Raw genomic sequence first — 56,112 nt, 5'->3', positions numbered from 1 at the left:
CTGTACTCACGCCGCCGCTTCGGAGGCCTTGCGCGGGGCTGGCGCTGGGTGCAGCCAGTTCGCCAGCAGGTGGGTCGACAGCGGAATGAACCAGTACACCATCAAGGGCGTGAGTGCCATTGTGCTGACCAGCACCCGTGGCCCCAGCTCGAGTTCACTGAGCAGCGGCCCCAGGACGAAGTTGAACAGCAGCGACACCGGGAAAAACGCCAGCCAGATCGCCACCGCCTGCTTCCAGCGTGGCGGACGGGCACCCGCTGCGCCAAACCAGCCATCGATGCCCCGTACACGGTGCTCGGACGGGTCGGCGAACAAATCGCTGCCACGGCTCAACCACGCACTGCGTGAGGCGGAAAACTCCCAGGCGTGCAGGGTCTTCTCATCGGCGAAGCGGAAAATGATCTGGAATTCATCGTCATTGGGCGGTGGGGCCAGCACGCCGGAGCCCAGGTAACCGGGGAAGTCGGTGGCCAATTGCTCGCCTTCGCGCAGCCAGGCCATCAGTTCTTCATAGCGCCCTTTGGCCACGCGGCGCGCAACCATCAAGGTGACGGGAGAGGTAGACATTGTGTATCTCCAAATGTACGGGTGCACTGGACCGTGTAGGTGGCGCACAGACGAAGCTGCGGGGTGTTGCAGCGACGTGTAAAAAGCAGGCAAGGATTATTCCTGTTTTACCCGAATACACCAGCGACATTGGTCCGAAAAGCGGGAAACTTGAAAAAGACAGGTGTAAAGGCGTTAAATGAGCGCCCAGTTAACGTTGCTTTTTTGGTCAAAAATGCCCGTGATTACTGCTCCGCTTGAAAGTGTTTCGCATCTGGATTCCACTGATTCCGATGAGCTGTTTCCGATCCGTGAAGTCTCGAGATTGACAGGCGTCAACCCGGTCACCCTGCGTGCCTGGGAGCGCCGTTATGGGCTGATACAGCCCACGCGCACCGAAAGTGGGCATCGCCTCTATTCCAAGGCCGATATACAGACAGTCCATCGTATTCTCGATTGGATCGAGCGCGGCGTGGCCGTGAGCAAAGTGGGCAAGATCCTTGCTCGCGACGATCAGCAGGCCGAAGCCGTTCGTGCGCAGCGCGATACCGTCGAGCAAAGCGAATGGCCGCAGTGGCAGGCGCGGTTGATGCAGGCCGTCAGCGACTTCGATGACCGTCAACTGGAGCGTGTGTATGGGCAGGTCCTGGCGACCTACCCACTCGACGTGGTGTTCCAGGACATTCTGATGCCCCTGTGGAATGAGCTGTTGCGTCATCAGGGGCGTTTCGGCCAGGCCAGCGAGTGGCTGTTCTTCGACAACTTCCTGCGAGTGCGTGCCCTGGAGCGCCTGCAACTGGCGTGTGCTTCAACCGTGCCGCGGGTATTGCTGGCGGCCATGGCGGGTGAGTGCCGCAAGTTGGAGTTGCTGGTGGCGGCGCTCTTGATGAGCCGGGATGACCTGGCCGTGAAAGTGCTGGGCATGGGACAGCCGTTTGACGAGTTGACGCTGGTCTGCGAGAAGACTCACCCACAGGCGCTGATCCTCTTCTCCAATTACTCGCATAACCATGATCTTGCCGGGCGCTTGAACCGCTTGGCGTTGACCCTGGATTGCCCGCTGCTGCTTGCAGGTGCGGCGTCGGATCTTGCCGAGGACGGCCTGGCCGGCACGTCCATCGGTTGCCTGGGCAATGAAGGTCGCTTGATGCGGCGGCGCTTGCAACAGTTTCTCAGCGGCGCGCTGGATACCTGATTTCAGGCATGCATGTGCGGGTGGACCAGGCGGTGCTGGTGCAGGATGAACTGACGCAGGCGCTCGGTTTCATCCACGTCGCTTTGGCTCAAGCGGTAGGCAAACAAACCTCGCGCCGTTTCCCGCTCGAACGAGCCGCGCAGCGCGATGCGTTCGTAGCCCGACGGGCTGAACCACAGGGAAAAGGTTTTTGGCGGCTTGATCCGGCTGCGAATCTCCACCAGCACACCCTTGAATGACACTTCATGCACCCGCAGGGCGCCAGCAGCACCGCGGATGTTCTCCAGCGCCACCGGCGTTTCAAGCGCCAGGCGCCACGGGCGTATCATCGGCCCGTCTTCGAAAATACTCGGCACCCCCAAACGCAGATGCACCGCATTGAACTCATCCTCTACCAGATGCAGGGGGAAGGTCAGTTGCTGGTTGTCGAACTGCGCCTGGATGGTGAGGTGGTCATGGGCGGCCAGGCGGGTGAGCAAGTCGCGAATCTGTGCACCGCCGTTGACGGTCAGGCTCGACGAAGCATCCCGCAGGTTGAGTTGCGGGTTGTGCTGCATGCTCTGAATGAAATCCAGCTCATCCTGGGTCAGAAGCGCATTGCGTTGCATCGTGCTTGCTCAATGGAGAGGTATTAAAGTGCCATTATCCGCTGTTATGGCCGCAGTTTCTAAATTTTGTTTAATCCGCTTGTCGCTTTGAGCGCTGCCAGCTCGGCCTTGACCTGGGCCAGTTCACTTTCCAGCTGCGCGACACGCTGCTGGGCCTTGACCTGGAGCGTGACGTCCTTTTGTACACCGACGAAATACGTCTGCTTGTCCGCGGCGTTGTAAACCGTTGAAAGGGACAGTTCGTTCCAGAAATGGCTGCCGTCCTTGCGGTAATTGCGCAGGGTTTCCCGGCAGGCACCGCCGTTCTCCAGCGCTTCACGGATGGCCATCAGGGCCGGCTGGTCACGGTCGCCGGATTGCAGGAAGCGGCAATCCTGATAGAGGATTTCGTCGAGGGTGTAGCCGGTCAGCCGTTCGAATGCAGGGTTCACGTAGATCAGCGGCTTGTCCTTGCCTTCTCTTTCAGCGACGACGATGCCGTCGTTGGAAGCGTTGATCACCATTTGCATCAGCTTGGCGTTAATCATTGAGCGGTCCATGGCTTGTGGTTGGAGTGGGCAGTTTAAGACATGCCTTGAATCTTGCACGGCGGGCGCCGAAATATTTGCGCCAGCTGCTAATATCCCAGGCTTTCGCTCAACTACAGGATCAGATTGATGAAAGTCGCCATCCTTTCCGGCTCGGTGTACGGCACGGCTGAAGAAGTCGCGCGCCACGCCGCCGACCTCCTCAACAAGGCCGGCTTTGAGGCCTGGCACAATCCCCGTGCGACCTTGGCGGATGTACTAGCCTTCAGTCCGCAAGCCTTTCTGGCGGTGACCTCCACCACCGGCATGGGGGAATTGCCCGACAACCTGCAACCCCTGTATTCAACCATTCGCGACCAACTGCCCGCCGCTTGGCGCGGCCTGCCCGGCGCAGTGATCGGCCTGGGCGATGCCAGCTACGGCGATACCTTCTGTGGCGGTGGCGAGCAAATGCGCGAGCTGTTCGGCGAGTTGGGTGTGCGTGAAGTGCTGCCGATGCTGCGCCTGGACGCCAGCGAAAGCGTCACCCCGGAAGCCGACGCCGAGCCATGGCTGGCCGAGCTGGTCACTGCACTGCGCGCTTGACCGGAAACTCGCGTAACAACGCCAGCCAGGCCTGGGCGGCTCTCGACAGGTAGGCGCCCTCACGCCAGATAAAGGCAATGTCCCAGCGCAGGTAGTCGGGCGCCTTCAACGTCAGGCGCACCACCCCAGGTCGCACCAGCCCACGGGCGACCACGCTGGGCAGCAGCACCACGCCTTGGCCGGCGGCCACCAAGGCTGCGAGGAAATCCGCCTGGCCGCTGCGGCCGATTTCCTTCGGGGTAAAACCCAACTGCTGACACGCCTGCATCAGGCGGTCGTTAAGCACAAAGCTGCGCTGGTACATCAGGAACGGTGTGTCCGCCAATTCCTCGAGGCGCACCTGGGCGTTGTCCGCCAGGGGATGGTCAATCGGCAGCAGTGCGTCCAGGGGTTCATCGCAAAAGGCTTGCCAGGCAAACGCCGGGTCATTGGGTTTCAAGCTGCCGCCCACTTCCAGCTCACCGCTCAGGATGGCCTGTTCGATATTGCGGCTGCCGCCCTCCAGCAACTGGATGATGACGTTCGGGTAGCGCCGGCGGTACTCGGCAAACAACCCGGCGAACAGCGTGTCACCCGCCAGCAGCGGCAGGCCCAGGCGCAACTCGCCGCGGGTGAGCTGCTGCATATCGTCCAGCTCGCTCAGCAGTTCGGTTTGCAGGCGCAACATGGCTTCGGCGCGTTGCAGTACGACCTGGCCGGCGGCGGTCAGGCGGGTCTGCGAGCCGATGCGGTCGAGCAGCGGTGTGCCAAGGCTTTGCTCCAGTTGCGCCACCTGTTTGCTGACGGCGGACTGGCTGATATGCAGGGTTTTCCCCGCCTGGGTAAAGCCCCCTCGGTGGATCACTTCGACAAAGCTGCGCAGCTGTTTGAATTCCATCGGCCTGATTCCAGTTTGGAATGGTTGGCAGTCTAACAATTCGCTGTGGGGATGGAAGGCCGCACTCTAAAATGGGGGCCTGCGAGGACCCAAAGCCCATGAAACGTTTTCCCTTCAAACACCTTGGCCGTTTGCTGACTGAACTGGTCGTACTGCTCGCGATTTATCTGCTGGGCACCCAGTTGGCGAGCTGGCTAGCTTGGCCCATTCCCGGTGGCGTGGTGGGCCTGGGCCTGTTGCTGGCAACGTTCGCCAGCGGCCTGGTCAAACCGGCGGCACTGCAATTGGGCGCCGGGGTGTTGATGGCCGAGATGCTGCTGTTCTTCATCCCGGCCCTGATGAGCCTGCTCGATTACGGTGGCCTGCTGCGCAACGATGGCTGGCGCATCCTGTTGGTGATCGGCTTCAGCACGCTGGCGGTGATGCTGGTCACGGCGTTTACGGTAGAAGCGGTGTGCCGCTGGAGGTTGCGCCATGAAGCTTGAGCTGATGCCGGTGTTCTGGCTCGCCTTGACCCTGGGCGCCTACGTGTTCAGCCGCTGGCTCTACCGGCGTACCGGGCGCTACCTGCTGTCGCCGCTGATCCTGGTGCCGGCACTGTTGCTGGCGGTGGCCTTGCCGATGCACACCGCCTATGCCGAATACGCCACCGACACCCACTGGCTGATGCTGGTACTGGGCCCGGTGACTGTGGCGTTTGCTGTGCCGATCTGGCAGCAACGCCGATTGCTGGCGCGGCACTGGCCGGCGTTGCTGCTGGGCATGATGGCGGGCAGCGTGGCGTCGATCGCGACTTCGTTCGGCCTGGCGAAGGCGCTGGCGTTGGACAGCGCGGTGACGATGTCGCTGGTGCCGCGCTCGATCACCACACCGTTCGCCATGCCGGTGTCTTCCGACCTGGGTGGCGTGCCGGAGCTGACGGCGGTGTTTGTGATGTTCACCGGTGTGTTCGGCGCCATGCTAGGTGGTGTATTGCTCAAATGGCTGCCGCTGCGGACACCCCTGGCACGTGGCGCGTTGTTTGGCGTGGGCGCCCACGGTGCGGGTGTCAGCCGCGCCCATGAAGTGGGGGGCGAAGAGGGCTCGGTCGCCGGTCTGGTGATGGTGTTGACGGGTTTGCTCAACCTGTTTGCCGTGCCTTTTCTGGCGGCGCTTCTATGACGCGCTTTAAACAAACTTCAACTATTCTCTGAACTGACCCGCTCGGTCATCAAGCTGGCTGCCAAGGCAACTCCGGCGGCCATGAGGTCTGACTAGACTGGCCCATCACACAAAAAAACAACAATAAGACAGTGCGCCAAGGAGGTCATCGCCGTGAGCCTAGCCCCCGTTCTATCGCCGCAGAATGTCAAAGACCAGGTCAGCGCTGCCGAATGGCAGACCCGCGTCGACCTGGCGGCCTGTTATCGCCTGGTGGCGCTGCATGGCTGGGATGACCTGATCTTCACCCATATCTCGGCCAAGGTGCCGGACACCGATGACTTCCTGATCAACCCCTACGGGCTGATGTTCCACGAGATCACCGCGTCGAGCCTGGTCAAGGTCGACCTGGCCGGCAACAAACTGATGGACAGCCCCTACGACATCAATCCGGCGGGCTACACCATCCACAGTGCCATCCATGAAGTTCGCCATGATGTGACGTGCGTGCTGCACACCCACACGGCTGCGGGTGTGGCCGTCGCTGCGCAGAAGCAGGGCGTGTTGCCCATCAGCCAGCAATCGCTTTTCGTGCTGTCGAGCCTGGCCTACCACGCCTACGAAGGCGTGGCCTTGAACCACGAAGAAAAAGCCCGCCTGCAGGCCGACCTCGGGGATAGCAATTTCCTGATGCTGCACAACCATGGCCTGCTGACCTGCGGCAGTACCATTGCCGACACCTTTCTGATGATGTTCACCTTCCAGCGTGCCTGCGATATTCAGGTGCTGGCGCAGAGCGGCGGCGCCGAATTGATCGCCATCGGGCCGCAGATTCTTGCCGGTGCCAAGGCGATGGTGGCGGCTGTTACAAAGAGCGCCCAAGGCATGGGCGGCGCGCTGGCCTGGCCGGCCTTGCTGCGCAAATTGGACCTGCAAGACCCAGGGTATAACCGCTGATGCCACTCGCCGAAATCCCGCTCAGAGTCTGGCGCAAGCGTGGCCAGGATTTCGTCTTTCGCGGCCGTACCCTTCGCTATTGGGTGGCCGGGCAGGGCGAACCGCTGCTGCTGATCCATGGCTTCCCCACGGCCAGTTGGGACTGGCATTACCTCTGGCAACCCCTGGCCCAGCGGCACCTGGTGATCGCCTGCGACATGCTCGGCTTCGGTGACTCGGCCAAGCCGCTGGACCACGATTATTGCCTGCTGGAGCAGGCGGACTTGCAACAGGCCCTGCTCGAACACCTGCGGGTGGAACAGCCGGTGCATGTGTTGGCCCATGACTATGGTGACAGCGTCGCCCAGGAACTCCTGGCCCGGCACTACGAAGGCCGGTTTGAGATGGCCAGCTGTGTGTTCCTCAATGGCGGGTTGTTCCCCGAAACCCATCGCCTGGCGCTGGTGCAAAAACTCTTGCTCAGCCCCTTGGGCTGGATGATCGGCCGCGCCTTTGGGCGCAGTGCCTTGTCTGATAGTTTCGGCCAGATATTCGGCCCCGACACCCGCCCCAGTGAAAGTGCCCTGGATGATTTCTGGAGCCTGATCAATGCCAACGGCGGCACGCGCATCCTGCACAAACTGATCGCCTACGTCCCCCAGCGCCGTCGCCTGCGTGATCGCTGGGTCGGCGCGATGCAGCGCGGCGAAGTGCCGTTGCGGGTGATCGACGGCGAAGTGGACCCGATCTCCGGCGCGCATATGGTCGAGCGTTACCAGCAACTGGTGCCCGACGCCGACACGGTGTTGCTGGCCAATATCGGCCACTACCCGCAGATCGAGGCGCCGGTGCAGGTGCTCAGGCACTACCAGGCCTTTCGTGATCGGCTCGGGCAGCCGGCCTCGCAAGTGGCCTATTCCTGATCCCGAATCCTTTTCTGTAGGAGCGAGCTTGCTCGCGAAAATCGTCAACGATAACGTGGGAATCCTGACACCACGCGGCGCTCTGGGATTTTTCGCGAGCAAGCTCGCTCCTACAGAGAGACGAGTCATCATCCCCCAGCCTTATCGAGCACCATTCAGCCTCCGCCGTATTTATTGTGACCGCAGGCGCGTTGCCGGACACTCGAACCATTCCCATTGTCGCCAGCGGAGTTTGGTATGAGTGAGTCAGTGCAGTTCCAGGATAAGGTCGTGATCGTCACCGGTGCCGGCGGCGGATTGGGCCGGGCCCATGCGCTGCTGTTCGCCAGGCACGGGGCCAAGGTCCTGGTCAACGACCTCGGCGGTTCTACCCAGGGCGAGGGCGCCAATGCCTCCGCCGCCGACCGGGTGGTCGCCGAGATTCGTGCTGCGGGTGGTGTCGCCGAGGCCAACCATGACTCTGTCACCGACGGTGACAAGATCGTCCAGAACGCCCTCGACGTTTTCGGCCGCATCGACGTAGTGGTCAACAACGCCGGCATCCTGCGTGACAAAACCTTCCACAAAATGGACGACGCCGACTGGGACCTGGTTTACCGCGTGCATGTCGAAGGTGCCTACAAAGTCACCCGCGCCGCCTGGCCTCACCTGCGTGAGCAAGGTTATGGCCGGGTGATCTTCACCGCGTCCACCTCGGGCATCTACGGCAATTTCGGCCAGTCCAATTACGGTATGGCCAAGCTCGGGCTGTACGGCCTGACCCGCACCCTGGCCCTGGAAGGGCGCAAGAACAACATCCTGGTCAATGCGATTGCCCCCACCGGCGGTACGCGCATGACCGAAGGCCTGATCCCGCCGCAAGTGTTCGAGCGCCTCAAGCCGGAACTGGTCAGCCCGCTGGTGGTGTACCTGGGCAGCGAAGCGTGCCAGGAAACGTCCGGGCTGTTCGAGGTGGGTGGTGGCTGGATCGGCAAGACCCGCTGGGAACGCAGCCTGGGCGTGGGCTTCGACCCTGAAGCCGGGTTCTCCCCCGATGACGTGGCGGCGCATTGGGCGCAGATCTGCGACTTTGAAGGCGCAGCCCACCCCAACGACAACATCGAAGCGCTGAAGGAGATGATGGCGAACTTGCAGAAGTACAGCCTGTGATCGTTGCTTGAAAAAGCTTGAATCCCACGGGGCGCTGATGGCGCCCCGTTTTATTTCAGGCAAAAAAAAGCCGCTGCAAACGCAGCGGCTGAAGTCAGACGTTGGATCAAGGAGCGACAAATCAACGTCAGTGAACACGGGTAACAGATTGAAAACAGGCATCAATCCATTCAAGTCTGGCTGTTCTTCCCGAGGGGAAGCGGGCTGTCTGCCCTGAAAGCCAGGCAAGAATAGTCGGTTGTTACAAAATGAGTAATCCCGATTCATGACAAGGACTGTTACTGAAAGCGCAACAGTTTCAGGGCAAGCCATCCATTCCCCTGATAACCCGCCATCCACCCAATCCATGGGCCCGCCCGCACCCCGGCCAGAGCGGCTTGTCATCCTTTCGAGCGATAGAGCGAATCCCTCCTTGGTGCGCTTATCGCTCCTGATGCGCGGCAGTAGGGTGAGGCCTTCTGTCACTCACCGGGGAAGACGCATGACAAAAACAACAATGCGCGCCATCTTCACGCCACAGGCGCTGGCCGCTGCGGTTGCGTTGGGTTGCTGTGCCCAGGCACAGGCTGTTTCCTTCAACATTGGCGAGATCGAAGGGCAATTCGACTCCTCGCTGTCGGTCGGCTCGAGCTGGGGCATGCGCGATGCCGATAAAAAACTCGTGGGCACCGTCAATGGCGGCACGGGGCAGGCTTCCACGGGGGATGACGGGCGTCTCAACTTCAAGAAGGGCGAGACCTTCTCCAAGATCTTCAAAGGCCTGCATGACCTGGAGCTGAAGTACGGCGACACCGGTGTGTTCGTGCGCGGCAAGTACTGGTACGACTTCGAACTCAAGGACGAAGACCGCGAGTTCAAGCAGATCAGTGACCACAACCGCAAGGAAGGCGCCAAGTCCAGCGGCGCGCAGATCCTCGATGCGTTCGTCTACCACAACTACTCCCTGGGCGACCTGCCGGGCACCGTGCGCGCAGGCAAGCAGGTGGTCAGTTGGGGCGAAAGTACCTTCATCGGCAACTCCATCAACAGCATCAACCCGATTGACGTGTCGGCGTTCCGTCGGCCCGGTGCCGAGATCAAGGAAGGGCTGATCCCGGTCAACATGCTGTTCGCGTCCCAGAGCCTGACCAACCAACTGACCGTGGAAGGCTTCTACCAGCTGGAGTGGGATCAGACGGTGCTGGATAACTGCGGCACCTTCTTTGGCAATGACGTGGCGGCGGATGGCTGCACCGGCAACTACACGGTGGGTAGTCCGGCGATTGCACCGCTCCAACCGATCGCAGCGGCTCGCGGCCAAGGCTTTGTGGTGACCCGCGAAGGTGTGGTGGTGCAGCGTGCCGGTGATCGCGATGCACGGGACTCCGGCCAATTCGGCGCAGCCTTGCGCTGGCTGGGCGATGACACGGAGTACGGCCTGTACTTCATGAACTACCACAGCCGCACCCCGACTGTGGGCACGATTACCGCCAACACCAATCTGGCGACCATCGGTGGTATCGCGGCGGCCGCTCCGGCGGGCTTCGGTTCGGCCCTGGCCCAGAGCACCATGCTCGGCCGTGGCCAGTACTACCTCGACTATCCGGAAGACATCCGCCTGTTCGGCGCCAGTTTCTCCACCACCTTGCCCACCGGCACGGCGTGGACCGGCGAGATCAGCTACCGCCCGAATGCACCGGTGCAGCTCAACACCACTGACTTGACCCTGGCCCTGATCAACCCGATTGCCGGCAATGCGGCATCGCCGATCCGTTCCTCCTTCGGCGCCGACAACAAGGGCTACCGCCGCAAGGAAATCACCCAGATCCAAAGCACCATGACTCAGTTCTTCGACCAGGTGCTGGGCGCTGAACGCTTGACCCTGGTGGGCGAAGCGGCCGTGGTGCATGTGGCCGGCCTGGAGGATAAATCCAAGCTGCGTTACGGCCGCGACTCGGTGTACGGCGCCTATGGTTTCCAGGGTGACACCGACGGTTTCGTCACCTCCACCTCCTGGGGCTACCGCGCGCGGGCGATCCTCGACTACAACAATGCGATTGCCGGGGTGAACCTCAAGCCCAACCTGTCCTGGTCCCATGACGTGGCCGGCTACGGGCCCAACGGGATCTTCAATAAAGGCGCCAAGGCCATCAGCGTCGGCGTGGATGCGGACTATCGCAGCACCTACACCGCCAGCCTCAGTTACACCGACTTCTTTGGCGGCGACTACAACACCTTGACCGACCGCGACTTCCTCGCCCTCAGCTTCGGCGTGAACTTCTGATTTGGCTTAAAAAAGAAGGACAAGAATCCATGCGTAAGACAATTGCAGTATTGGCCCTCAGCCTGTTGGCTTCCCACGTGATGGCGGCGGTGTCGCCGGAAGAGGCGGCCAAGCTGGGCACCACCCTGACACCGGTCGGCGCCGAAAAAGCCGGCAACGCCGATGGCTCGATCCCGGCGTGGACCGGCGGTATCCCGAAAAACGCTGGCGCGATAGACAGCAAAGGCTTCCTCGCCGACCCGTTCGCCAATGAAAAACCGCTGTTCGTGATCACCGCCGCCACGGTGGACAAGTACAAGGACAAACTCTCCGACGGCCAGGTGGCGATGTTCAAGCGCTACCCCGAGACCTACAAGATCCCGGTGTACCCGAGCCACCGTACGGTCAACCTGCCACCGGATATCTACGAGTCGATCAAGCGCAGCGCGCTGAACGTCAAGACGATCAACGACGGCAACGGCCTGGAAAACTTCACCGGCAACCGTTACTACGCGTTCCCGATTCCCAAGAATGGCGTGGAAGTGCTGTGGAACCACATCACCCGTTACCACGGCGGCAACCTGCGCCGCATCATCACCCAGGCCACCCCGCAGACCAATGGCAGCTACACGCCGATCCGCTTCGAGGAGGAAGTGGCGGTGCCCCAGGCGATTCCCGATATCGACCAGGCCAAGGCGGCCAACGTGCTGAGCTATTTCAAGCAATCGGTGACCGCCCCGGCACGCCTGGCGGGCAACGTACTGCTGGTGCACGAGACCCTCGACCAGGTGAAGGAGCCACGCCTGGCCTGGATCTACAACGCCGGCCAGCGCCGCGTGCGCCGCGCGCCGCAAGTGTCCTATGACGGCCCGGGCACCGCGTCCGACGGCCTGCGCACCACCGACAACTTCGACATGTTCTCCGGCGCCCCCGACCGCTATGACTGGAAGCTGGTGGGCAAGAAAGAGATGTACATCCCCTACAACAGCTACAAGCTCGATTCGCCGTCGCTCAAGTACGACGACATCATCAAGGCCGGTCATATCAACCAGGACCTGACCCGTTACGAACTGCACCGCGTGTGGGAAGTGGTCGGCACGGTCAAGCCGAGCGAGCGGCACATCTACGCCAAGCGCCACATGTACATCGACGAAGACAGCTGGCAAGTCGCGCTGGTGGATCACTACGACGGTCGTGGCCAACTGTGGCGCGTCGCCGAAGGCCATGCGCAGTTCTACTACGACCACCAGGTGCCGGCCTACACCGTCGAGACCCTGTACGACATCATTGCCGGGCGCTACATCGCACTGGGCATGAAGAACGAGGAGAAGAGCAGCTTCGTGTTCGGCTTTGCGGCCAAGGCAGCGGACTACACCCCGGCGGCGTTGAGGGCTGAAGGCGTGCGCTGATCCCAATATGAAATGCAATCAAATGTGGGAGGGGGCTTGCCCCCGATGGCGGTGTATCAGTCAACCAATCCAGTGACTGACAGTCCCTCATCGGGGGCAAGCCCCCTCCCACAGTGGGTTTTGTACACATGGGGTTCTGTGCATGGCCTTCAATCATTGTGCTGAATACTTCTTCAACAACCACCCGCCACAGGACTAGGGTAAGCACCAGGTTGCATAACAATAAAAAAGCAGGATGCAGCAATGACTGCCATGACACGCTGCCTGGACCGTCCTGGATTCATGCCCCGGCTGTCCGCTCACCATCTGCTGCGCCCACGCCTGGCCGAGCCGTTGCTGACGGACCAGGCCAGGGTCAAATTACTCTGCGCCCCCGGCGGCAGTGGCAAGAGCGCACTGCTCGCCGAATGTGCGTTGCAGGCGCCAGCGGGTTGCCAGGTGTACTGGTTGCCCCTCAATGGCGCGGTGCTCAGCCCCCTCGATCTGTGCCTGCGGCTGGCGCAAAACCTGGGCCTGACGTTTACCGATGAAACCACCTTGCTGCTCGACCTTAGCCGCTGGCAGGCCTCGGCGTGGCTGTTCCTCGATGATTTTTGCCGCTTGCCCACGCCCGACACCGACGCCTTGCTCGACCGCCTGCTCACCGCCAGCAGCCCGGCCCTGACCTGGTGGCTGGGCGCACGGCGGCGACCGGCGTGCAACTGGCCGCGCCTGCTGCTCGACGATGAGTTGCTCGAATGTGGCGCCGAACTGGCCTTCAGCCCTGGGGAAATCCAGCAACTGCTCAGCCATGCCCCCGGGCATTCGGTCGACAGCGTGCAGCAGTTCAGCGCCGGTTGGTGCGCGGGCGTGCGCATCGCCCTGCTGGGGGATGGGCACCCCGACAAGACCTTGCTCGACTACCTGCAACACGAACTGTTCAGCACATTGCCGCCGGAGCTGGCGGAGGCCTGGCGCGTGCTGGCCCATCTGCCGCGCTTCAACGCCGGCCTGTGCGAGCACTTGTTCGGCGCGGGTGACGGTGACCAGTACCTGAGGGATCTGCAGGTGCTCGGCGCCTTTATCCAGCCGTGGGAAGACACCGACTGGCTGCAGGTTTTTCCGCCCCTGGCGCAGTTGATGCAAAACGAGCCCTGGCCGGCCAAACGCTCCTGGCATCGCCGCGCCTGCCAATGGTTCTGCGCCGAACAGGACTGGCAGGCCGCCTTCGAACAGGCGCTGCTGGCCGAAGAATATGAAATGGCAGTGAGCCTGTTGCAGCATTTCAGTTTCGAGGACCTGTTCCGCCAGCAGAACGCCGTCTTGCTGTTGCACCTGCATGAGCAGCATGGCGATGAGTTGATGCTCGGCTCGGCACAACTGGTGGGGCTGGTGACGGCGGCGTTGCTGTTTGCCGGGCGCTTCGAGCAGGCAGCGGTGTGCATCGATCAACTGGCCCGGTTTGCCCCGCAACCGACGGCGGCGCAGCAGCGGTATTTATTGGCGCGCTGGCAGGCGCAATGGGGCTGGCTGCTGCACCTGGGCGGCGATGCCGAGGGCTCGCGCCTGCATTTTCTGGAGGCGCTGCAGGCCTTGCCCGACAGCGCGTGGACCTCGCGGCTGATGTGCCTGTCGGGCCTGACCCAGCAAGCCTTGTTGCGCGGCGAATTGGACGTGGCCCAAAGCCTGAACCGCGAAGCGCTGTGCCTGGCGCGCGCCCAGGGTTCGTTGTTGCTGGAGGCGCTGCTTGAGCTGGATCACGCTCAACTGCTGGAACAGCGCGGTGCCCCGTACCGGGCCCAGAGCCTGCTGGAAAATGTACAGGCCATGTTACTTGAGCAGCGGCTCAAGGCCGGCCCCTTGGTGGGGCGTATCGCCTTGCGGCGCGGGCACCTGGCCTTGCGCCAGGGCCAGGACAGCCTGGCCGCCGAGTGTTTCGACACGGGCTTGAAGATGTGCCTGCACAGCCAGGACAAGCGCGTGCTCTACGGCTTTCTCGGCCTGGCACTGTTGGCTGCCAACCGTGGCGATTACGCCCAGGCCTTTGTCCAGTTGCGTGAGGCCGAGCGGCTGATGCAGCAACGCCAGGTGCCGGACACGGTGTACCGCGCGGTGCTGCTGTTGGTCAGCGGGCATTTCTGGTTGCAGCAGGGGCGCGCCGAATTGACCGTGGAAGCGGTGCGCCGCGTGCTGCGTCACTTCCGTGGGCCCCAGGCCAAACAAGCACCGCCGGCGACCCTGGAACTGATCCCGCGTCTTGAATACCTGTTGGTGCTGGCGGAGGTGAAGCTGGGCTGCGCCGAGCAACCGCTGGAACGGCTCCACGCCTTGCTGCAAGCCACCCATCAGCGCGGCATGCTGTGCCTGGAAATCGAACTGCACCTGGTGCTGGGCGAAGTCGCCTGGCAGTTGGGTGATCCGGCCTTGGCGCGCCGCTCGCTGCAAGCCGGCCTGGAGCTGGCGGCGCGTTGCCAGGTGCAGCAAGCGATTCGCGAATTGCGTCTACGCGCGCCGGGACTGCTGAGTGAGCTGGGCCTGGAACCTCAGGCATCAACCCCGGGCACGGTGGAAAACCCCTTGAGCCAGCGCGAACTGGAAGTGCTGCAACTGATCGCCCTCGGCAGTTCCAACCTGGAGATTGCCGACCGCCTGTTTATCTCCCTGCACACCGTCAAGACCCATGCGCGGCGCATTCACAGCAAGCTCGGCGTAGAGCGGCGTACCCAGGCGGTGGCCAAGGCCAAGACCTTGGGCCTGATGGTTTAGATGAACGCCTGACGGTAGTCGCCGGGCGTGGCGCCCATGGCCTGGCGGAAGCGATGGGTAAAGTGGCTGGCGCTGGAAAAACCGCACAGCAGGGCAATCTCGCCCAACGGCAGGGCGCCGCCACGCAGCAGGCTCTGCGCGCGGGTCAGCCGGCGCGCCAGCAGGTACTGATGGGGCGGCAGGCCGAAACTTTGGCGAAACATCCGGGCGAAATGGTACTCCGACAACGCGCACAACCCAGCCAGTTGCCCAAGGCTGATGGGGTCTTCCAGGTGCTGGTCGATGTAGTCCACCAGCAACCGTCGTTGGTAGGCGGCCAGCCCGCCTTTCAACCGCAGGCCTTCGCGGGCGCCCACCTGGCTGAGCAGGGTGTGGCTGAGCATTTCATGGGCGAGGCTGCTGGTGAGCAGGCGTTCGGCGGGTTCATCCCAGTTGAGGGCGATCAACTGGTGGAAGCGTCGGGCCAGGCGCTGGTCTTCCAGGAAGGTACTTTCCCGCAGCTCCAGCGTGCGCGGTTCGCGGTCAAGCAGGGTAACGCAGCCCAGGGCAAATTGTTCCGGGCTGAAATACACGTGGGCCAGGCGGATTTCACCGTTGATCACCCAGGCCGATTGGTGCTCGGCAGGCAGGATGCACAGCTTGTCGGGGCCGCCCTTGGTGCCCGGACGGTCGCGCCGAAACGTGCCGGTGCCGCCACCGACATAGCAGGACAAGGTGTGATGGCTGGGCGCCTGGTAGTCCTGGGAATCGTGATGGTTGCTCCACAAGGCTGCGGACAAGCCGTCACCGAGCTCGGCGCAGGCTTCCAGGCGTGCGTTGGGCGAGCGGTTAAGGGCTTGGAAGACTTGCAGGGATTCCAGGTCTGGCATGGTGTGTGTTCTCCGACGCCTTGCATCCTACTCCGCGAGGCTGGCGCTGTGATCCCATCGCCCGACAAAAGCGCAAGATTGTGCAAGAGCCTTGCCCGGGTTGAAGGCGACACTGTGGCTCAATCGATGGAGCCCGCTATGAACCTTTCCCTGTATTTACTCACCGTGCTGATCTGGGGCACCACCTGGATCGCCCTCAAATGGCAATTGGGCGTGGTGGCGATTCCCGTGTCCATCGTCTACCGCTTCGGCCTGGCGGCCCTGGTGTTGTTTGCGTTGTTGCTGGTCAGTCGCAAGTTGCAGGTGATGAACCGGCGCGGGCACCTCATCTGCCTGGCCCAGGGGCTGTGCCTTTTCTGTGTCAACTTCATGTGCTTTCTCACGGCCAGCCAATGGATCCCCAGCGGCCTGGTGGCGGTGGTGTTTTCCACGGCCACGCTGTGGAATGCGCTGAACGCCCGGGTGTTTTTCGGCCAGCGGGTGGCACGCAATGTGTTGATGGGCGGTGGCCTGGGCTTGGCCGGCTTGGGCCTGCTGTTCTGGCCGGAGCTGGTGGGGCATGCCGCCAGTCCGCAGACCTTGCTGGGGTTGGGGTTGGCGTTGCTGGGGACGATGTGTTTCTCGGCGGGCAATATGCTCTCGAGCCTGCAGCAGAAGGCCGGTTTGAGGCCGTTGACCACGAATGCCTGGGGCATGTTGTATGGTTCGTTGATGCTGGCGACCTACTGCGTGGTGCGCGGCATTCCGTTTGAGATGGACTGGAGCGCACGTTACATCGGTGCGTTGTGGTACCTGGTGATTCCGGGTTCGGTGATCGGTTTTACCGCGTACCTGACCTTGGTCGGGCGCATGGGACCGGAGCGTGCGGCGTATTGCACGGTGCTGTTCCCGGTGGTGGCGCTGAATGTGTCGGCGTTTGCCGAAGGCTACCAGTGGACCGCGCCGGCGTTGGCGGGGTTGGTACTGGTGATGCTGGGGAATGTGTTGGTGTTTCGTAAGCCTAAGGTGGCTCAGCCGGTGAATCCGATCCTTCAGGCAAAGCAGGTCTAGTGTGGGAGGGGGCAAGCTCCCTCCCACATTTCCTGCATTTCTCACATTTGACCGAGTTGTCTGGTTTATTTGAGCCCTAAACGCTTGGCCATCCGGCCGAGGTTGGCGCGGTCCAGGCCCAGTTCGCGGGCGGCGCCGGCCCAGTTGTGCTGGTGGCGTTCCAGGCAGGCGTTGATCACTTGGCGCTGGTAGTCCTCGGTGGCCTGGCGCAGGTCACCGGTGACGGCCAGGGCGGTTTCTGCCGCTGCTTCGATCACCGGCGTGCTGACGTCGGGCAAGTCCAGGTCTTGGGCACTCAGGCTCAGAATCTTCGGGCGTTCGCGACAGTTGCCCAGGGCTTTCAGCGCGCTGCGGCCGATCAAATGTTCCAGCTCCCGCACATTGCCCGGCCAGTTATAGGCCAGCAGCGCCGCCTGGGCATCGCTGGTCAGGCGCAGGCTGCCCAGGCCCATGCGTGAGCGGTTCTGCTCGAGGAAGAAGCCGGCCAGCAGCAACACATCACGCCCGCGCTCGCGCAGGGCCGGCACTTGCAACGGGTACACGCTCAGGCGGTGGTAGAAGTCGGCGCGGTAGCGGCCGTTGCGCACTTCGTCGGCGAGATCGCGGTTGGTGGCGGCGATCAGGCGCACATCCACCTGGTGTTCCTTGTCCGAGCCCAGGCGCTGCAACTGGCCGCTTTGCAGCACCCGCAGCAGCTTGGCCTGCACGCTCAGGGACAGTTCGCCCACTTCGTCCAGAAACAGCGTGCCGCCATTGGCCAGCTCGAACTTGCCGCGCCGTTCATTCAGCGCGCCGGTGAAGGCGCCACGCACATGGCCGAACAACTCGCTTTCCACCAGGGTTTCCGGCAGGGCCGCGCAGTTGAGGCTGATCAGTGGTTTGTCCGCACGGGACGACGCCGCGTGAATGGCCTGGGCCACCAGTTCCTTGCCCACCCCGGTTTCGCCGGTGATCAGCACCGTGAGGTCGCTGCCACCCACCAGCTTGATTTCCTCCACCAGGCGCTTGTGGGTTTTGCTCTGGCCGATCATTTCCTTGTGCTGCTGGCCGCTGGCCTGGCGGTAGATCTCGGCGCGCTGGTGTTCGTCTTCGGCGCGCAACGCCAGGCGTTCGATACGTTCGGCCACGTTGACCGTGGCGGCGGCGAGGCTGGCGAAGGCTTGCAGGGCGTCCAGTTCCACGCGTTCGAAGCGTTCGGTGTCCAGTGCGTCCAGGGTCAACAGGCCCCAGGGCAGGTCGTCGACGAACAGCGGGCAGCCCATGCAGTCGTGGACTTCCAGGTGGCCGTGCACGCCATCGACCAGGCCGTCGTAGGGATCGGGCAATTCGCTGTCACTGTCAAAGCGTGTGGGCCCAGGGCTGCTGAGTAACACGGCGAAGCGCGGATGTTCGCTGACCTTGAAGCGGCGGCCCAGGGTGTCTGCGCTCAAGCCATCCACCGCCAGCGGCACCAGCGACTCCCCGTCCAGGCGCAGCAGGGCGGCCGCATCACACGGCAACAGGGCGCGCATGGCTTGCAGCAGGCGTCGATAGCGTTCGCCTTCGGGCAGTTCCCGCGACAGGTCGGCGACCAGCGGCAGCAGGGTGGTGAGCAGCGAGTGTGCAGTCATAATGACTCCTTGTAGTCCATATGACTATAAGGTGTAGGAGGTCATACTGACTATATAATGTTCAACCTATTGAAATTAAAGGATTTATAAGTTGGCATGAATACTGAGTAGCTAAGGGCAATCAGTAAAGAAGCCCAGGAGGCTCCCATGCTTAGTGCCCAAGACCGTGCCATCGTCAAATCCACCGTGCCCCTGCTGGAAAGCGGCGGCGAAGCGCTGATCACCCATTTCTACCGCATGATGCTCTCCGAGTACCCTGAGGTTCGCCCGCTGTTCAACCAGGCTCACCAGGCCAGCGGTGACCAGCCCCGGGCCCTGGCCAATGGCGTATTGATGTACGCGCGGCATATCGACCAGCTCGACCAACTGGGCGACCTGGTGGCGAAGATCATCAACAAGCACGTCGCCTTGCAGATCCTGCCGGAGCATTACCCGATAGTGGGCGCTTGCCTGCTGCGGGCGATTTCCGAGGTGCTGGGCAGTGAGATCGCCACCCCTGAGGTGATGAATGCCTGGGGCGCCGCGTACGGCCAACTGGCGGACATCCTGATCGGTGCCGAAGCCGCTATTTACGCAGAGAAAGCCCGGGCCCCCGGCGGCTGGCGCGGTGCGCGGGCGTTCACTGTGGTCAAGCGTGTGGAGGAGAGCGCCGAGATCACTTCCTTCTATTTCGCGCCGGCGGACAACGGGGCGATCCTCGCGGCCGCGCCGGGCCAATACATCGGCATGAGGCTGGTGCTCGACGGTGAGGAAGTGCGCCGCAACTATTCACTGTCGGCCCTGAGTGATGCGGGTGAATACCGCATCAGCGTCAAGCGCGAGGCCGGCGGGCGGGTTTCCAACTACCTGCATGACCAGTTGCAGGTCGGTGCGACGATTGACCTGTTTCCGCCGTCGGGCGAGTTCACCCTGGCGGCCAGCGATAAGCCGCTGGTGCTGATCAGCGGCGGGGTAGGGATCACCCCAACCTTGCCGATGCTGGAGGCTGCGCTGGCCACCCAGCGCCCGGTGCACTTTATCCACTGCGCGCGCAATGGCGGGGTGCATGCGTTCCGCGATTGGGTGGATGCACTGGCGGCCAAGCACCCGCAGCTCAAGCGCTTTTATTGCTATGCCGAGGACGACGGCGTGAGCCCGGCGGCGGATAAAGTCGGTCTGTTGAGCCAGGAGCAACTGGCGGCGTGGTTGCCGGAGCAGCGTGACGTGGATGCGTACTTCCTGGGACCTAAAGGCTTCATGGCGGCGATCAAGCGCCACCTCAAGGCTCTGGGCGTACCCGAAAAGCAAAGTCGCTACGAATTCTTCGGCCCGGCGGCTGCCTTGGAATAAGACCTGAAGGTTCACACTGTTCAAAATAATGTGGGAGGGGGCTTGCCTCTCCCACATTTGGATCTCTGTTCCTCTCGATTAATCCCCTGTTAACCCCTCTCTGTTTAAACCACTCTCTGTGTGTAAACTTGCGGCCATTGGCACAACCAAACAAAGGGATACGGGGATGAGTGACGAATTGCGTTTAGGCAGGGAGCGGCGCTTTCTGGTGTTGTTGGGCATCATCTGCCTGGCGCTGATCGGTGGGGCGTTGTACATGCAGGTGGTGTTGGGCGAGGCGCCGTGCCCGTTGTGCATCCTGCAACGCTATGCCTTGCTGTTGATTGCGATCTTCGCGTTCATCGGTGCCGCCATGCGCACCAAGGGCGCCCTCACGCTGTTCGAAGGCCTGGTGGTACTCAGCGCTCTCGGTGGGGTGGCCGCGGCCGGTCACCATGTGTACACCCAGTTCTTTCCGCAGGTGAGCTGCGGCGTCGATGTGCTGCAACCTATCGTCGACGACCTGCCCCTGGCCAAGGTCTTCCCGCTGGGCTTCCAGGTCGATGGCTTCTGCAGCACCCCGTACCCGCCGGTGCTGGGCCTGTCTTTGGCGCAATGGGCGCTGGTGGCGTTCGTGCTGACGGTCATCCTGGTGCCCCTGGGCATCTATCGTAATCGCCGCCACAAAGGCTGAACCCATCAGTGAAACGCCCCGGTCTTTCCTCAAGGTAGGCCGGGGCGTTTTTGCATGTAGGCTTTTGTGAACAGAGCGTGACGCCGGACAATTTTGGCTGCGCGCAGTGTGCGACATGTTGTCACACGGAAGCCGCCGCAGGACGTTTCTGACCCGCCAAACCAACGCTTAAATTTGCAAAAAGCCTCCAGGATGTGCTGTCAGTTCGTGGTTTGGACGACGCCACGTACCTCACGTCGTACAAGGCTTTGAGTGATGTCCGAATGCCTTGTTTTATGGGGGGTTGCATAGGTTTCGTAGGCCCTTACGGGGGGTAAGGGCTGTGACCGTTTGCCCTATAACACGGCAATTTTTGTGGTTTTTGTTGAGAATTGAACGCGATAAGATCGCGAACCATTGCAATATTGGTGAAGGATTATTGCTGTAATCGATAAAAATTATTTCTTTATAAGACATGGTTTATACATCGCTAGCTAACTACAATCGCCCGCACTGAATGTCCGGTGCTGCTCAATATTTGAGCACTGGAGCGGTCGAGGGGCAGATGGACGGCTCTGTGCGACCCCAAGGTTCCGGCAGCCTTTCAACTATCCGCACCAAATGGAATTGGTCTGTAACAAGGCCTTTAACCACGAAATCGAATAAGAACTCACCGCAGGTCCGTGAAACGCTCCGTTATATGGCGTGCCGGGCAGGCTCTTATTCAATCGAAGAGAAATGCCAACCCTTGGCAGGGTGAAGTGTTGGCGATCAAAACCCAACTGCATTGCGCAAGCTGCTTTAGAGGTCGTGAGATGAGTAAAAACAGGTACCCCCGATTACTAGGCTTTTTGCCGCTGCTTGGCATGATGTTAATGCTGGGAGGCTGCAAGTGGACCTTGATGGACCCAAAAGGACAGATCGGTCTGGATCAACGAAACCTGATCATCACTGCCACCCTGCTGATGTTGTTGGTCGTGGTGCCTGTGATCATCATGACCTTTGCCTTCGCCTGGAAATACCGCGCGTCGAACACCAGCGCGACCTACGCGCCGAAGTGGTCGCACTCCACCAAGATCGAAATCGCGGTGTGGCTGGTCCCGATCCTCATCATCATCGCCCTGGGTTACATCACCTATAAGTCGACCCACGAGCTGGACCCGTACCGTCCGCTGGAGTCCGACGTCAAGCCGATCAACATCGAAGTGGTCGCGCTGGACTGGAAGTGGCTGTTCATCTACCCGGACCTGGGTATCGCCACGGTTAACCAGATTCGCTTCCCTGAGAACACCCCGCTTAACTTCCGGATCACCTCCGACGCCGTGATGAACTCGTTCTTCATCCCTGCCCTGGGCGGTCAGATTTACGCGATGGCAGGCATGCAGACCCGACTGCACCTGATCGCCAACGAAAAAGCTGAAATGGAAGGCATCTCCGCGAACTACAGCGGCGCTGGCTTCACCGGCATGAAATTCAAAGCGATCTCGACGAGCCAGGAAGATTTCAACGCCTGGGTAGCCGAAGTCAAGGCCGCACCTAAACAGCTTGATCAAGCTGAATACGACGCCCTGACCAAACCAAGCCAGAACAACCCTGTCGCCCTGTACTCCGCGTATGAGCCGAACCTGTTTCAGAAAATCGTCGACAAGTACGAAGGTATGAAGCCAGGCAAGCCGGTCAAGCACGAGAAGAAAGAAGTGGCCGCGGTTGAAGGTTCTGACACGGGCTCGCATTCAACTGCTGGGGCAGAGGAGTAAACGATGTTTGGTAAATTAAGTTGGGATGCGGTCCCGTTCCACGAGCCGATTGTGATGATTACCATCGCCATGATCGCGCTGGGTGGTCTGGCACTGTTTGCAGCAATCACTTATTTCAAGAAGTGGACCTACCTGTGGACCGAGTGGTTGACGTCGGTCGACCACAAGAAAATCGGCGTGATGTACATCATCGTTGCCATGGTCATGCTGCTGCGTGGTTTTGCCGACGCCATCATGATGCGTACCCAGTTGGCCATGGCCACCGAAGGTTCGCCTGGCTACCTGCCGCCTGAACACTATGACCAGATCTTCACCGCCCACGGTGTGATCATGATCATCTTCATGGCGATGCCTTTCTTCACCGGCCTGATGAACCTTGCAGTGCCGCTGCAGATCGGTGCGCGTGACGTTGCCTACCCGTTCCTGAACTCCCTGAGCTTCTGGCTGCTGGTTTCCGGCGTGGTGCTGATCAACGTTTCCCTGGGTGTCGGCGAATTCGCCAAGACCGGTTGGGTTGCGTATCCGCCATTGTCGGGCATCCAGTACAGCCCTGGCGTGGGTGTGGACTACTACATCTGGGCGCTACAGTTATCAGGACTCGGGACGACGTTGACAGGGGTCAACTTCCTGGCCACCGTCCTGAAAATGCGCGCCCCTGGCATGAAACTGATGGACATGCCGATCTTCACCTGGACCTGCACCTGGGCCAACGTCCTGATCGTGGCGTCGTTCCCGATCCTGGCCGCTACCATGGCGCTGCTGTCGCTTGACCGTTACCTGGATTTCCACATTTTCACCAATGAACTTGGTGGCAATCCAATGATGTACGTGAACCTGTTCTGGGCATGGGGTCACCCTGAGGTGTACATCCTGATCCTGCCAGCGTTCGGTATCTTCTCCGAAGTGATCTCGACCTTTACCGGCAAGCGCCTGTTCGGTCACCACTCGATGGTCTACGCATCGGGCGCAATCTCCGTACTGGGCTTCATGGTGTGGCTGCACCACTTCTTCACCATGGGTTCGGGGGCCAGCGTCAACGCCTTCTTCGGCCTTGCGACGATGCTGATTTCCATCCCGACGGGGGTGAAGCTATTCAACTGGCTGTTCACCATCTACCACGGCCGTCTGCGCATCACCAGCCAGGTCCTGTGGACCCTGGGCTTCATGGTGACCTTCGCCATCGGCGGCATGACCGGCGTACTGCTGGCCATTCCGGGTGCTGACTTCGTCCTGCACAACAGCCTGTTCGTGATCGCTCACTTCCACAACGTGATCATCGGTGGTGCGGTATTCGGCTACATCGCTGGTTTCAGCTTCTACTTCCCGAAAGCGTTCGGCTTCAAGCTGCACGAAGGCTGGGGCAAGGCTGCGTTCTGGTTCTGGATCTCGGGCTTCTTCGTTGCGTTCATGCCGCTCTATGCACTGGGCTTCATGGGCATGACCCGTCGTCTGAACGCCACTACCAACCCTGAGTGGGTGCCGTACCTGTACGTCGCCATGTTTGGTGCACTCATGATCGCTGTGGGTATCGCCTGCCAGTTGATCCAACTGTACGTGAGCATCCGTGACCGTAAGCAGAACGCTTGCGAATCCGGCGACCCATGGAATGGCCACACCCTGGAATGGTCGACCTCGTCGCCACCTCCGTTCTACAACTTCGCCGTGATCCCGACTGCGAACACCATCGATGCGTTCACCGAAGCCAAGGAAGACGGTACTGCGTACCAGCAACCTAAGCACTACGAACCGATCCACATGCCAAGCAACACCGCTACTGGCGTGGTGATGGGTGCGCTGTTGACCGTGTTCGGTTTCGCGATGATCTGGCACATCTGGTGGCTGGCAATCGTGAGCCTGGTGGGCACCATCGGCTACTTCATTGTCCACGCAGCACGTGATGATCAAGGCTACATGGTGCCGGTCGAAACGATCGAGCGCATCGAAGCCGAGCAGCACGCTCGCCTGGTCGCCGAGAAGAAAATCCCGGCCAACCGTGTAGAAACCTCGTTGGAACAGGCTTAAACCATGTCGAACTTAGTGACCAATGCTGGACACGCCCATGTCGATGACCATGGGCACGATGACCATCACCACGACTCGGGGCCGATGACCGTTTTCGGTTTCTGGCTCTACCTGATGACCGACTGCATCTTGTTTGCGTCGATCTTCGCGGTGTACGCGGTACTGGTAAACAACGTTGCGGGTGGCCCGTCGGGCCACGACATCTTCGAACTGCCTTACGTGCTCGGCGAAACCGCCTTGCTGTTGTTCAGTTCGATCACCTACGGCTTCGCCATGTTGGCCTTCTACAAGGGCAACAAGAAAGGCGTCCTGAGCTGGTTGGCACTGACCTTCCTGTTCGGCCTGGGCTTCATCGGCATGGAGATCAACGAGTTCCACCTGCTGATCTCCGAAGGCTACGGCCCGCACCGTTCCGGCTTCCTGTCGGCGTTCTTCACGCTGGTTGGTACCCACGGTCTGCACGTGACGGCCGGCCTGCTGTGGATGGCGGTGATGATGTATCAGGTCAATAAACACGGCCTGACCAACACCAACAAGACTCGCCTGAGCTGCCTGAGCCTGTTCTGGCACTTCCTGGACGTGGTCTGGATCTGCGTCTTCACCGTTGTTTACCTGATGGGGACTCTGTAATGGCTAATGCACACTCCCATGACCATGACAGCCATGATGCGAGCCACGGCAGCGTTAAGTCGTACGCCATCGGCTTCATCCTGTCGGTAATCCTGACGCTCATCCCGTTCGGTCTGGTGATGTACCCGACCCTGCCGAAGTCGATCACTTTGATGATCGTACTGGCGTTCGCGGTGATTCAGGTTCTGGTTCACCTGGTGTACTTCCTGCACCTGGATCGCTCTAAAGAGCAGCGCGATAACGTGATTGCGTTCGTGTTCGCAGGCTTAGTAATCCTGCTGCTGGTTGGCCTGTCGATATGGATCATGTTCAGCATCCATACGTTCATGATGGCGAAGTGAGGTAAGACCCGATGTCGCTTAAGCACTTTATCCAAATCACCAAACCGGGGATCATTTTCGGTAACGTGCTTTCTGTGGCGGGCGGTTTCTTCCTGGCCTCCAAGGGACATGTCGATCTGGCCATCTTCCTGGCTGCGATGATCGGTACGTCCCTGGTGGTAGCTTCCGGTTGTGTGTTCAACAACTGCATCGACCGTGACATCGACATCAAGATGGAGCGCACCAAGAATCGCGTGCTGGTCCAGGGCCTGATCTCCCTGAAGCTGGCACTGATCTTCGCGACCGTCCTGGGTGTTGCCGGTGTGGCCCTGTTGTACCAGGTGGCCAACCCGCTGGCGGCGTTGTTTGCCGTGATCGGTTTTGTCATCTACGTCGGTCTCTACAGCCTGTACCTCAAGCGCAAGTCGGTGCACGGCACGCTGGTGGGCAGTCTGTCGGGGGCGATGCCGCCGGTGATTGGTTATGTGGCTGTGACCAATAGCTTCGACATGGCTGCGCTGGTGCTGCTGGTGATGTTCAGCCTGTGGCAGATGCCGCATTCCTACGCCATCGCGATCTTCCGCTTTAACGACTACCTGGCTGCTTCGATTCCGGTCCTGCCGGTCAAGCGTGGCATCCAGGTCGCCAAGAAACACATCCTGCTCTACATCCTGGCCTTCCTCGTGGCGACCTTGATGTTGACCTTCAGTGGCTACGCCGGCATGAGCTACCTTGCCGTCGCTGCGGCCATGGGCATGTACTGGTTGTACATGGCCTGGACCGGCTACAAGGCGGTGGACGACACCGTCTGGGCGCGCAAGCTGTTCGTGTTCTCGATCTTCACCATCACCGCGCTCAGCGTGATGATGTCCCTGGATTTCCAAGTGCCGAAAGAGCTGTTGCTGACCTACGCCCACTGAGTGTCTGAGTAATAAAAAGGCCCCGCCTTCGAAAGAAGCGCGGGGTTTTTTATTGAGTGACCTTTAAACTACGACCAAACCCTACCCCTGCAGGAAGCAAAGTGATGAGTAAAAAAGCCGTTATGGTGTTCAGTGGCGGTCAGGATTCGACGACCTGCCTGATCCAGGCGCTGCCGCTGTATGACGAAGTGCACTGCATCACCTTCGATTACGGTCAGCGCCATGTCGCGGAAATCGAAGTCGCCCGGCAGTTGGCCAAGCAACTGGGGGCCACCGTTCACAAAGTGATGGACGTGTCGCTGCTCAACGAACTGGCGATCAGCAGCCTGACCCGCGACAACATCCCGGTGCCTACCGTGAACAGCTCCGGAGAAAGCCTGCCGAGCACCTTTGTGCCGGGCCGCAATATTCTGTTTTTAACCCTGGCGGCTATCTACGCGTATCAGGTCAAGGCCGAGACGGTGATCACCGGCGTGTGTGAAACCGACTTCTCCGGCTACCCCGATTGCCGCGATGAGTTCGTCAAAGCCTTGAACCAGGCGCTCAAGCTGGGCATGGAGTACGACGTACGCCTGGAAACCCCGTTGATGTGGCTGAACAAGGCCGAGACCTGGGCATTGGCGGATTACCACCAGCAACTGGACCTGGTCCGCGAGCAGACCCTGACCTGCTACAACGGCATTATCGGTACCGGCTGCGGCGAGTGCGATGCGTGCAACCTGCGTGCACGTGGCTTGAATGACTACCTGCAGAACAAGGCAGCGGTCATGCAGAGCCTGAAGCAGAAATTGCAGCTGAACTGACTCCCAACACGCAGCTGTCGAGCCTCGACAAGGCTCGACAGCTGCTACGCATCAGGCAGTGGCGTTGGTCAGGTAGCGCTTGAACAACGAGCGCGCACCGTAGGCCGGCAGGATATTGAAGAACGCAAAACCGACTTTGATCGCGATCTGTACATAGATCATGCTCAGGATGTCGCTGGTCTGCATGGCGCCGTAGAACGCGATGAAGCAGAACAGGAAGCTGTCGATAATCACCGCAAAGAACGTACTGAGGAAAATGCGCAGGTACAGGTATTTGGAATTGGTCAGCTCTTTGATCTTGCACAGTAAATACGAGTTGATATTTTCCGACACCAGGAACGACACCGAAGAGGCGATCAATACCGACGATACCTGGACGATCACGTCGTTGTAAGGACCGTCGAGCTTCCAACCTGGCAGGCCGGGCAGGAAGGTCGAGCCGTAGAGCAGGATGATGATCATCGCGTTGCTGGCAAAGGCAAACAGAATGGCCTTTCTGGCGAGTCTCAGGCCGAAGTTTTCGTTGAGCAGGTCCACGATCAAAAAGGTCAACGGATACAGGAAAGTGCCGGGCGTGACGATGATGTCGAGTGACTCGATGTAGATCGGTTTGGTCGCGGCGATGCTGGTGAAAATATAAAAAGTGAAGAGCAGCAGGTTCAGGATGATGTAGATCATCCATGAGTTTTCATTACGGTCATTGAGGTCGTACGCGGTCACCGAGCCGCCTTGGGAATAGAACTTCTTGTACAGGTTTTTAACTTCCATTTTATTTAAGTTGTCCATGATTTCGCTGTTGATGACTTCGCTCAACTTGACCCGGATGATCTTGCCCGTGGCGATGATCATGATCACGGCCAGGCTCTTGTCATTTTCGAAGCCAAGCAGTTTGTACTTGCTGTTTTCTATCTCGCTTTCATGCGTGGTCATTGAAGCGCTCCTCAATGATATCGCCCAGTACACACAGGCGTTCTGAGTTGGCGCAGGCCTCACGGCTGATCAACAGCGCCTGAGTGACCTTGTCGAACACCAGCTTTTCCTTGGTATCGCTCGATGAACCCTTCTGGATGATCAGCAGATCACCTGGCTCGTTCACTCCCGCGATGGGATGCTCCAGCTGCACGCCGATCAGGTTATGGGACGCGCCGAAGTAGTACGTGAGCGGGAAGAGGGTGGCCAGTTCGCCGATGCGCTTGTCCAGGTGCTGCATGACCTGGCTTTGCTTGAGCACAGGCACGGCTGCCGGGTTCATATTGCCCTGGGGCGAAACACTGCTCTCGATGATTTCCTTGGCTTCAAAGTCGATGGTCTCGATTTCTTCGTAAGACACGCCGAAAAAATCGGAAATCTTGCGCAGGGTCGACTGTTGAACGTTGACGACCTTGCCTTCGAGGATGTTGTAGATCGTGGTGCGGGTCAGGCCGGCCGCGCTGCACAACGACAGTTGGGTCTCGCCGCGGCTCTTGATCAAGTACTTGATGTTGCTCTTCAAGTGCTCGGTTTTTTCTCGTCTGTGCATCACGTGCTCACCACTTCCCTTTAGTAAAAACCGTTGATCCTTGAAGACGCCACGCAGGCTGTTTCAGCACTGAAGTACCCATCCAGGGTGTTCAGGCTTTGCGGCGGGCGCAAGTGTTGCACGCGCGTGGCTTAACAATAAAGCCCAAGATGCTCGACCCTGTCAGGCGGAAAGGCAAATGGCCAGTTACTCGGCAAAGGGGGACAAAAGCGAACATTTAATTTGGAAAATGTTTAATTTCCTGTTTAATTGGGCGCCACGGTTCAGGACGAACCGCTACGCAGCGACCAAGGAAAGGACACTCCCCATGGCAGTCAATACCGTACACCTGCAGGATCAGGCTGACCTGTTGCGCCGAGGCATGGCGGATCTGCACGCCGAGGACATGGAGTTGGCGATGCTGCTGGACGCGGAAGTGGCGCGCCAGCACCGCACACTGTCACTGGTCGCGTCCTCCTGTGCGGTCGAACCCCGCACCCTGGTGGCCTCCGCGTCTGCATTGGTGAACATCACTGCCGAGGGCGCGCCTGGCCGACGCCATCGGGCGGGCTGCGAGAATGTCGATCTGGTCGAGTCCCTGGCTATCCGCAGGGCGCGTGAATTGTTCGATGCCCACTACGCCGGCGTGCAGTCGCACTCGGCTTCCAACGCCAACGCCCAAGTGCTGTCCGCTCTGCTTGAACCGGGGGATACCCTGCTGGGCATGGCCCACGATCACGGTGGGCACCTTACCCATGGCAGCCCCGCTGTATTTACCGGTGCCTACTACAAGGCCATTCGCTACGGCACCACCGCCGACGGACTGATCGATTACGCGCAGGTGCGTAGTCTGGCGCTTGCCCATCGCCCACGCATCATCATCTGCGGTGCATCGGCTTATTCGCGGGTTGTGGATTTCGAGCGGTTTCGCGCCATAGCCGATGAAGCGGGTGCGATCCTGCTCGCCGACATTTCTCATATTGCCGGGCTGGTCGTGACGGGGCGGCACCCGAGTCCGATCAATGCCGCGCATGTCACCACCACCTGTACCCACAAGCAGCTGGGTGGGCCGCGCGGAGGCTTGATCCTGTCCGGCCGCGATGCCCATACCAAGGTGCCCGGCTTGAGGGCGACCTTCAGCCGTGTACTTGATCAAGCCGTGTTCCCACGCATGCAGGGCGCGCCGGCGGTTAATATGATCGCCGCCAAAGCCGCTGCGCTGGGCTACGCGATGACGCCGGAGTTCGACGCGTGCATGGGGCGGATTCGCGCCCTGGCCGATGAAGTGGCCAGCGCGTTTCAGGCCCATGACTATGAAGTGGTCGGCGGGCGCAGTGAAAACCATACCGTGCTGATTCGCTTGCGCGGCGGCGTTACCGGCGCTATCGCCGAGTCGGCGCTGGAAAGCTGCGGTGTCGTGGTGGATAAAAACCGCATACCGGGTGAGACGCGTTCGTCTGCCGTCGCCAGTGGCTTGTGTATCGGCACGGGCTCCATGGCGCAACGCGGTGTCGATGCCGAGGGCTGTCGGCACATCATCGATCTGGTGTGCCGGGTATTGGACAATGTCACTCCGCTGGGGGAGCACGCGTACCGCCTCGAACCGATTCTGCAGCAACAACTGCGTGCAGAACTCGAAGCCTTGTGTGCGAAATATCCCATCGCCGGCTACTGGGAACGCTGAAGCGCCCTGCTCGAAAAAAGCCCCGTCTTCGCACGTTGTACGGGGCTTTTTCATGGTGGCTCGGTTAAATCCTTCGTTCCTTGTCTCGTCATACCCTTCTATACGAGCTGTGCGAATTCCTCACCCGTCTACAAGGAGTAGTCACCATGGTCAGCGTTAGTCGTCGATCCCTTCTCGCTCTTGGCGCCGCCCTGCCTTTGCTCGGGCGCCTGGATTGGGCGCTCGCCGCACCCGCGCCGACCAAGACTGACAAGGTACTGCTCAACTACAACGAAAGCCCCTACGGGCCTTCGACGGCGGCCCGCGAAGCGATGCAGCGCGGCATCGCGACAGCCGGGCGGTATCCGTACAAACATATGTACGCCTTGGCCGGCCTGTTTGCCCAGCAGCACGGGATTGCCGAAGAGCAGGTGGCGGTATTCGCCGGCTCCATGGCCGCGCTGCGCTACGCGGTGCTGGCGTTCACCAGCGAAACCCGCGGCCTGGTGATGGCCACGCCGTCCTACGAAGTACCGCGCCAGGCCGCCGAGTCCCGTAAGGCGCCGGTGCGCGAAGTGGACCTTGACGCCGACCACGCCCACGACGTTCCCGCGATGCTCGCCGCCGATCCCCAGGCGGGGATGCTCTATGTCTGCAATCCCAACAATCCGACGGGCACCCTCACCTCCACCGAGGCTATTCGCCAGGCGCTGGCGAACAAGCCCAAAGGCAGCGTATTGGTGGTGGACGAGGCCTACATCGACTTCGCCGACACCCCAAGCGTGGTGAGCTGGGTCAAGGACCATGACGACCTGTTGGTGTTGCGCACCTTCTCGAAAATCTACGGCATGGCCGGCGCCCGCCTGGGTCTGGCGATCGGCCACCCGGCGCTGCTGGAACGGCTGGCGGTATTCGGCGGTGACAATGTCCCGGCGGGTGCTTCCCTGCTCGGCGGCCTCGCCAGCCTGGAAGACGTAAAGCTGCTGCCACAACGCAAGGCACTCAATGCCCAGCTGCGTGATGAAACAATCACCTGGCTCAAGGGCCGTGGCTTCACCTGCACGGCCTCCCAGGCCAACTGCTTCATGATCGACGTGAAGCAACCGGCCGAGCAGGTCATCGACAAGCTTGCCGCACAGGGCGTATTCATCGGGCGGGTGTGGAAAAACTGGCCGCAGTGGGTGCGCGTGACGTTGGGGAACAAGCGGGAGATGGAGCGGTTTCGCGAGGTGTTTGCGGCGACGGTCTAGCGCCGATGTGGGAGGGGGCTTTCTCCCTCCCACATTCGGTGTCACTGCTGCGCGATGCTGTAGCCCTCAAACGCCGTCTGCTGTTGCAGCGCAGTAATCACGCTCTTGCGGCTCAGCGGCTGCTCGACGCCGGCGTTATCCACAAAGCTTTCAACCTCCAGCTCGGCTTCGTCGCCTTCGCCTACAAAGCTGAAGCCCAGGAACTCAAACGCCTCACGGTCGACGTTCAACCGCGAGCGTGGCGTGCGCAGCGGTAGGGTGACGCTGGTGCCGTCCTTGCTGATCACAAACACTTCGGCTTCTTTCTTGGGGCGAGCGGCCTTGCCTTTGCCGGCGCTTGGGTTGCTGATGGCCTGGTGAGACTGGTTCAGCACTTTGAGGGCCAGCCCGTAGACCAGCTCCTGAAACTCAGGATCATCCTTGAAGCTCGACAGGATGCGGCTGATGGAGAACTTGCCGCTCAGGTCTTCAAGGGCAAGGTTGTCAGCGGCTTCGGCGTCCTTGAGCTGCTTGAGCTGGCCCATCAGGTCGTAGGCCTTGTCGTCGTCGAAGGCGTCGTGGGCCTGGCGGATGGCCACGCGCAGTTCGCGGATCTGGTCGCTTTCCTTGGAGGTGTGAAAGGCGTCCAGCACCATCTCGCTGATGATCTTGGCGGCTGGCACATGCTGTGAAAGATTGATGGCGTTTTCGTATTCAGCTTTGGCGTGCAAGGCGACTACGGATTCTTCGGCGGAGTGTTCGGTGTAAGAATCGGACATTGAAATTTCACTACTTCAGTAAACGGAAGACAAAAAAGCGTCGCGCATTTTCAGCGGGGAGGGGGATCAGGTCAAGGCTGCCGACCGGCGAATGCAGGGCGTCAAACCAACTGCTTCAGGCACGCCTGGAGAATATCCAGTCCTTCTTCCAACACCGCAGGCTCGATGGTCAGCGGTGCCAGCAAGCGCACGATGTGCCGCGACTTGCCGCTGGGCATCAACAACAGCCCGGCGTCTCGCGCCAGGCTCAGCAATTGGGCCAGTTGCCGGGGCGCGGGCGTGCCGTCGGCGTTGGCCAGTTCGATGCCACGCATGGCACCGACGCCGGTCAGGCGACCCAGGTACGGCGACAGGTGCTGCGAACGCCAGGCGGCATAGCGGGCGACGATCGCTTCTTCCTGCTGCGAGCCCCAGGCCTGCAAGTGTTCGTCCGTCATCGCATCGAGGGTGGCCAATGCCGCCGCGCAAGCGATGGGGTTACCCGAGTAAGTACCACCGAGGCCGCCTTTGGGCAGGTTGTCCATCAAGGCCTTGCGCCCGACTACCGCACCCAGCGGCACGCCGCCGGCGATGCTTTTGCCCAGCAGGATCAGATCCGGTTCGATGCCCAGGCGTGAGAAGGCGAAACGCTGGCCGGTGCGCCCGAAGCCCGATTGGATCTCATCGGCAATCAGCAGGATATTGTGTTCATCGCAAAAGCGCCGCAGGGCGTGGGCAAACTCGATATTCAGCGCCAGGAAACCGCCTTCGCCCTGCACCGGCTCGATGATGAAACAGGCGACGTCAGCGACGTCGATTTCCACGCTGAACAAGCGGTCCATGGCTTTCAGCGCTTCAGCGCAGCTCACGCCGTTATCGGCGCTGGGGTAGGGCAGGTGATACACCGGGCCGGGCAGGACGCCGACCTTTTGTTTGTAGGGCGCCACCTTGCCATTGAGGTTGAGGGTGGCCAGGGTGCGGCCGTGGAAGGCACCGTCAAAGGCGATCACCGCCGTGCGGCCGGTGGCGCCGCGCACGATCTTCAAGGCGTTTTCTGCCGCTTCCGCACCGCTGTTGGTGAGCATGCCGCTGACGGGGTAGTCCACCGGGATAAACCCGGTCAGGCGATCCATCAGTTCGATGTAGGGCGTGTGCGGTGCAGCGTTGAACGCATAGTGGGTCAACTTCGTCGCCTGTTCACGAATCGCCGCCACCACGCCCGGGTGGCAATGGCCAAGGTTGAGCACGCCGATCCCGCCGACAAAATCGATATAGCGTTTGCCCGTTGTGTCCCAGACCTCGGCGTTGCTGCCATGGCTGAGGCTGATGGGATGAACGATGGAAATCGACTGGCTGATGGTTTCGCGGCTCATGAATCTCGGACTCGGCAGTGGCGGGTGTATTTTTATCTAAGCCGTGGGCCACGCCCTGCCGCAAACGAAATAAAGTCGCCGGGTCATTCCAAATCGGAAGGAGCTGTTGCCAAAAGGTCGTTTGTGGCCACGCGGTAAACCCGTCGATACTCCCCCGGCAGCATCAGAAGCCGGCGCGGGCGGTGTGGCGCCGAATAACAAGAAACGACAGGGAGAGCCTCGCATGAACCGATTCAACATTACCTTGGCCATGATCAGTGCCGCCGCCATGTTTGGCCTGGCCGGTACCGCGCACGCCGGTTCGACCCTGGACGCGATCCAGAAAAAAGGGTTTATCCAGTGCGGGGTCAGCGACGGGTTGCCAGGTTTTGGCGTGCCTGACAGCCAGGGCAAGATGACCGGCATCGATGTGGACGTGTGCCACGCCGTTGCGGCCGCCGTATTTGGTGACGCATCCAAAGTGAAGTTCACCCAATTGACCGCCAAGGAGCGTTTCACTGCCCTGCAGTCCGGCGAAATCGACGTGATTTCGCGCAACACCACCTGGACCAGCTCCCGCGACTCGGGCATGGGCCTGGTGTTCACGGGGGTGACCTACTATGACGGCATCGGCTTTCTGGTGAACAACAAACTGGGGGTCACCGCCGCCAGACAACTGGACGGTGCAACCGTGTGCATCCAGGCCGGCACCACCACCGAACTCAACGTTTCCGACTATTTTCGTACCCATGGCATGAAGTTCACGCCGATCACCTTCGACACCGCCGACGAAAGCGCCAAGGGCCTTGAAGCCGGGCGTTGCGATGTGCTCACCACCGACCAGTCGGGGCTGTATGCCCAACGGATCAAGATGGCCCACCCGGATGAGTTCGTGGTGTTGCCGGAAGTGATTTCCAAGGAGCCGCTGGGGCCACTGGTGCGCAAGGGCGATGACGAGTGGTTCAGCATCGTCAAGTGGACCTTGTTTGCGATGATCAACGCCGAGGAGATGGGCATCACCTCGCAGAACGTCGAAGAGCAGGCCAAGACCACGAAAAATCCGGATGTAGCGCGACTGCTGGGCGCCGACGGCGAGTACGGCAAGGACCTCAAGCTGCGCAAGGATTGGGTGGTGCAGATCGTCAAGCAGGTCGGTAACTACGGTGAAGTGTTCGAGCGCAACATCGGCCAAGGCAGTGTGCTGAAGATCAAGCGCGGGCTCAATGCCCTGTGGAGCAACGGCGGCATCCAGTACGCGCCACCGGTGCGCTGACAGGCTCGGCTTACGCCGACACGCCATCTTTCCCCGCCGCTTTGGCGCGATACAACGCCTGATCGGCACGCGCCATCAGGGCGGCGGGGGATTCATCCATATGGCGCTCGGCCACACCCAGGCTCAGAGTCACGGGCAGGTCGCCGCGCATCGGCCGCTTGCGCATCGTCTGGCAGATGGCCTCGGCCAACTGCGTGGCGGTTTCCAGCGAACTCTTGGGCAGGACCACCATGAACTCGTCGCCCCCCCAGCGGGCCAGCAGGTCGCCTTGGCGCAGGCAGCTTTCCAGGCATTCCACGACCTGCACCAGGGTCTGGTCGCCGACGCCGTGCCCGTGCCGGTCGTTGATGGGCTTGAAGTCATCGATATCCATCGCGATCAATGCCAGCGGCAGGCGAAAACGCTGGGCGCGGTCGCATTCTTCCAGCAGGACTTTTTCCAGGCGATAGCGGTTGGCAACAAGGGTCAGGGCATCCCGTTCGGCCAGGGAGCGGTTTTCGTCCAGCTGTAATTGCAACTGCTGGTTGACCCGTGACAACTCGCGCGTGCGCTCGGCCACCAGTGCCTCAAGGGATTGGTTGCGTCGCTCCAGCTGTTCGACGGAGCACTTGCGTATATGAATATCGCGATGGGCGCCGACCATCCGCGCCACCGAGCCATCGGGGTTACGGGCAATCACGTAGCCCCGGTCTTCGATCCACAGGTAGCTGCCATCTTTTTTGCGGCAACGGTATTCGATTTGATAATGGGGGGCGCGACGGTGGATGTAGTCATCGAACAGCGTCATCACGTGGGGGTAGTCTTCCGGGTGGATGACGGTCTCCCAGGTGAACACGCTGTTTTCCAGGGAGTGGCGGGGGTAGCCCAGCATTTCGTACCAGCCCGGGTTGCGGTAGACGAACCCGGTATTGGCGTTCCAGTCCCAGATCCCGTCGCTGACCAGCTCCAGCACGGTATGCAGCATGTCGGCATTGAGGTGGGAGAAATTACCGTTGTCGGAGGTATCGTCCATCTGTGCGCTCCTTGCATGGGCTGGCGTCCAAGGCCAGTCATATTGATGCCGATACTCCGTGGCTGGAGCTACTGTACAACGGAGCTTGTGCGCTTTGAATAGGGCGGATGGACGGTTACAGGAGGGGGCCATGGGCTATTGCTTCGGCGCGATCATCCTCGTACGTGCCTTCCCATCGGCGTTGTGCTGGTAGATCGTGTCAGGCTGCCCCCGCTCGTTGAAGAACACTTGGCCGATGCCTGCCGAATTCCATAACCGTTCACCGGCCTCGGCATGCTCCGGGATATGCGGCACCACCTGCATGGTGCGGCGGCGAGTGAACCAGTTGAGGGGCGAGCGCGGCGAGTACAGCCAGCGGTTGAGGCGGTCGAACCATTCCAGCAAGCGCGGCGGGAATTCGTTCTTGATGCCGCTGCTGGTGATCTGCCAGATCCTGGGGCCGGCGTTGCGATGGCGGATCAGCACTTCATAGACGAACGAATAGTGCACATCCCCCGAGAGGATCACGTAGTTACCCGGTGTGCGCGAGTGGCGAAAGATATTGAGGATCACCTGGGCCGCACCGCGATGGGCCATCCAGTTTTCTGCGTCCACCAGCAACGGGTGACCGCACCAACTGAAGATTTTCTGCACGGTCTCGATCAGCTTGACGCCGAAGATCGGCGCGGGGGAGACGATGATGGCCGAGGGATGGTCGAGCAGTTCCTGTTGCAGTTCGCTCAAGGCTTCCCAGTCCAGCAGGCCGGACGGTTGCTTGAGGGTGAATTCGCTGCGCCAGCGCCGGGTGCGGGTGTCGAGCACCACCAGGGCCGGGGTGGTGGGCAGTACGTAGTGCCACTGCTGGAACTTCAGTAGCGCCGCGAGCAAAGCATCCTGTGCCTGGGCGTCCAAATGATTGTTCTGCGCCTGGGTGGCCAGTGCCTGGGAGTGGCCCACCAGCTCATCAAAGGCGTCCGGGTTATTGCCCCAGCCCTGGCACAGCAGGTATGCCAGCAGGGCGTTACCGATGATGCGTCTGGAGAACGGATGGCCGTAGGCGGTTTCTTCCCATTGTGCGCTGAGGTTCCAGTCGTCGGTGATGTCGTGATCGTCAAAGATCATCAAGGTGGGCAGATGGGCTAATACCCGCGCCACGCCCGGCAAGCCATCGCGAAATTTATCCACCTGCACTTGTTCGCGGGCATAGCGCGCAGTTTCATCGGCGTTCAGTTGCGGTGGCTGTACGGTGATCAGGGACCAGGGGGTGGGCGACCACACCAGCAGGTACATTGCCATGACTTCGGCGAACGTCACCAGGTGATTGTCGGCGGTGCTGCTGGTGAAAATCGGCTTTTTCACGCCCCCAAAAAAACGTTCGCGCAGGGTCTCGTTGCTGTCCAGCGCGGGTAGCAGGTCCGCGCGGTGGTAGTAGCTGGCGTGATGCCCGTAGAGGCTGGCGCTGTCTTCTACCACCGCGCCTTCCAGGTACTCGTCGAACAGGCCCAGGCGCGCAATCAGCCCATGGATCGCCCGCAACATCGGCCCGGCCACATCGTCGGCGTACACCTGGTCGCCGCTCATCATCAGCAAGGCTGGGCGGTCGGCCGGGGTCGGCGCATCGGCCAGCAGCCGATCGACGCAGAGCAGGCCTTCGTCGGCGCTGTGGTGAGGTTTGCGGCAGGAGCCGTGTACCAACTGATGGATGTGGCTGTGCAGTACAAAACTTGGGCAGTGTGTGTCGGTGTACAGCAGGTGCGGTGCCCATTCGGTAATGCCGGCGTCGTCGACCAGCAGGTCATAGTGGATGACTACGTCCTGGGGCAGCGCCTCGTCCAACCGTACATCAATCAGATGGATGAACGCCTGGCGCCCCACCGGCACGATCTGGCACCGATCCTGGCCCAGCTGTATGTCCACGCACTGTTCGGCACAGTGCAGTTTCAGGGTCAGGGGCAATGCCCGGCTCCCCACCAGCCACAGCACCAGGCGCCGGGGTTCCAGGCGCCGCAGCAGAGGGCCGGCGAGTACGGCGGGCAAGGTGTCGGGATGTGGCATGCAGTAACAGGCTCCGGCCAGGGTTGAACCGGCAAGGTTAGCGCAACGGATGTCAGTGTTTTGTTAAGGCGGGACGGTATGCAAAAGGAAGAAGGGCAATACGCTGCCCTTCTTCCTGCGGTTCAGAGCAAGTTCCCTTTGCCCAGGGTATCCAGGCCGCCACTTCTGGGTCGGCTGCGCGATGAACCATCAGCCTCCTGACGCTCCAGTTGCGCCTGGGGTTCTTCAATACTGCGTTTCTTGCGGTGCAGGGCTGTGGCGTCCTGCGGCGCAGTGGGGGGAAGGGGAGGGAGCGGTGTGGCGTTGATAGAGCTGAGCATGGACGTGTCCTTCTATCCTATTAGTCGACTGTTACTTCACCCCTTGGAGCGAAGTGCAGCCAAACTTATAGAGCAGGGTGCTGGCGAGCTATAAACGCCCTGCTGCAAGATATGACGCCCTGTGGCAACTCGCCTCAGAAGTCATCGGTCGCGCTTTTCGAGCAACCCTCAGTCGCGGAAGAGGTCGCGCCTTCCTTGCCTTCCAGCACAAAGGCCGCGCGGTTTTGCGCCACCACGTTACGTAATGCACTGTAGTAGTCCGGCAATTTTTGCAGGCTGTCGGTGAGCGGCAACAGCGATGCCCGCGTGTCCACGGTGCCCCCCACCAGGCTGAGGGTGCCCAGGGTCTGCACGGTGTCACTGTCTCCCAACGGCGAGACCAGGAAACTCAAGACTTTGCCTGCCGCATCGCGGCTGTTGCCGGTACCCAGCAGTGGCAGTTCGACAATCGGCCCGTTGCCGATGCCCCACACGCCGAATGTCTGGCCGAAGTCGGCGCTATGGCGCGGGATGCCCACGCGGTCTGATACATCGATCAGTCCCACCACCCCTACTGTGGTATTCAGCGCAAAACGCCCAAGGGTATTGACCGAGCGCCTTGGGTTGCCTTGCAACAGGTCATTGATAAACACCTTCGGCTCGCTGAAGTTGCTCGCGAAGTTATGCACACCCTGCTGGAAAAAATCCGGCAGGTAGCGGTAGCCACGTGCTACCGGCGCCAGGGCGTAGTTATCCACCGCCCGGTTGAAGGCAAACACCCCGCGATTGAGCGGTTCGGCCGGGTCATACACCGGGTAATTCACCTGTGCGCAGCGGGTGGTGGTGCCCGAGGGGGCCGGGCTGGCGCAGCCCGTGAGGTAAGACACGGTCAACAACAGCACGACCTGACGAGCCAGGTGCCGGGGATAGGTCAGCGAGCGCATAAGCACGGTCTCCGCAAAAGGGAGGCCGATGCTGGCAGCCGTCCCTTGCGCAAAGATGTCTGGTTTATTGCGGCGCTGACGCTTTATTGCACGATTGAAATATATGACGGGCTGCGCCGAATGGTTTTAGATGGCGCATCGACAACACCCAGTGATGCCCGCCTGTGAGCAACCTTTTGATCGTGGACGATGACCTTGAAGTCCTCGCGCTGCTGAAGAAATTCTTTATGCAACATGGCTATGCGGTCGAGACCGTCGCCGGTGGCACCGAGCTGTGGGCCGCCATGGAGCGTCATCCCGCCGACCTGATCATTCTTGACCTGATGTTGCCGGGGGAGAACGGCTTGTTGCTGTGCCAGCGCCTGCGCCAGCAGTACGCAACACCGGTGATCATGCTCACCGCCATGGGCGAACTCAGTGACCGCGTGGTAGGCCTGGAAATGGGTGCCGACGATTACCTGAGCAAACCCTTCGACGCCCGTGAACTGCTGGCGCGGGTGCGTGCGGTATTGCGTCGGGCAGGCGAGGGGCGGCCGGTGTTGGGCGAGTCTGCCCGTCCCTTGATTCGCTTTGCGGGCTGGCAACTGGACGTTACGCGCCGTGAACTGCGCTCCCCCGACGAGGTGATGATCCCGCTGTCATCCGGCGAATTCGACCTGCTGCTGGTCTTCGTCGAACACCCCCAGCGCGTGCTGACCCGCGAACAACTGCTGAACCTGGCGCGGGGCCACAGCCATGACGCGTTCGACCGCAGCATCGACGTGCAGGTCAGCCGCCTGCGCCGCAAGCTGGAGTTCGATACCAAGCGCCCGGCCATGATCCGCACGGTGCGAAATGGCGGTTACCAATTCACGGCCAGCGTGAGCCGTTCATGAGCCGCCGCCCGCGTGACACCGTAGCGCGCTGGATCGCCCTGACCATCCTGGTTGCGATGTTTACCGCGCTGGCGCTTAACGCCCTGTTCGTACAATTGGCGGGCGTGTGGGCACGACCACCGTTGACCGAAATCGGCTTGCTGGAAAAGATCGCCGTGGTGGTGCGCGCGGTCGAGGCGTCGCAGCCTGCCCAGCGAGCACACCTGGCTCAGGTGATGGGCGATGAGTCCTTCAGCGTGACGTGGGTAGCGCAGCGCGCGGCCTTTGATTTGCCCGTGCTGAACGACCCGGACTTTGATTCGGGGGAGCAAGCGTTCAAGCACCTGCTTCAGGGACCGACCCGGCCCATGGAAGCCTACGAACCGTCCGACTGGCCAGGTGGCAACGGGCAGTATGTGCTCCTGATGCAACTGGCCGATCAATCCTGGCTGATGTTCAGCGCCCGTGCCCGCAGTTGGGGGCTGGACGAGGGCGTGCGCAGCGTGATTGTGGTGCTGCTGGTGCTGATCTCGACTGCGCTGGTTACCCTGGTCGCGACCCGTCGCCTGGCTCGCCCCCTGCAACACTTCGCCCAGGGCGCGCGGCGCTTTGGCGCCGACTTCCGCGCGCCGCCCATCGAACCGGTCGGGCCCCACGAAATCCGCCAGGCGATCCTCGCGTTCAACGGCATGCAGGCGCAGTTGCGGCACTTTATCCAGGACCGCACGCAAATGCTCGCGGCCATTTCCCACGACCTGCGTGCGCCCCTGACCCGCCTGCGCCTGCGCGGTGAATTCATCGAAGATGCCGACCAGCAACGCCGGCTGTTCAATGATGTCGATGAAATGCAGGCCATGATCAACACGGCCCTGGCGTTCTTCCGCGACGACGCACGCCTGGAGCAGGCCACCCAGCTGGACCTGGCGGAACTGCTGCAAACCCTGATCGACGACTACCGCGACCAGGCGATTGAACTGGCTTTCAGCGGACCGCCGCGCCTGGTGTACTTTGGCCGGCCCCTGGGCCTCAAGCGGGTGATGACCAACCTGATGGACAATGCCATTCACTACGGTCGGGCGCCGGAAATCGAACTGCAACAAGGGCCGGCTGAAGTGGTGATCCGCGTGCTGGATCGCGGCCCGGGGATTGCGGCGCAGTATCGCGAACAGGTGTTCCTGCCGTTCTACCGCCTCGAAAATTCACGCAACAAAAGCACCGGCGGCGTCGGACTTGGGCTGTCTACCGCCCGTGCGATTGTGCTGGAACACGGCGGCACACTCACCCTGTCGGAGCGCCAGGGTGGTGGGTTGGAGGCGGTGGTGGTGTTGCCGGTGTAACCGGCGCTCGCCACAGGGGCGGTCAGGTATGGGAGTCCTCAATCACCTTCGGCACCGTAAACCGGAACTCACTGCCACGCCCCACTTCACTTTCAGCCATGATCTTGCCGCCATGGGCCTGGACAATCCCCTGGGTGATATACAGCCCCAGGCCGGTGCCGGTGGGATTGTTTTCCGACTGGGTCCAGTAGCGATCAAACACGTGGGGCAGTTGATCAGGCGCAATACCTTCGCCTGAGTCACGCACCGAAAACACGATCTCTTCACCATTGGTCATCGCACTGATGCCGATATTGCCCTGGCGCGGAGTGAACTTGATGGCATTGCCGATCAGGTTCGACAGCACCTGGAACAGCCGCTCCGGGTCGCCGTTGATCTGCAGGCCAGGCTCGGCGTTGAACGACAGGTCGATGCCTTTTTCCATCGCCAACGGCGCGAGCAGGGAATAGGCCTCTTCGAACATTTGGCTGACGTCCAGGGCCACGGGTTTGACCACGTAGCGCCCGGCCTCGATTTTCGAGGTGTCGAGCAAGTCTTCCAGCAAGACGTTCATGCGTCCGGCGGCCTGTTGCATGGTGTCGATGGCCGAGGAAATGCGTCGCGAGGTGTGCGGGCCGTCGGAGCTGAAGGCCTTTTGCATCATGCCGCAGAGCATGGAGATCACCGTCATCGGGTTGCGCAGGTCGTGGGACACCACCGCCACCAGGTCATCGCGGGCGCGCACGGCCTGTTGTTCGCGCAGCACCTGGCGGGCCAGGTCGTTTTCCAAGGCAGAGCGGCGCAGGTCGTTGGCGGCGAACAGGTCGCCATGGCTCCACTTGGTGGAAATACCGGCCATCTCCACCTTCCAGATTTCAAACGAGGTACGTGGGCGAAGGCGCAGGCCGGCGTCGGAGTTTTCCAGGTCGAGCGGCTTTTTCGGGTCACCACTCCAGTTGATGTTTTCTTTCACTTCCGGGCGGAACCACAGCACGCCGTTATCCACAGGCTTTGGCAGGCTCATGGCCAGGACACCGCTGGCCACCTGTTGGAACTCGGCGCCTGGCGGGTAGATCGACACCAGGTTATGGCTGGAGAACACCGGCTCGCCGCTGTCCTGCAGCCACTTGTGCAAGGCCCGGATCTGCGCCGGTTCCGGGCAGTTGCCGTAGCGGTGCAATTGCTTGTCTTCGATGATCGCCACGCCGCCGGACAAGGTCAGGTCCATCAGCACCTGGCCGCGCTGGGCCAGGCCATCGAACACGTTTTCTTCGGAGGCCTTCATGGCTTTATCCAGCAACGCCAGGGCCTCGACTTTTTCTTCCCGCTGACGGCTCAGGTCCAGGGCTTCCATGGCGCTGATCTGCAATGACAGCACCTGGCCGATGGTCTGGCAGGTGATGCGCAAATCATTGGGTACCAGCAGCGGCTCGCGGTTGCCGCAACTGATCAGGCCCCAGAGCTTGTCGCCCTTCATCAGCGAAATGCTCATGGACGACAGCACGCCCATGTTTTGCATGTACTGGCAGTGAATCGGCGACACGCTGCGCAGGGTGGCAAAGCTCAAATCCAGCGGTTCGCCGGTGTCCGGGCGCAGCTTGGGCAGCAATGGCACCGGCTCGTAGGCCGCATTCGGGATGATGCGCAACCAGTTGGTGCGATACAGCTCGCGGGCTTGTTCCGGGATGTCGGACGCGGGGAAGAACAGCCCGTTGAACAGCTCCATGGACGGTGCCGACGCTTCCGCGATCACCTGGCCATGGCCTTCTTCTTCGAAGCGGTAGATCAACACCCGGTCGTAACCGGTCATGGCCTGGATTTCAGTCACGCTGATTTCGTACAGCGCTTGCAGGGTTTTCGCTGATTGCAAACGTTGCAGCATCTTGCCCAAGTCACTGCTGCGGCCTTTCAGGGCCCGTGGCCGGAAGTCCTTGAGCCGCGGTTCGAATTCCAGCACCAGCACGTCCTGATGGCGGTGCAACAGGCCTTCGAACTCGGCGCCGTTGAGGGTGACGTGCAAAGGCGGCGCATCAAAGAAGCTGTTGTGTTCGGCCATGGCCTGCACGGCCTGGGCATGCTCGGCACCGATCAGCGTGTGCAGTGGCTGGCCCAGCAACGACTCGGGGGCGCGGTTGAACAGGCTGGCGACGTTAGTGCTGACTTGAATGATGTTCAGGTCGGGCTCCGACAACGTCAGCAGCACACCGTGGGGTTGGATCGCCCCTGGAAAGCGGATGGGCTCGTCGGCACAGTTGGCAAGCAGTTCTTCAAAATCTTCGGGTTTCATAGCAGTACCTCCTGGCTGTCGAGCCATTGCTCAAAGCAGCTGAATGTCGAACGGGCCGCGTGCACCGCGCACTGTTTGGCTGGCGCGTCCAGCGGCAGGCGGCCCAGGTAGTCGAGAAAATCTTTCCAGCGCCGACCGGTTTCGGCACCGTATACATCGAGGAATGCCCCTCCGTTATCGGCGTCCAGCGCCAGGCGTCGAGCCATTTCCCGACGCAGTACCTGGCCGCCCAGGGTCGCGCCTTCAAGCACATACAAGGCGCCGAGGCAGGCGGCGGGGGTGTCGAAAGCGGGCAATTGCCCACAATGCGGCAAGGCGTTGATCGCGCAGGCGTCCAGGCCAAGGGCGTGAAGATCGCTGATCAGCGTCGGCGTTTTCATACGCAACGCCGGGTCGAAGCCTTCAGGGATAAACTCACAGCCGTACAGCGCTGCTTCAATCGGCCGGTAAAACCCGTAATACGCCTGGATCAGGCGCCGATACCAGTCGGCATCCAGCTCCTCGGAAAAAAACGGCAGGCGTTCTTCCAAGGCTACGTGCAATAGGCCGGTGCCTGCGCGCAACGCGTCCAGCAATGAGGGCGCACCATCATCATGGGCCTGTGAATGCATGCAATGAGCTCGAACTGTGGGCCTTCCGGCCATGAATGACGCGTTGTAAAAGGCGACAATTCTACACAACAGGTGAGCATCAGCTGAACGCACAAGACGAAAAGACTGACCAGCGAATCAGAAAAGTCGCTCCCTGCTGATGCAAGTGACCACAAGGCAGGCTGTGAAGTTCGGCAAAAGTGATATCGCGAAGCTATCAATGCATGGATGAGCCCTGCTGAGTCAGCGCCGTTTGCACACACTCAAGCAAATGTTCGGTGCTCCACGGCTTGGGCAGAAACCGCACGGAGCCGCCCAATTGCTGTGCAAGTTTGGCATTGCCGGAGGTGAGCAGTACCGGCACCGACGGCCAGCGATGAGCCACTACCCGGCTCAAGTCATAGCCGTTGAGCAACCCCGGCATCTGCACATCGCTGACAATCAAGTCCACCGGATCATCGCCGCGCTCCAGGTAAATCATTCCTTCATCGGCTGAAGGAAAAGACGTCACAACCGCGCCGAAATCCTCCAGTACATCCACCATCAACGACCGAATGATCTCGTCGTCTTCCAATACCAAAATCGATGGCTGAGCCATGATCCTTACTCCACCATCAGGGTTCAGTAAGGTGGAGTGGAACAGGGTCGGATAGGTTCGATTGGATGCGTATGGGGCGATGGGTGGTCAGTTTTGAGGGTCTAGGTTGCGCATTTGCGCGGAGGTACGGCAGGATACCGGCGTTCTGCAATCAGGATCGGCCCGAATCCCGTGGGCCCTCGCACAAGGTCGTCAACCGTGAACGCTTCCGCAGCCCCCTTGATCGACCCTGACCTGGGCAATCGCATGATCAAAGTCGACCACGCCGGCGAGCATGGGGCGATCTGTATCTACAGCGGCCAGCTGTTTATGGCGCGATTGTTTGTACCCGGCATGGTGGGTGAGCTCGAGGAATTCCTGTCCCACGAACGTCGCCATCGCGCGGTGTTCCAGGCCGAGTTGCAACGACGGGGTTACCGACGCTGCCGCAGCTACTGGCTGTGCGGCCTTGGCGGACTGGTGCTGGGTCTGCTCACCGGGGTGTGCGGGCGCAAGGCTATTGTTGCCACCACCGTCGCGGTGGAAAGCGTGGTGCTCAAGCACCTGGCCCATCAGCTTCATGCGTTACGCGAAATCGACCCACTGGCCGTGGCGGCCATTGCTTCCATCGTTGAAGAAGAGCAACACCACCATGACCACTCGGCTGCGCAGATCGATGTGCAGGATCCCTGGTTCCGTGCGCTGACGCCGGTGGTTACGGCGTGGACCGAAGCGGTGATCTGGATGGGCATGCGCTCCTGACAAACCGGCATAATCGCCGCCAACACCGATGTGGAGTCACCCATGAAGTACGTCCTGCTGACCCTTGCGCTGATCCTTAATACCGGCGCCGCCAATGCCGCCGGCGATGCCGAGGCCGGCGGCAAACTCTTCACCAAGACCTGCGGCGGCTGCCACAGCGTCGGCGAAGGCGCACGCGGTGGCTTTGGCCCGGAGCTCAACGGCATCATCGGCCGACCTGCCGGCACCACCACCGACTATCAATATTCGGACGCGATGAAAAACTCCGGTGTGGTCTGGACCCGCGACAAGCTCGCGGCCTACATCGAAGCGCCCAAAAAGGTGGTGAGTGGTACGCGCATGATTTTCTGGGGCATCAGCGACCCGGAAAAAATCGACAATATCCTGGCGTACCTCGAGACGTTCCAACCCAAGTAATCACTCACGCACATTCCTGAACAGCATCAACCGCGCACTCTCGTGCAGCCCACGGGTCAGTGCCTGCAATCGCTGGAACTCCTCGGGGTGCTGCGCGGCCACATCGTCACGCGGGGTGAGTGATGCCAGGTCATGCAAGGTGGGTGAGCTACCGTCGTGCTGCATCTGCAGCAAAAAGTGCCGGGTCACGCCGCCGATGATCGGGAAGGTGCCTTCGCGCAATACCAGCGGCACCACGCGCTCGCCCTCGGGCGCCGGTTGCTGGATGTCCCGGCCCATCGCACCGTTGCGGAACGGTACGCCTGCCATGCCGGCCACGGTGGGCAGCAGGTCGGCCAGCCCCACCGCTTCTTCGATCACCCGCGGCGCAAGGCCGGGTGCGTGGATCAGCAGCGGCACGTTGTTACTTTCCAGGCCCAGCTGTTCGAAGGCCGGCGCCATGTGCGGGATCTGGCTGATGCGGGTGTTGTGGTCACCGAAGAACACAAAGATGCTGTTGTCGTAGTAGCCACCGGCCTTGGCGATGTCCATCAGCCGGCCGATGTTGTAGTCCAGCAGACGCACGGCGTTGTACTGCTCGACACTGCGGGACCCCGCGGCCTGGGCCTGTTCCAGCGTCACGTGGCTGAGCTGGAAGCCATCGTTGTGCCTGGGGATGGTGAAGGGGCGATGGTTGCCGGAGGTTTGCAGGTAGGCAAAGAACGGTTGGTCCTTGGGAAGCGTGCTCAGCAGATCGTCAGCTTCCTTGAACAGGTCCAGGTCGGAAATCCCCCACACGTCTACCCGTGGCGATTGCCAGTCGCTCTCTTCGAACAACTGCACATCGTCGATGCTCTGGCGGATCAGTGCATTGATATTCGCCCAGCCGGCGTTGCCGCCGATCATGTAGAACTTCTGGTAGCCCTCGAATGCATTGATCAATGTGTGTTGCCGGGTGATCAGCGGGTTGCGCGTGGCGGTCTCCTGGCGGGTGACGTCGGGCACGCCGGTGATGCTGGCCCACACGGTTTTGGCCGTGCCGGTGACAGGCACATAGAAGTGTTTGAAGAACCAGCTTTGCGTCGCCAGTTTGTCCAGGTTCGGCGTGGGGTTGAGCGGGTTGCCATAGGCGCCTACGGCGCTGGTGCCGAGGGATTCGAGCATCACGAAAATTACGTTGGGTGGGCGCTCGCCGGCCAGTCGATAGGGCTGCACGCCTTGTTCGCGGATGAAGTCCAGGGACTGGGCATCGGGTTGGGTCACGCCCAGGTATTGGGCGACTTGCGGGTAATACTGGCGGACCTGGGCCTCATCGAACTGCGATTGGCCGACCTTGAGCGTGTCATACAAAAACAGCACCGGGTTCAGGCCCACGGCGGCCAGTTGGCTGTTGCCGGCAAAGAAGGCATCGCTCCAGCGCAGGGGCACCGGGTTTTCCAGGTTGAGATGGGCGACACGGCCGAGCAGGGCCAGCAGCACCGCGACGACGCCCATCACACTCACCACTGCCAGTGCCGGTTTGCCGATAAGGGCGGGCGCTCGATCCAGGGTCAACCGCTCCAGGCAGACCAATGCCCAGACCCAAAGCGTCACTGCCGCGAGCCAGCAGGCGGTTATCCACAGTACCGGGTAGGTTTCCCACACCATCTGCTGGGAAATCTGCGCATCCTGCAGGTAGCGCAGCACCGTCGCATTGATACGCACGCCGAGGTAGGCGTAGTGGCCGAAGTCGATGATGTACACCAGCCCCACCGCCGCCAGTGCGATGACCAGATAAGCGCGCGCCAGCCAGCGCAGGGCCGGCAGGGTGGTGAGGTTCCAGCGCGGCAACCACGCCAGCGCGGCCAGCGGCAGCAGGAGCAACACCGCCAGGCGCAGGTCGAAACGCAGGCCGATTCCCAGGGTTTCCAGCAGCGCCGGGGTGTTCAAGTCCAGGCCGGAAAAAACCAGCACAAACACCAGCCGCAACGCAGCCAGCAACACAAATACCAACCCGATCGCGCCCAGGCCGTAGCGCAGGCGGCGTGATTGCAACGCACTCATCATTGACCCCGATGCCATTTCAAAAGAGGGCGCCAGGCGGCGCTGATCAGCAGTCCCGCGCCGGCGATCAGGCAGTAACCGGTCAGCAACGGGTCGACCAGATAATCCCAATAGTTTTCCGACGCCTTGAGCCGTAACGCAAAGGCCAACGTGCCCACCGCCAGCATCCACACCGCCAGCGTATTACGCAGCCACAGCATCAACAGTGCGGCCGCCGCCACCAGGACGATCATCGGCCGCGGGTTGAAGCCCCAGCGGTACGGGTCGAAGTAAGTCAGGCCCAACGTGGCCGGGTACAGCGCCAGGCTCAGTAGGCCAAACAGCAGCAACATCTGCACCTGATGCCGACGAGCGAGCGGTTGCACTAAGCCCAGGCGGCTGAGCATGACCCACGCCAACAGCACCAATGTGCAGATGGCCAGGTCATCGGTAAAACTGCGCACATACGCCGCCAGCGGCAGCGCGTTGACTGGGATAAAACTGACCGCCACCAGCACCGGCAGCAGCCATGGCCGCCAGGGAGCGGTAAACCTGAGCGTGCTCAACAGCACAAACCCCAGCAGCACAAAACTCAAATGGGCCTGCCACAGAGAAACCATCACAGACGCTCCGCCAGCCAGGCTTCGTTGAAGCTGACATGTTTGATAAAGGTGTTATTCCACGAGTACACCACGTGGTACATGCCGTCCGGGCTGCGGCTGAAGTACGGGTACTCGTATTCGAAATCGCAGCCTTGGGGTTTGCACACGCGGTAGTCGAGGTTGCTGAGAAAGCGCTGTTCCAGCGGCAGGCGTTTGGCGCCACTGGAGGCGCGGAAGCCTTCGCCGATGATTGCTTTATAGGCCTCGGGGGAGAACGGTTGGCCGAGCGGGTCGGGTGACTCATCCAGTTGCACCACAGTGCGCCATTGGCTGAGCTGGGCGTCGGTGCCGTAGAGGCTGAGCTTGAAGCGGCCGTCCTGCAGGTCGTTCAGGGCCACGAGCAGCCCGTCATCCTCGGTACCCACCGCCGCCAACGATGAATTGGGATTTGCCGGTTCCAGGGGGTATGGCTCGCTCCAGGTTTGCCCCGCATCTTCGGTGCGGCTGGCCAGGACGCGGTGGTGGGTGTCGCCGGCGTAGCGCAACATTGCCACGGCACGCTTGCCATCCAGCGGCACGATGGTCGGTTGCAGGGAATTCTTGCCGCGGCTGATGCGGAATTTGTCGATTACCGCGCCGTCGGCACTCAAGTACAGGTACTCGGCAAACTTGCCCATGAACTCGTGGTACACCGGCAGGCCGATGGAGCCGTCGGCGTGGAACACCGGCGCGGCGCGTACCAGGGTACTGATGTTGAAAAACGGTGAGGTCACCAACTGCCGGGGCGCGGACCAGTTGGCGCCGAGGTCATCCGAGACCATCAGGTTGATCGCACTGGTGGCCCAGCCGCCGACCGACACCGACACATAAAACATCCACAGGCGTTTATCCGGCCCGAGGGCGATGACCGGGTTGCCGAGTTTGCGGATATAGCGCTGGGTGCCGTCGCGGGTGCTTTCCCGCGTGGCCAGCACCTGCTCGGTGCCCCATTCGCCGCTGCGCGCATCGAAGCGTGCGGTGCGCACCTGCACATCGGCGGCGCCTTCCCGCGAACCGGCAAACCACACGGCCATCAAGTCGCCGCCGGGCAGGGCGGTGACGGAGGAAGAGTGCACAAAGTCCGTGAGCTGCGAGGACACAAAACGGCTGGTGTATTGCGGCGCCGCCGTCACCTTCGAGGTGTTTGGCGTCACTTGGGCAAAGGGGGCCAGCACATGGGGCGGATGGCTTAGCCACGCGGCCACGAAGACGGCGAGCAGGCTGCAGATCAGTAAGGCGGAGCGCATAGAGGACCTGTCGAGAAAAGGATTACTGCGCACGCTCATCCGGCAGGCGCTTCCTGCGACCGGTGAGCATGGATAACGGCAGGTTGTCCCGCACCTGGATACTTTCAAACACCGCGGCCAGCACATGGATGCACACCAGGCCCAGCAGCACATTGGCGGCGGTCTCATGGATTTGCAGGGGCCAATCGGCGCCCCACAGGGCATCCACTTCCTGCATCAAAAAGCCGCTGACACCGATGGTCAGCAACGCCAGCAACATCGACAGCATCACCAGCGCACCGATGGGCGAATGGCCCAGGCGGTGTTGCGGGCGGCGGTTGAGCAGCGAGCGCAGATGGGTGTTCAAGCGTTTCGGGGTCGGCCAGAAGTCCGCCCAGCGTGCACTGCGCGGCCCGATGAACCCCCACACCGTTCGTACCAGCAGCCAGGCCATGGCGTAGTAGCCCAGCCAGACATGCCAGTCGTCGCCCGCTTCGTTAAAGAAGTAATTGGCGACGAAGACCCCGGCGATCGACAGATGAAACAGCCTCACCAGTGGGTCCCACAGGCGCAGGGATTCGCCTGGCATCAGCCTTTGATCTCAGTCTTCACGGCCTTGCCGGTGACCGGGTCGTGGTAGATCTCGACCTTGCGCTTGTCCTTGTCGAAGCCGTAGATCTCGTAGCAGTTGCCATCGGTGACCTTGAACTTGCTGATCTCGTAGCCTTCGGCCTTGAGCTTGTCCTGGAAGGTTTTTTCGTCTTGCCATTGCGAGCGTTCGGCGGTGGTGCATTGCGGACCGGCAACGGCCAGGGGGCTGGCGATAATCAGGGACAGCAGGAGAATTTTGCGCATGGAAAAGCTCTCAGCAGATGTGGGAGATTTAACAGTGCAAAACCAACCTTAGGGCAACCTTAGTTGGCAACGCGCCGTAACATCTTTGCCGGAATAGCCCCGCCCAGAACCCGGCATGATGCCGCCGATTCCTACAGAGACTTTGCTATGCGCCTACTCCTTGTCGAAGATGATCGCGCCCTTGGCCAAGGGATTCGCGTGGCATTGGGCGTTGAAGGCTACACCCTGGATTGGTTGCAGGATGGCGTTGCGGCCCTGCATGCCCTGCGCACGGAAAGCTTCGACCTGTTGCTGCTCGACCTCGGCCTGCCGCGCCTCGATGGCCTGGACCTGTTGCAGCAACTGCGCGCCGAGCAGCACGACCTGCCGGTACTGATCCTCACCGCCCGCGACGGCACCGCCGAGCGCATTGCCGGCCTGGATGCCGGTGCCGATGATTACCTGGTCAAGCCCTTCGCTGTGGAAGAACTCAAGGCCCGCGTGCGTGCCCTGCTGCGCCGCAGCCAGGGGCGCGCGCAACCGATGCTGGAACATGCCGGCGTCAGCCTCGACCCGGCCACCCAGCAGGTGCGGTACCTGGACGCGGACATCATCGTGACGCCGATGGAGTACCAACTGCTGCACCAACTGATGGTGCGCCCCGGCAAAGTGGTGACCCGCGAGCGCCTGTCCCGCGCGTTATATGGCTGGCAGGACCGGGTCGAGAGCAACACCTTGGAAGTGTTGATCCATAACCTGCGTAAAAAGTTATCCACCGAGCTGATCCGCACCGTGCGCGGCGTTGGCTATGTACTGGCGCTCAAACCATGACCTCCGTGCGTGCTCGTATCCTCATCCCTGTCCTGGTGCTGATCCTGTTGGGCGACGCGCTGATCAGCTGGCTGGTGCTGCGCGATAGCCACCACGAAATCGAAGAAGTCTACGACGCCCAGCTCGCCCAAAGCGCGCGCCTGTTGCAAGGCGTGCTACGCCAACGCGACCCCGGCGAGGCTGATTGGGACCGGCTGTACCAGGCCTTCGATCAGGCCATGAGCCGTGTCGGCGAAGGCGGCGTCGCTCACCCTTATGAAACCCGGTTGACCTTCCAGGTGTGGCGCAGCGACGGCCAATTGCTCGTACGCTCCACCGAAGCGCCGGTGTTGGCCGCACCGCCGGCTACCCTCGGCTCCCACGACATCATGGACAACGGCAACGACTGGTGCGCTTTTCTCCTCGCCGATCCGCAACAGGGCCTGCTGATCTGGGTGGGCGAGCGCGACGATATTCGCCAGGACGTGATCCAGCGCATCATGCGCCACACCCTCTGGCCTACATTGATCGGCGTGCCGTTGCTCACGGTGTTGATCTGGCTGGTGATCGGCTGGGGCCTCAAACCCCTGCGCGCCATGGCCCGCAAGATTCGCGGGCGAACCGCCGAGACCCTGCAACCGCTGCACCTCAAGCCGCTGCCCAGCGACCTGGAGCCGATGCAAACCGCGCTCAACCGGCTGTTGGTCCAGGTGGATGACCTATTGGAACGCGAGCGCCGCTTCATCGCCGACGCCGCCCACGAACTGCGCACCCCCCTGGCGATCCTGCGCATCCACGCGCAGAACGCCCAAAGCGCCGGTACCGAGGCCCAGCGGCGCGAAGCCTTGGATTTCCTGGTCAATGGCGTCGATCGTGCCACCCGCATTGGCAGCCAACTGTTGACCATGGCGCGCATCGAGCCGCAGTTGAACAACCCCAAGCGCAGCCGTGTACAACTCACCGAACTGGTGCGCGAAGAACTCGCCGAACTGACACCGCTGGCCATGGAGAAAGGCGTGGAGTTGGTGCTGGAAGGGGATGAAGACTGTTGGATCGAAACCGAGCCGGTGGCGCTGGCCATTGCCCTGCAAAACCTGGTGACCAATGCCCTCAACTTCTCCCCGCCGGGCAGCGAAGTCAAAGTGGTCATTGGCGCCCATTGCCTGAGCGTGGAGGACCAGGGCCCGGGCATTGATGAGGCAGAAATGGGGCGTTTGTTCGAGCGGTTCTACAGCCGTGGCAATGCCAATGGCGCTGGGCTGGGGCTGGCGATTGTGGAGATGATCGTGGGCAAGATCGGCAGCCGGTTGGCGTTGCATAACCGGGAGCAGGGCGGGCTGTGTGCGCGGTTGGTGTTTAACGAGACCTGAGGCGATCATGGCGGAACATTCTGTTTAATCACAGGTCCAGTCATCATCGTTCACCCTGATAAGGACATCCTCCCGTGAAGCGAATCGCGCTGCTGTCCTTGGCCCTGGCGCTATGTGCCTGCCAATCCAACCAACGTGACTCATCGCCCAGCCTGCTCAAGGACGGCATCCAACTGCGTCAGAAAACCGTGGCCGTCGATGCTGAGCACGCCAAAGTCATCATGAAAGCCTACGGCGGCACCGCTCCCGTCGAGTTCTCGATACGCCGCGAAGGCGACCCCGATGAACGCATGGAAACCCTGGGCACGGTGATGGATACAGGTGAAGGCCGCGTCTTCAACTGGATTGCAAAGCTCAACCAGACGGTGGCCAGCGCTGGGTTCAAGCGCTTCCCGCAGTTGGAGATCCAGGCAGATCCTGGCAAGAAGCTGACCGTTGCCAGTTCGTCCACCGACTCACGCCCTGGCATCTACGCCATTTGCGGGCCTCTGTTAAGTAGCTTCCAGCCTGAAAAGGGCAAGGTGTATCTGGTGGAGTTCCAGTTCAAACCCTCGGCGTGTGCGCAGCAGGTGTTTGATATTACGGATCCGGGGAAACGGGTTCTGATTGGGGGGGAGGGGAGTGAGGCGAAAGAGGGTTAGGTGGACGGCCGAACAAATGCGGATGCTGCGCCTGGAAGGACCTGAAGGTTTGATACTTCCAGCGCTCTCCGCCAGGGTCTTCATCGGTCGTGCTGACTTCGCCGAAGTACCAATGCTCTGATTCGAAAACGTTTCCTTTTTCGTCCTCGTGGATAAAGTGAAAGCCAACTTCGTGGAGGCTTGCCTGAACGACAGTCTGCGCATGAAGATGAATTCTCTAAGTCTGTGTTATTCGTTTGCACCTTCGTAATCAAACGCGATGAAGTAGTCGCTTTCTGAAAGAGCAATTTCATGAGAGAAGTGTGTCTGTATCAGTGATAGCCATTCCCGCCGCAGTTCAAACATACCGTTATTGACGTCCTCGTCTATCGACAGTCCAAGTTTAGAAATCACGGAGTAGTCGTTTCCTAGGTCCGCTGAGTCCTCCGTTCCGCGTAGCCACTCTGTGGTTCTGTCGAACCATTCCAATCTCATTTTTAGTCCCATGTGTCCCTCATAGATATTTTTTGATGTTTCGTTTTTTCTTCGGCTCTTTTAGCTGCTCGCCGGTTATGTGACTGAACGCACCTAAATGGCTCCCATCACTTGCGAGATAAACTTCCAACTCTCCATGTTGGGAGTCCCATTCATAGATCTTCCTGCCTTTTTCCTCAATCCAACGCTCTCTCAGCCCGGCACCGCCCTGTCTGGGAGTCATGGGTTAGGTTTCCAAAGCCAGTTATTTGTTCAGTATTTGGAGCCTTGTGGTACTTGTGATCCCCAGCCTTAACACTAACCACCACATACAGCGGTCAAACCCCCGACTCCACCGGGAACACCAGAATAAAATCCCGATACTCCGGCGGATAAATCGGGCTCACCAGAATCTGCGCGGCCTTCTCCGTCGGTGGGTAAATCCAGATTACCGGCGCTTGCGGCGCAGCCTCCAGGGTCGGAATACCCAGCGTGTCACTTGGATCAACGGCGGGCGTCCAGATCAGCTCGACACCCTCACCCAAATCCGCCACGAACTGATCGCCACGGCTTTGGAACTGCACCACATCAATCATTTGCCAGTCAGGATTATTACCGGTGTAAAACCCATACTCCTTGAGCGTGCCGTCCTCGCGTTGCTCGATATGCAAACGCATCTGCGAACGCGGGGATGGCTCGTAAAAATCAACAGATGGCGAATACGGCGCCCGCGACGGCTGTGGGTCAGGATTCGCTGTTTGAGTAACTCTTCTTCGGTGGGGGGATAAAAGCGTTCTGACATGGATGGCTCACTTCCTTGTGCGAGGGAGCGAGGCCCCGAGGGGGGATCAGAAGCTGATGTCGGCTTAATTCGTTGGCTAGTGTCGGAAAAGTAGACTGATGTTTGGGTCAGTCGCGCTGCTTCGATTATTTCGATTTTCGTTTGTTTCGTTCAGTGACTCAAATGTGGGAATTGTCGGTGAAGGCCGGGTTTTCAACTGGCATGACACTCACTGTATCCATGTCGGCGAGAAATCAGGCAACAGGTAGTGGTGGAGAGTGTGGCGAGGTAAGGCGCGCGGCGATTTGCTCGCCGCGCGGTTCAACGTTACATCGGCGCGAAATCGAACGACCACAGGCCGCTGGCACGGTTTACTGTCACGTTCACTTCAGTGGCGGTGAAGCGTCAGCTGTTGACTGGGGGCTCCATTTATTTGATGAGGTTGCGTGTAGTCAGCGTCGGTTTACTTTTAGGTGACCGGGCTCGGTTCAACAGCGTGGGTGACGATCAATAGGCGTCATCGGTGATGCTCTGAAGCATGCCTGCTGATCAGCTCAGCAAGTGCTTGGAGATCAAGCGCGAGATTTCAACAATCGAGGTCTTGCCGGTGAATTCAAATTTCACTTTCCCCAACGACGAAAAGTAAATCTCCAGTTCCGAATCCAGATCAAACGTGCCGGACGTTTCCACCGAGTACGCGACGATGTTCTTGTACGGCAGCGAGGTGAAGTCCTTCTTGCTGCCTGTTATGCCTTGTACGTTCACTGCGATGATGCGTTTGGTGGTGAACACCACGCCGTCGCGCATGGCTTTGTAGGCGTCGATGACTTCTTCGTCTTCCAGCAGCAGGGCCGCGACGCGTTCGGCGTATTCGTTGTTTTGCTTGAGTTTGAAGAAGCCTTTGTTGTTGAAGTCGATCATGTGAAGGTCCTTGTGGTGAGTCCGCTATTGAATGGCTTTAAGGTAGTCCTTCAGTGTCGCGAGCAGTGGCTTGAGTTCCTCCAGTGTGGAGGCTTGCTGTACGTCGGTAGACAACCGCTGCAGCTCACGTCCCAATACCGTATCGGCCCCACCCAAAGCGACCAGCGCCTGCAGCACGCACTCATCTATCTTCAGCAGAATTCCCGGCAGATCCCCCTGTCGCACCAGCAACCCGAACACCTCCCGCTCATACCTATCCATCACCAGGTCGTCCCTCAACACCGGGCTGCCGCCGTCCTCCTCATGCACGAGCTTGAGTGCAAAGAGCGCAACAGCTTCCAGCGTCAATTCCATGGTCTCGGTTCCTCTGGGGTTGGGGGAGGGCGATGATCCCTGTTCTGGGCGTGAAAACAAAGACCCGATGCGTACCGGGCTCTCCTGCGGTATTAAAGAGTCGCCTGACTTCATGGGGACACCGCCGTGATCCTTGGCAGCCGCATCCCCTATTGGCCAAGTACACCTTCTATCTATATAGAAGCAACGAAGCCCTTCTTTATAAAGGAGAGCGTCGTTGCGTCGCGGTGTGGGTTCTCTGTTAAGGAGAAGATTTTCCAGAAGGGGGTTGACCAGGTAATTCAATACTGTATTATTCGCCTCCCGCTGACGAGAGATCGAAAGCGCAAGTGGTTGAAGTTGTTGAAGAAATCTTCGAAAGCTTCTGAAAA

Annotated in this window: 54 protein-coding genes and 1 pseudogene; 29 read left to right on the top strand and 26 right to left on the bottom strand. The window is 60.7% G+C overall.

What is annotated here, in order from left to right:
* Positions 1–6 precede the first annotated feature (6 nt).
* Positions 7–567 (bottom strand): antibiotic biosynthesis monooxygenase, encoded by a 561-nt coding sequence (locus tag AC07OP_RS26980; RefSeq protein ID WP_065939011.1) that lies wholly within the window; start codon positions 565–567, stop codon positions 7–9.
* Positions 568–781: 214 nt separating this feature from the next.
* Here AC07OP_RS26980 and AC07OP_RS26975 point away from each other — a divergent pair, with 214 nt between their 5' ends.
* The gene (locus AC07OP_RS26975) at positions 782–1,741 is read left to right on the top strand and encodes a MerR family transcriptional regulator (RefSeq protein WP_495102768.1); all 960 of its coding nucleotides are present in this window, start codon (positions 782–784) and stop codon (positions 1,739–1,741) included.
* 2 nt (positions 1,742–1,743) lie between these two features.
* Here the strand turns inward: AC07OP_RS26975 and AC07OP_RS26970 are convergent, their stop codons facing one another.
* Positions 1,744–2,349 (bottom strand): hypothetical protein, encoded by a 606-nt coding sequence (locus AC07OP_RS26970; RefSeq protein WP_027607639.1) that lies wholly within the window; start codon positions 2,347–2,349, stop codon positions 1,744–1,746.
* Between the two features lie 59 nt (positions 2,350–2,408).
* Positions 2,409–2,876 carry a PAS domain-containing protein gene (locus AC07OP_RS26965; RefSeq protein WP_495102767.1) on the bottom strand — a complete coding sequence of 156 codons (468 nt, stop codon included), beginning with the start codon at positions 2,874–2,876 and terminating at the stop codon, positions 2,409–2,411.
* Between the two features lie 129 nt (positions 2,877–3,005).
* On the opposite strand from AC07OP_RS26965, the gene AC07OP_RS26960 reads away from it, so the two are divergent.
* Positions 3,006–3,461, top strand: coding sequence for a flavodoxin (locus tag AC07OP_RS26960; RefSeq protein WP_027607637.1), 456 nt, complete (start codon positions 3,006–3,008; stop codon positions 3,459–3,461).
* Here AC07OP_RS26960 and AC07OP_RS26955 read toward each other — a convergent pair.
* Positions 3,442–4,338: a LysR family transcriptional regulator gene (locus AC07OP_RS26955; RefSeq protein WP_495102766.1), complete on the bottom strand. Its 897-nt coding sequence runs from the start codon at positions 4,336–4,338 to the stop codon at positions 3,442–3,444. The genes AC07OP_RS26960 and AC07OP_RS26955 overlap by 20 nt on opposite strands.
* Before the next feature lie 98 nt (positions 4,339–4,436).
* Here AC07OP_RS26955 and AC07OP_RS26950 point away from each other — a divergent pair, with 98 nt between their 5' ends.
* From AC07OP_RS26950 to AC07OP_RS26915, 8 genes are all read left to right on the top strand, one after another.
* Positions 4,437–4,823: a CidA/LrgA family protein gene (locus tag AC07OP_RS26950; protein WP_098480092.1), complete on the top strand. Its 387-nt coding sequence runs from the start codon at positions 4,437–4,439 to the stop codon at positions 4,821–4,823.
* Positions 4,813–5,499 carry an LrgB family protein gene (locus AC07OP_RS26945; protein ID WP_027607634.1) on the top strand — a complete coding sequence of 229 codons (687 nt, stop codon included), beginning with the start codon at positions 4,813–4,815 and terminating at the stop codon, positions 5,497–5,499. The genes AC07OP_RS26950 and AC07OP_RS26945 overlap by 11 nt, the downstream gene beginning before the upstream one ends.
* 153 nt (positions 5,500–5,652) lie before the next feature.
* Positions 5,653–6,435: a class II aldolase/adducin family protein gene (locus tag AC07OP_RS26940; protein WP_495102765.1), complete on the top strand. Its 783-nt coding sequence runs from the start codon at positions 5,653–5,655 to the stop codon at positions 6,433–6,435.
* Positions 6,435–7,337: an alpha/beta fold hydrolase gene (locus AC07OP_RS26935; RefSeq protein WP_027607632.1), complete on the top strand. Its 903-nt coding sequence runs from the start codon at positions 6,435–6,437 to the stop codon at positions 7,335–7,337. The genes AC07OP_RS26940 and AC07OP_RS26935 overlap by 1 nt, the downstream gene beginning before the upstream one ends.
* A 237-nt stretch (positions 7,338–7,574) precedes the next feature.
* The gene (locus AC07OP_RS26930; RefSeq protein WP_074847598.1) at positions 7,575–8,486 is read left to right on the top strand and encodes an SDR family oxidoreductase; all 912 of its coding nucleotides are present in this window, start codon (positions 7,575–7,577) and stop codon (positions 8,484–8,486) included.
* Between the two features lie 481 nt (positions 8,487–8,967).
* Positions 8,968–10,749, top strand: a complete 1,782-nt coding sequence (locus AC07OP_RS26925) for a DUF1302 domain-containing protein (protein ID WP_081744486.1) — start codon at positions 8,968–8,970, stop codon at positions 10,747–10,749.
* Positions 10,750–10,778: 29 nt separating this feature from the next.
* Positions 10,779–12,137: a DUF1329 domain-containing protein gene (locus tag AC07OP_RS26920; protein WP_065939021.1), complete on the top strand. Its 1,359-nt coding sequence runs from the start codon at positions 10,779–10,781 to the stop codon at positions 12,135–12,137.
* A gap of 243 nt (positions 12,138–12,380) precedes the next feature.
* Positions 12,381–14,882, top strand: a complete 2,502-nt coding sequence (locus tag AC07OP_RS26915) for a LuxR C-terminal-related transcriptional regulator (RefSeq protein WP_495102764.1) — start codon at positions 12,381–12,383, stop codon at positions 14,880–14,882.
* Here the strand turns inward: AC07OP_RS26915 and AC07OP_RS26910 are convergent.
* The gene (locus tag AC07OP_RS26910; RefSeq protein ID WP_495102763.1) at positions 14,879–15,751 is read right to left on the bottom strand and encodes a helix-turn-helix domain-containing protein; all 873 of its coding nucleotides are present in this window, start codon (positions 15,749–15,751) and stop codon (positions 14,879–14,881) included. The genes AC07OP_RS26915 and AC07OP_RS26910 overlap by 4 nt on opposite strands.
* Positions 15,752–15,889: 138 nt before the next feature.
* Here AC07OP_RS26910 and AC07OP_RS26905 point away from each other — a divergent pair, with 138 nt between their 5' ends.
* Positions 15,890–16,801: a DMT family transporter gene (locus tag AC07OP_RS26905; protein WP_495102762.1), complete on the top strand. Its 912-nt coding sequence runs from the start codon at positions 15,890–15,892 to the stop codon at positions 16,799–16,801.
* A 65-nt stretch (positions 16,802–16,866) separates the two neighbouring features.
* Here AC07OP_RS26905 and norR read toward each other — a convergent pair whose 3' ends face one another.
* Positions 16,867–18,411 carry a nitric oxide reductase transcriptional regulator NorR gene (norR, locus tag AC07OP_RS26900; protein ID WP_495102761.1) on the bottom strand — a complete coding sequence of 515 codons (1,545 nt, stop codon included), beginning with the start codon at positions 18,409–18,411 and terminating at the stop codon, positions 16,867–16,869.
* A 147-nt stretch (positions 18,412–18,558) separates the two neighbouring features.
* Between norR and hmpA the strand changes: the two genes are divergently transcribed.
* From hmpA to queC, 8 genes are all read left to right on the top strand, one after another.
* Positions 18,559–19,740: an NO-inducible flavohemoprotein gene (gene hmpA, locus AC07OP_RS26895; protein WP_495102760.1), complete on the top strand. Its 1,182-nt coding sequence runs from the start codon at positions 18,559–18,561 to the stop codon at positions 19,738–19,740.
* 166 nt (positions 19,741–19,906) lie between these two features.
* Positions 19,907–20,413: a disulfide bond formation protein B gene (locus tag AC07OP_RS26890; protein WP_027607623.1), complete on the top strand. Its 507-nt coding sequence runs from the start codon at positions 19,907–19,909 to the stop codon at positions 20,411–20,413.
* 794 nt (positions 20,414–21,207) lie between these two features.
* Positions 21,208–22,149 carry a ubiquinol oxidase subunit II gene (gene cyoA, locus AC07OP_RS26885; protein WP_027607622.1) on the top strand — a complete coding sequence of 314 codons (942 nt, stop codon included), beginning with the start codon at positions 21,208–21,210 and terminating at the stop codon, positions 22,147–22,149.
* A gap of 3 nt (positions 22,150–22,152) precedes the next feature.
* Positions 22,153–24,171 carry a cytochrome o ubiquinol oxidase subunit I gene (cyoB, locus tag AC07OP_RS26880; RefSeq protein WP_027607621.1) on the top strand — a complete coding sequence of 673 codons (2,019 nt, stop codon included), beginning with the start codon at positions 22,153–22,155 and terminating at the stop codon, positions 24,169–24,171.
* Between the two features lie 3 nt (positions 24,172–24,174).
* Entirely contained in the window at positions 24,175–24,801 is a 627-nt protein-coding gene (locus AC07OP_RS26875; RefSeq protein ID WP_010206435.1) for a cytochrome o ubiquinol oxidase subunit III, read from the top strand.
* On the top strand, positions 24,801–25,142 hold the full coding sequence (cyoD, locus tag AC07OP_RS26870) for a cytochrome o ubiquinol oxidase subunit IV (RefSeq protein WP_010206434.1): 342 nt from the start codon (positions 24,801–24,803) through the stop codon (positions 25,140–25,142). The genes AC07OP_RS26875 and cyoD overlap by 1 nt, the downstream gene beginning before the upstream one ends.
* Before the next feature lie 11 nt (positions 25,143–25,153).
* A complete protein-coding gene (gene cyoE / locus AC07OP_RS26865; protein ID WP_027607620.1) occupies positions 25,154–26,041 on the top strand; it encodes a heme o synthase in 888 nt (295 codons plus the stop codon).
* Between the two features lie 104 nt (positions 26,042–26,145).
* Positions 26,146–26,844 (top strand): 7-cyano-7-deazaguanine synthase QueC, encoded by a 699-nt coding sequence (gene queC / locus AC07OP_RS26860; RefSeq protein WP_027607619.1) that lies wholly within the window; start codon positions 26,146–26,148, stop codon positions 26,842–26,844.
* Between the two features lie 51 nt (positions 26,845–26,895).
* Here the strand turns inward: queC and AC07OP_RS26855 are convergent, their stop codons facing one another.
* Positions 26,896–27,774, bottom strand: a complete 879-nt coding sequence (locus tag AC07OP_RS26855; RefSeq protein WP_141155972.1) for a queuosine precursor transporter — start codon at positions 27,772–27,774, stop codon at positions 26,896–26,898.
* The gene (locus AC07OP_RS26850) at positions 27,761–28,366 is read right to left on the bottom strand and encodes a helix-turn-helix transcriptional regulator (RefSeq protein ID WP_083236361.1); all 606 of its coding nucleotides are present in this window, start codon (positions 28,364–28,366) and stop codon (positions 27,761–27,763) included. Before AC07OP_RS26850 ends, AC07OP_RS26855 begins: the two co-directional genes overlap by 14 nt.
* 304 nt (positions 28,367–28,670) lie before the next feature.
* Here AC07OP_RS26850 and glyA point away from each other — a divergent pair, with 304 nt between their 5' ends.
* Both glyA and ptaA read left to right on the top strand, forming a co-directional pair.
* A complete protein-coding gene (gene glyA / locus AC07OP_RS26845) occupies positions 28,671–30,026 on the top strand; it encodes a serine hydroxymethyltransferase (protein ID WP_092359288.1) in 1,356 nt (451 codons plus the stop codon).
* A gap of 146 nt (positions 30,027–30,172) precedes the next feature.
* Positions 30,173–31,255 (top strand): pyoverdine biosynthesis transaminase PtaA, encoded by a 1,083-nt coding sequence (ptaA, locus tag AC07OP_RS26840; protein WP_495102759.1) that lies wholly within the window; start codon positions 30,173–30,175, stop codon positions 31,253–31,255.
* A 41-nt stretch (positions 31,256–31,296) separates the two neighbouring features.
* Here the strand turns inward: ptaA and AC07OP_RS26835 are convergent, their stop codons facing one another.
* The gene (locus AC07OP_RS26835) at positions 31,297–32,013 is read right to left on the bottom strand and encodes a hypothetical protein (RefSeq protein WP_092359284.1); all 717 of its coding nucleotides are present in this window, start codon (positions 32,011–32,013) and stop codon (positions 31,297–31,299) included.
* Between the two features lie 101 nt (positions 32,014–32,114).
* Entirely contained in the window at positions 32,115–33,365 is a 1,251-nt protein-coding gene (locus tag AC07OP_RS26830; RefSeq protein ID WP_495102758.1) for a 2-aminoadipate transaminase, read from the bottom strand.
* A 223-nt stretch (positions 33,366–33,588) separates the two neighbouring features.
* Between AC07OP_RS26830 and AC07OP_RS26825 the strand changes: the two genes are divergently transcribed.
* Complete coding sequence (locus AC07OP_RS26825) at positions 33,589–34,617, top strand: amino acid ABC transporter substrate-binding protein (protein ID WP_495102757.1); 1,029 nt, start codon at positions 33,589–33,591, stop codon at positions 34,615–34,617.
* A gap of 10 nt (positions 34,618–34,627) precedes the next feature.
* Here the strand turns inward: AC07OP_RS26825 and AC07OP_RS26820 are convergent, their stop codons facing one another.
* The 4 genes from AC07OP_RS26820 to AC07OP_RS26805 all read right to left on the bottom strand — a co-directional run bounded on the left by AC07OP_RS26820 (position 34,628) and on the right by AC07OP_RS26805 (position 38,906).
* Positions 34,628–35,629, bottom strand: coding sequence for a diguanylate cyclase domain-containing protein (locus AC07OP_RS26820; protein WP_495102756.1), 1,002 nt, complete (start codon positions 35,627–35,629; stop codon positions 34,628–34,630).
* A 135-nt stretch (positions 35,630–35,764) separates the two neighbouring features.
* Positions 35,765–37,663, bottom strand: coding sequence for an alkaline phosphatase D family protein (locus AC07OP_RS26815; RefSeq protein ID WP_495102755.1), 1,899 nt, complete (start codon positions 37,661–37,663; stop codon positions 35,765–35,767).
* 122 nt (positions 37,664–37,785) lie between these two features.
* A complete protein-coding gene (locus AC07OP_RS26810; protein WP_141155965.1) occupies positions 37,786–37,983 on the bottom strand; it encodes a hypothetical protein in 198 nt (65 codons plus the stop codon).
* A 134-nt stretch (positions 37,984–38,117) separates the two neighbouring features.
* Positions 38,118–38,906 (bottom strand): MlaA family lipoprotein, encoded by a 789-nt coding sequence (locus AC07OP_RS26805; RefSeq protein WP_141155964.1) that lies wholly within the window; start codon positions 38,904–38,906, stop codon positions 38,118–38,120.
* A gap of 164 nt (positions 38,907–39,070) precedes the next feature.
* On the opposite strand from AC07OP_RS26805, the gene AC07OP_RS26800 reads away from it, so the two are divergent.
* On the top strand, positions 39,071–39,781 hold the full coding sequence (locus AC07OP_RS26800; RefSeq protein WP_065926005.1) for a response regulator: 711 nt from the start codon (positions 39,071–39,073) through the stop codon (positions 39,779–39,781).
* Complete coding sequence (locus AC07OP_RS26795) at positions 39,778–41,097, top strand: ATP-binding protein (protein ID WP_027607607.1); 1,320 nt, start codon at positions 39,778–39,780, stop codon at positions 41,095–41,097. Before AC07OP_RS26800 ends, AC07OP_RS26795 begins: the two co-directional genes overlap by 4 nt.
* A gap of 22 nt (positions 41,098–41,119) precedes the next feature.
* Here AC07OP_RS26795 and AC07OP_RS26790 read toward each other — a convergent pair whose 3' ends face one another.
* The 3 genes from AC07OP_RS26790 to AC07OP_RS26780 all read right to left on the bottom strand — a co-directional run bounded on the left by AC07OP_RS26790 (position 41,120) and on the right by AC07OP_RS26780 (position 44,551).
* Positions 41,120–43,363, bottom strand: coding sequence for an ATP-binding protein (locus AC07OP_RS26790; protein WP_092359272.1), 2,244 nt, complete (start codon positions 43,361–43,363; stop codon positions 41,120–41,122).
* A complete protein-coding gene (locus AC07OP_RS26785; protein WP_495102754.1) occupies positions 43,360–43,974 on the bottom strand; it encodes a biliverdin-producing heme oxygenase in 615 nt (204 codons plus the stop codon). The genes AC07OP_RS26790 and AC07OP_RS26785 overlap by 4 nt, the downstream gene beginning before the upstream one ends.
* Before the next feature lie 196 nt (positions 43,975–44,170).
* On the bottom strand, positions 44,171–44,551 hold the full coding sequence (locus AC07OP_RS26780) for a response regulator (protein ID WP_027607604.1): 381 nt from the start codon (positions 44,549–44,551) through the stop codon (positions 44,171–44,173).
* A 198-nt stretch (positions 44,552–44,749) separates the two neighbouring features.
* On the opposite strand from AC07OP_RS26780, the gene AC07OP_RS26775 reads away from it, so the two are divergent.
* Positions 44,750–45,292, top strand: a complete 543-nt coding sequence (locus tag AC07OP_RS26775) for a demethoxyubiquinone hydroxylase family protein (RefSeq protein ID WP_223841625.1) — start codon at positions 44,750–44,752, stop codon at positions 45,290–45,292.
* A 42-nt stretch (positions 45,293–45,334) separates the two neighbouring features.
* The gene (locus AC07OP_RS26770) at positions 45,335–45,709 is read left to right on the top strand and encodes a c-type cytochrome (RefSeq protein ID WP_027607602.1); all 375 of its coding nucleotides are present in this window, start codon (positions 45,335–45,337) and stop codon (positions 45,707–45,709) included.
* Here the strand turns inward: AC07OP_RS26770 and AC07OP_RS26765 are convergent, their stop codons facing one another.
* Genes AC07OP_RS26765 through AC07OP_RS26745 form a run of 5 tightly spaced genes read right to left on the bottom strand, consistent with a single transcriptional unit; the run spans position 45,710 to position 50,432 of the window.
* Entirely contained in the window at positions 45,710–47,731 is a 2,022-nt protein-coding gene (locus tag AC07OP_RS26765; protein WP_495102753.1) for an LTA synthase family protein, read from the bottom strand.
* Positions 47,731–48,330, bottom strand: coding sequence for a hypothetical protein (locus tag AC07OP_RS26760; protein ID WP_495102752.1), 600 nt, complete (start codon positions 48,328–48,330; stop codon positions 47,731–47,733). Before AC07OP_RS26760 ends, AC07OP_RS26765 begins: the two co-directional genes overlap by 1 nt.
* A complete protein-coding gene (locus tag AC07OP_RS26755) occupies positions 48,330–49,598 on the bottom strand; it encodes a sialidase family protein (protein WP_495102751.1) in 1,269 nt (422 codons plus the stop codon). The genes AC07OP_RS26760 and AC07OP_RS26755 overlap by 1 nt, the downstream gene beginning before the upstream one ends.
* A gap of 22 nt (positions 49,599–49,620) precedes the next feature.
* Complete coding sequence (locus AC07OP_RS26750) at positions 49,621–50,166, bottom strand: cytochrome b/b6 domain-containing protein (protein WP_115488672.1); 546 nt, start codon at positions 50,164–50,166, stop codon at positions 49,621–49,623.
* Positions 50,166–50,432 carry a PepSY domain-containing protein gene (locus tag AC07OP_RS26745; RefSeq protein WP_167656666.1) on the bottom strand — a complete coding sequence of 89 codons (267 nt, stop codon included), beginning with the start codon at positions 50,430–50,432 and terminating at the stop codon, positions 50,166–50,168. Before AC07OP_RS26745 ends, AC07OP_RS26750 begins: the two co-directional genes overlap by 1 nt.
* A gap of 147 nt (positions 50,433–50,579) precedes the next feature.
* Between AC07OP_RS26745 and AC07OP_RS26740 the strand changes: the two genes are divergently transcribed.
* The 3 genes from AC07OP_RS26740 (at position 50,580) to AC07OP_RS26730 (ending at position 53,232) form a co-directional block, all read left to right on the top strand.
* On the top strand, positions 50,580–51,242 hold the full coding sequence (locus AC07OP_RS26740) for a response regulator (protein WP_495102750.1): 663 nt from the start codon (positions 50,580–50,582) through the stop codon (positions 51,240–51,242).
* Positions 51,239–52,591, top strand: coding sequence for a sensor histidine kinase (locus AC07OP_RS26735; protein WP_495102749.1), 1,353 nt, complete (start codon positions 51,239–51,241; stop codon positions 52,589–52,591). Before AC07OP_RS26740 ends, AC07OP_RS26735 begins: the two co-directional genes overlap by 4 nt.
* Before the next feature lie 74 nt (positions 52,592–52,665).
* Positions 52,666–53,232, top strand: a complete 567-nt coding sequence (locus AC07OP_RS26730) for a hypothetical protein (RefSeq protein WP_495102748.1) — start codon at positions 52,666–52,668, stop codon at positions 53,230–53,232.
* A 228-nt stretch (positions 53,233–53,460) separates the two neighbouring features.
* On the opposite strand, the gene AC07OP_RS26725 is transcribed toward AC07OP_RS26730, so the two are convergent.
* The 4 genes and pseudogenes from AC07OP_RS26725 to AC07OP_RS26710 all read right to left on the bottom strand — a co-directional run bounded on the left by AC07OP_RS26725 (position 53,461) and on the right by AC07OP_RS26710 (position 55,741).
* Positions 53,461–53,706 carry a colicin E3-like toxin immunity protein gene (locus AC07OP_RS26725; RefSeq protein WP_371856066.1) on the bottom strand — a complete coding sequence of 82 codons (246 nt, stop codon included), beginning with the start codon at positions 53,704–53,706 and terminating at the stop codon, positions 53,461–53,463.
* A gap of 19 nt (positions 53,707–53,725) precedes the next feature.
* Positions 53,726–54,371 (bottom strand): annotated as a pseudogene (locus tag AC07OP_RS26720) (S-type pyocin domain-containing protein); the annotation flags it as partial.
* Between the two features lie 644 nt (positions 54,372–55,015).
* Positions 55,016–55,387, bottom strand: a complete 372-nt coding sequence (locus AC07OP_RS26715) for a PH domain-containing protein (RefSeq protein WP_253491952.1) — start codon at positions 55,385–55,387, stop codon at positions 55,016–55,018.
* Between the two features lie 24 nt (positions 55,388–55,411).
* Positions 55,412–55,741, bottom strand: coding sequence for a hypothetical protein (locus AC07OP_RS26710; protein ID WP_065937839.1), 330 nt, complete (start codon positions 55,739–55,741; stop codon positions 55,412–55,414).
* Positions 55,742–56,112: the final 371 nt, after the last annotated feature.

Source organism: Pseudomonas sp. GW821-FHT09D08 (assembly GCF_059416305.1).
Note: the sequence above shows the minus strand (reverse complement) of the source record. Positions and strands in the feature narration are given on the sequence as shown.

Coding starts and splice junctions, on each gene's coding strand:
- AC07OP_RS26980 (WP_065939011.1), bottom strand. CDS start 567: ATGTCTACCTCTCCCGTCACCTTGATGGTTGCGCGCCGCGTGGCCAAA.
- AC07OP_RS26975 (WP_495102768.1), top strand. CDS start 782: ATGCCCGTGATTACTGCTCCGCTTGAAAGTGTTTCGCATCTGGATTCC.
- AC07OP_RS26970 (WP_027607639.1), bottom strand. CDS start 2,349: ATGCAACGCAATGCGCTTCTGACCCAGGATGAGCTGGATTTCATTCAG.
- AC07OP_RS26965 (WP_495102767.1), bottom strand. CDS start 2,876: ATGATTAACGCCAAGCTGATGCAAATGGTGATCAACGCTTCCAACGAC.
- AC07OP_RS26960 (WP_027607637.1), top strand. CDS start 3,006: ATGAAAGTCGCCATCCTTTCCGGCTCGGTGTACGGCACGGCTGAAGAA.
- AC07OP_RS26955 (WP_495102766.1), bottom strand. CDS start 4,338: ATGGAATTCAAACAGCTGCGCAGCTTTGTCGAAGTGATCCACCGAGGG.
- AC07OP_RS26950 (WP_098480092.1), top strand. CDS start 4,437: ATGAAACGTTTTCCCTTCAAACACCTTGGCCGTTTGCTGACTGAACTG.
- AC07OP_RS26945 (WP_027607634.1), top strand. CDS start 4,813: ATGAAGCTTGAGCTGATGCCGGTGTTCTGGCTCGCCTTGACCCTGGGC.
- AC07OP_RS26935 (WP_027607632.1), top strand. CDS start 6,435: ATGCCACTCGCCGAAATCCCGCTCAGAGTCTGGCGCAAGCGTGGCCAG.
- AC07OP_RS26930 (WP_074847598.1), top strand. CDS start 7,575: ATGAGTGAGTCAGTGCAGTTCCAGGATAAGGTCGTGATCGTCACCGGT.
- AC07OP_RS26925 (WP_081744486.1), top strand. CDS start 8,968: ATGACAAAAACAACAATGCGCGCCATCTTCACGCCACAGGCGCTGGCC.
- AC07OP_RS26920 (WP_065939021.1), top strand. CDS start 10,779: ATGCGTAAGACAATTGCAGTATTGGCCCTCAGCCTGTTGGCTTCCCAC.
- AC07OP_RS26915 (WP_495102764.1), top strand. CDS start 12,381: ATGACTGCCATGACACGCTGCCTGGACCGTCCTGGATTCATGCCCCGG.
- AC07OP_RS26910 (WP_495102763.1), bottom strand. CDS start 15,751: ATGCCAGACCTGGAATCCCTGCAAGTCTTCCAAGCCCTTAACCGCTCG.
- AC07OP_RS26905 (WP_495102762.1), top strand. CDS start 15,890: ATGAACCTTTCCCTGTATTTACTCACCGTGCTGATCTGGGGCACCACC.
- norR (WP_495102761.1), bottom strand. CDS start 18,411: ATGACTGCACACTCGCTGCTCACCACCCTGCTGCCGCTGGTCGCCGAC.
- hmpA (WP_495102760.1), top strand. CDS start 18,559: ATGCTTAGTGCCCAAGACCGTGCCATCGTCAAATCCACCGTGCCCCTG.
- AC07OP_RS26890 (WP_027607623.1), top strand. CDS start 19,907: ATGAGTGACGAATTGCGTTTAGGCAGGGAGCGGCGCTTTCTGGTGTTG.
- cyoA (WP_027607622.1), top strand. CDS start 21,208: ATGAGTAAAAACAGGTACCCCCGATTACTAGGCTTTTTGCCGCTGCTT.
- cyoB (WP_027607621.1), top strand. CDS start 22,153: ATGTTTGGTAAATTAAGTTGGGATGCGGTCCCGTTCCACGAGCCGATT.
- AC07OP_RS26875 (WP_010206435.1), top strand. CDS start 24,175: ATGTCGAACTTAGTGACCAATGCTGGACACGCCCATGTCGATGACCAT.
- cyoD (WP_010206434.1), top strand. CDS start 24,801: ATGGCTAATGCACACTCCCATGACCATGACAGCCATGATGCGAGCCAC.
- cyoE (WP_027607620.1), top strand. CDS start 25,154: ATGTCGCTTAAGCACTTTATCCAAATCACCAAACCGGGGATCATTTTC.
- queC (WP_027607619.1), top strand. CDS start 26,146: ATGAGTAAAAAAGCCGTTATGGTGTTCAGTGGCGGTCAGGATTCGACG.
- AC07OP_RS26855 (WP_141155972.1), bottom strand. CDS start 27,774: ATGACCACGCATGAAAGCGAGATAGAAAACAGCAAGTACAAACTGCTT.
- glyA (WP_092359288.1), top strand. CDS start 28,671: ATGGCAGTCAATACCGTACACCTGCAGGATCAGGCTGACCTGTTGCGC.
- ptaA (WP_495102759.1), top strand. CDS start 30,173: ATGGTCAGCGTTAGTCGTCGATCCCTTCTCGCTCTTGGCGCCGCCCTG.
- AC07OP_RS26835 (WP_092359284.1), bottom strand. CDS start 32,013: ATGTCCGATTCTTACACCGAACACTCCGCCGAAGAATCCGTAGTCGCC.
- AC07OP_RS26830 (WP_495102758.1), bottom strand. CDS start 33,365: ATGAGCCGCGAAACCATCAGCCAGTCGATTTCCATCGTTCATCCCATC.
- AC07OP_RS26825 (WP_495102757.1), top strand. CDS start 33,589: ATGAACCGATTCAACATTACCTTGGCCATGATCAGTGCCGCCGCCATG.
- AC07OP_RS26820 (WP_495102756.1), bottom strand. CDS start 35,629: ATGGACGATACCTCCGACAACGGTAATTTCTCCCACCTCAATGCCGAC.
- AC07OP_RS26815 (WP_495102755.1), bottom strand. CDS start 37,663: ATGCCACATCCCGACACCTTGCCCGCCGTACTCGCCGGCCCTCTGCTG.
- AC07OP_RS26810 (WP_141155965.1), bottom strand. CDS start 37,983: ATGCTCAGCTCTATCAACGCCACACCGCTCCCTCCCCTTCCCCCCACT.
- AC07OP_RS26805 (WP_141155964.1), bottom strand. CDS start 38,906: ATGCGCTCGCTGACCTATCCCCGGCACCTGGCTCGTCAGGTCGTGCTG.
- AC07OP_RS26795 (WP_027607607.1), top strand. CDS start 39,778: ATGAGCCGCCGCCCGCGTGACACCGTAGCGCGCTGGATCGCCCTGACC.
- AC07OP_RS26790 (WP_092359272.1), bottom strand. CDS start 43,363: ATGAAACCCGAAGATTTTGAAGAACTGCTTGCCAACTGTGCCGACGAG.
- AC07OP_RS26785 (WP_495102754.1), bottom strand. CDS start 43,974: ATGCATTCACAGGCCCATGATGATGGTGCGCCCTCATTGCTGGACGCG.
- AC07OP_RS26780 (WP_027607604.1), bottom strand. CDS start 44,551: ATGGCTCAGCCATCGATTTTGGTATTGGAAGACGACGAGATCATTCGG.
- AC07OP_RS26770 (WP_027607602.1), top strand. CDS start 45,335: ATGAAGTACGTCCTGCTGACCCTTGCGCTGATCCTTAATACCGGCGCC.
- AC07OP_RS26765 (WP_495102753.1), bottom strand. CDS start 47,731: ATGAGTGCGTTGCAATCACGCCGCCTGCGCTACGGCCTGGGCGCGATC.
- AC07OP_RS26760 (WP_495102752.1), bottom strand. CDS start 48,330: ATGGTTTCTCTGTGGCAGGCCCATTTGAGTTTTGTGCTGCTGGGGTTT.
- AC07OP_RS26755 (WP_495102751.1), bottom strand. CDS start 49,598: ATGCGCTCCGCCTTACTGATCTGCAGCCTGCTCGCCGTCTTCGTGGCC.
- AC07OP_RS26750 (WP_115488672.1), bottom strand. CDS start 50,166: ATGCCAGGCGAATCCCTGCGCCTGTGGGACCCACTGGTGAGGCTGTTT.
- AC07OP_RS26745 (WP_167656666.1), bottom strand. CDS start 50,432: ATGCGCAAAATTCTCCTGCTGTCCCTGATTATCGCCAGCCCCCTGGCC.
- AC07OP_RS26740 (WP_495102750.1), top strand. CDS start 50,580: ATGCGCCTACTCCTTGTCGAAGATGATCGCGCCCTTGGCCAAGGGATT.
- AC07OP_RS26735 (WP_495102749.1), top strand. CDS start 51,239: ATGACCTCCGTGCGTGCTCGTATCCTCATCCCTGTCCTGGTGCTGATC.
- AC07OP_RS26725 (WP_371856066.1), bottom strand. CDS start 53,706: ATGAGATTGGAATGGTTCGACAGAACCACAGAGTGGCTACGCGGAACG.
- AC07OP_RS26715 (WP_253491952.1), bottom strand. CDS start 55,387: ATGATCGACTTCAACAACAAAGGCTTCTTCAAACTCAAGCAAAACAAC.
- AC07OP_RS26710 (WP_065937839.1), bottom strand. CDS start 55,741: ATGGAATTGACGCTGGAAGCTGTTGCGCTCTTTGCACTCAAGCTCGTG.